Source organism: Streptomyces sp. NPDC049813 (genome assembly GCF_044465085.1).
Lineage (GTDB): Bacteria > Actinomycetota > Actinomycetes > Streptomycetales > Streptomycetaceae > Streptomyces.
Window position 1 is genome coordinate 64,473 of sequence record NZ_JBITLI010000019.1, and the last position, 57,671, is coordinate 122,143.

Annotated in this window: 48 protein-coding genes (1 of these 48 only partly in view); 35 read left to right on the forward strand and 13 right to left on the reverse strand. The window is 71.8% G+C overall.

What is annotated here, in order from left to right; genetic code table 11:
• The first annotated feature begins 604 nt into the window (after positions 1 to 604).
• The 5 genes from ACIBW6_RS30595 to ACIBW6_RS30615 all read left to right on the forward strand — a co-directional run bounded on the left by ACIBW6_RS30595 (position 605) and on the right by ACIBW6_RS30615 (position 7,395).
• Entirely contained in the window at positions 605 to 1,456 is an 852-nt protein-coding gene (locus ACIBW6_RS30595) for a hypothetical protein (protein ID WP_399065290.1), read from the forward strand.
• Between the two features lie 500 nt (positions 1,457 to 1,956).
• Positions 1,957 to 3,372: a glycosyltransferase family 2 protein gene (locus tag ACIBW6_RS30600; RefSeq protein WP_399065458.1), complete on the forward strand. Its 1,416-nt coding sequence runs from the start codon at positions 1,957 to 1,959 to the stop codon at positions 3,370 to 3,372.
• Positions 3,372 to 4,394, forward strand: a complete 1,023-nt coding sequence (locus ACIBW6_RS30605) for a glycoside hydrolase family 26 protein (protein ID WP_399065292.1) — start codon at positions 3,372 to 3,374, stop codon at positions 4,392 to 4,394. Before ACIBW6_RS30600 ends, ACIBW6_RS30605 begins: the two co-directional genes overlap by 1 nt.
• Positions 4,391 to 6,103 (forward strand): ArnT family glycosyltransferase, encoded by a 1,713-nt coding sequence (locus ACIBW6_RS30610; RefSeq protein WP_399065293.1) that lies wholly within the window; start codon positions 4,391 to 4,393, stop codon positions 6,101 to 6,103. The genes ACIBW6_RS30605 and ACIBW6_RS30610 overlap by 4 nt, the downstream gene beginning before the upstream one ends.
• A gap of 359 nt (positions 6,104 to 6,462) precedes the next feature.
• The gene (locus ACIBW6_RS30615; RefSeq protein WP_399065295.1) at positions 6,463 to 7,395 is read left to right on the forward strand and encodes a hypothetical protein; all 933 of its coding nucleotides are present in this window, start codon (positions 6,463 to 6,465) and stop codon (positions 7,393 to 7,395) included.
• Positions 7,396 to 8,057: 662 nt separating this feature from the next.
• Here ACIBW6_RS30615 and ACIBW6_RS30620 read toward each other — a convergent pair.
• From ACIBW6_RS30620 to ACIBW6_RS30630, 3 genes are all read right to left on the reverse strand, one after another.
• Positions 8,058 to 9,581: a chitinase gene (locus ACIBW6_RS30620; RefSeq protein WP_399065297.1), complete on the reverse strand. Its 1,524-nt coding sequence runs from the start codon at positions 9,579 to 9,581 to the stop codon at positions 8,058 to 8,060.
• A 582-nt stretch (positions 9,582 to 10,163) separates the two neighbouring features.
• A complete protein-coding gene (locus ACIBW6_RS30625; protein WP_399065300.1) occupies positions 10,164 to 12,446 on the reverse strand; it encodes an MMPL family transporter in 2,283 nt (760 codons plus the stop codon).
• A 239-nt stretch (positions 12,447 to 12,685) separates the two neighbouring features.
• Positions 12,686 to 15,067, reverse strand: a complete 2,382-nt coding sequence (locus ACIBW6_RS30630; protein ID WP_399065302.1) for a phosphoketolase — start codon at positions 15,065 to 15,067, stop codon at positions 12,686 to 12,688.
• A 372-nt stretch (positions 15,068 to 15,439) separates the two neighbouring features.
• Between ACIBW6_RS30630 and ACIBW6_RS30635 the strand changes: the two genes are divergently transcribed.
• From ACIBW6_RS30635 to ACIBW6_RS30655, 5 genes are read left to right on the forward strand one after another with little or no spacing between them, the layout of a single operon-like run.
• On the forward strand, positions 15,440 to 16,273 hold the full coding sequence (locus ACIBW6_RS30635) for an HAD family hydrolase (protein ID WP_399065304.1): 834 nt from the start codon (positions 15,440 to 15,442) through the stop codon (positions 16,271 to 16,273).
• Entirely contained in the window at positions 16,270 to 18,510 is a 2,241-nt protein-coding gene (locus ACIBW6_RS30640; protein WP_399065306.1) for a glycoside hydrolase family 65 protein, read from the forward strand. The genes ACIBW6_RS30635 and ACIBW6_RS30640 overlap by 4 nt, the downstream gene beginning before the upstream one ends.
• A 35-nt stretch (positions 18,511 to 18,545) precedes the next feature.
• The gene (locus tag ACIBW6_RS30645) at positions 18,546 to 18,869 is read left to right on the forward strand and encodes a YciI family protein (RefSeq protein ID WP_399065309.1); all 324 of its coding nucleotides are present in this window, start codon (positions 18,546 to 18,548) and stop codon (positions 18,867 to 18,869) included.
• A gap of 40 nt (positions 18,870 to 18,909) precedes the next feature.
• Entirely contained in the window at positions 18,910 to 19,143 is a 234-nt protein-coding gene (thiS, locus tag ACIBW6_RS30650) for a sulfur carrier protein ThiS (protein WP_399065311.1), read from the forward strand.
• A 2-nt stretch (positions 19,144 to 19,145) separates the two neighbouring features.
• Positions 19,146 to 19,889: a thiazole synthase gene (locus tag ACIBW6_RS30655; RefSeq protein WP_399065312.1), complete on the forward strand. Its 744-nt coding sequence runs from the start codon at positions 19,146 to 19,148 to the stop codon at positions 19,887 to 19,889.
• Here ACIBW6_RS30655 and ACIBW6_RS30660 read toward each other — a convergent pair.
• Positions 19,777 to 20,559: a M20/M25/M40 family metallo-hydrolase gene (locus tag ACIBW6_RS30660; RefSeq protein WP_399065314.1), complete on the reverse strand. Its 783-nt coding sequence runs from the start codon at positions 20,557 to 20,559 to the stop codon at positions 19,777 to 19,779. The genes ACIBW6_RS30655 and ACIBW6_RS30660 overlap by 113 nt on opposite strands.
• Here ACIBW6_RS30660 and ACIBW6_RS30665 point away from each other — a divergent pair.
• The 7 genes from ACIBW6_RS30665 to ACIBW6_RS30695 all read left to right on the forward strand — a co-directional run bounded on the left by ACIBW6_RS30665 (position 20,558) and on the right by ACIBW6_RS30695 (position 30,030).
• Positions 20,558 to 22,120 carry a class I adenylate-forming enzyme family protein gene (locus ACIBW6_RS30665; RefSeq protein WP_399065316.1) on the forward strand — a complete coding sequence of 521 codons (1,563 nt, stop codon included), beginning with the start codon at positions 20,558 to 20,560 and terminating at the stop codon, positions 22,118 to 22,120. The genes ACIBW6_RS30660 and ACIBW6_RS30665 overlap by 2 nt on opposite strands.
• Before the next feature lie 813 nt (positions 22,121 to 22,933).
• Positions 22,934 to 24,220, forward strand: coding sequence for an MFS transporter (locus tag ACIBW6_RS30670; RefSeq protein ID WP_399065318.1), 1,287 nt, complete (start codon positions 22,934 to 22,936; stop codon positions 24,218 to 24,220).
• Complete coding sequence (locus ACIBW6_RS30675; protein WP_399065320.1) at positions 24,217 to 26,025, forward strand: alpha/beta hydrolase family protein; 1,809 nt, start codon at positions 24,217 to 24,219, stop codon at positions 26,023 to 26,025. Before ACIBW6_RS30670 ends, ACIBW6_RS30675 begins: the two co-directional genes overlap by 4 nt.
• Positions 26,026 to 26,047: 22 nt before the next feature.
• On the forward strand, positions 26,048 to 26,176 hold the full coding sequence (locus ACIBW6_RS30680) for a hypothetical protein (protein ID WP_399065322.1): 129 nt from the start codon (positions 26,048 to 26,050) through the stop codon (positions 26,174 to 26,176).
• A 139-nt stretch (positions 26,177 to 26,315) separates the two neighbouring features.
• Positions 26,316 to 28,235, forward strand: coding sequence for a RiPP maturation radical SAM C-methyltransferase (locus ACIBW6_RS30685; protein ID WP_399065325.1), 1,920 nt, complete (start codon positions 26,316 to 26,318; stop codon positions 28,233 to 28,235).
• Positions 28,236 to 28,310: 75 nt separating this feature from the next.
• Entirely contained in the window at positions 28,311 to 28,964 is a 654-nt protein-coding gene (locus ACIBW6_RS30690; RefSeq protein ID WP_399065327.1) for a DUF5825 family protein, read from the forward strand.
• A 346-nt stretch (positions 28,965 to 29,310) separates the two neighbouring features.
• Positions 29,311 to 30,030, forward strand: a complete 720-nt coding sequence (locus ACIBW6_RS30695; protein ID WP_399065329.1) for a DUF6082 family protein — start codon at positions 29,311 to 29,313, stop codon at positions 30,028 to 30,030.
• Positions 30,031 to 30,245: 215 nt separating this feature from the next.
• Here the strand turns inward: ACIBW6_RS30695 and ACIBW6_RS30700 are convergent, their stop codons facing one another.
• Positions 30,246 to 31,382 (reverse strand): PQQ-dependent sugar dehydrogenase, encoded by a 1,137-nt coding sequence (locus ACIBW6_RS30700; RefSeq protein ID WP_399065331.1) that lies wholly within the window; start codon positions 31,380 to 31,382, stop codon positions 30,246 to 30,248.
• 519 nt (positions 31,383 to 31,901) lie between these two features.
• Between ACIBW6_RS30700 and ACIBW6_RS30705 the strand changes: the two genes are divergently transcribed.
• Complete coding sequence (locus ACIBW6_RS30705) at positions 31,902 to 32,069, forward strand: hypothetical protein (protein ID WP_399065334.1); 168 nt, start codon at positions 31,902 to 31,904, stop codon at positions 32,067 to 32,069.
• An 82-nt stretch (positions 32,070 to 32,151) separates the two neighbouring features.
• Here the strand turns inward: ACIBW6_RS30705 and ACIBW6_RS30710 are convergent, their stop codons facing one another.
• A complete protein-coding gene (locus ACIBW6_RS30710; RefSeq protein ID WP_399065336.1) occupies positions 32,152 to 32,604 on the reverse strand; it encodes a hypothetical protein in 453 nt (150 codons plus the stop codon).
• An 89-nt stretch (positions 32,605 to 32,693) separates the two neighbouring features.
• Positions 32,694 to 33,344, reverse strand: coding sequence for a TetR/AcrR family transcriptional regulator (locus ACIBW6_RS30715; protein WP_399065338.1), 651 nt, complete (start codon positions 33,342 to 33,344; stop codon positions 32,694 to 32,696).
• Between the two features lie 348 nt (positions 33,345 to 33,692).
• On the opposite strand from ACIBW6_RS30715, the gene ACIBW6_RS30720 reads away from it, so the two are divergent.
• Positions 33,693 to 33,866: a hypothetical protein gene (locus ACIBW6_RS30720; RefSeq protein WP_399065340.1), complete on the forward strand. Its 174-nt coding sequence runs from the start codon at positions 33,693 to 33,695 to the stop codon at positions 33,864 to 33,866.
• Between the two features lie 98 nt (positions 33,867 to 33,964).
• Here ACIBW6_RS30720 and ACIBW6_RS30725 read toward each other — a convergent pair whose 3' ends face one another.
• On the reverse strand, positions 33,965 to 35,365 hold the full coding sequence (locus tag ACIBW6_RS30725; RefSeq protein ID WP_399065342.1) for a beta-propeller fold lactonase family protein: 1,401 nt from the start codon (positions 35,363 to 35,365) through the stop codon (positions 33,965 to 33,967).
• 460 nt (positions 35,366 to 35,825) lie between these two features.
• Here ACIBW6_RS30725 and ACIBW6_RS30730 point away from each other — a divergent pair, with 460 nt between their 5' ends.
• Positions 35,826 to 36,146, forward strand: coding sequence for an ArsR/SmtB family transcription factor (locus tag ACIBW6_RS30730; protein ID WP_399065344.1), 321 nt, complete (start codon positions 35,826 to 35,828; stop codon positions 36,144 to 36,146).
• A gap of 197 nt (positions 36,147 to 36,343) precedes the next feature.
• Here ACIBW6_RS30730 and ACIBW6_RS30735 read toward each other — a convergent pair whose 3' ends face one another.
• Positions 36,344 to 36,943 (reverse strand): hypothetical protein, encoded by a 600-nt coding sequence (locus tag ACIBW6_RS30735; protein WP_399065346.1) that lies wholly within the window; start codon positions 36,941 to 36,943, stop codon positions 36,344 to 36,346.
• Between the two features lie 343 nt (positions 36,944 to 37,286).
• Here ACIBW6_RS30735 and ACIBW6_RS30740 point away from each other — a divergent pair, with 343 nt between their 5' ends.
• Positions 37,287 to 39,101: a cellulase family glycosylhydrolase gene (locus ACIBW6_RS30740; protein WP_399065348.1), complete on the forward strand. Its 1,815-nt coding sequence runs from the start codon at positions 37,287 to 37,289 to the stop codon at positions 39,099 to 39,101.
• 66 nt (positions 39,102 to 39,167) lie between these two features.
• Here ACIBW6_RS30740 and ACIBW6_RS30745 read toward each other — a convergent pair whose 3' ends face one another.
• The 3 genes from ACIBW6_RS30745 to ACIBW6_RS30755 all read right to left on the reverse strand — a co-directional run bounded on the left by ACIBW6_RS30745 (position 39,168) and on the right by ACIBW6_RS30755 (position 40,540).
• Complete coding sequence (locus tag ACIBW6_RS30745; protein ID WP_399065350.1) at positions 39,168 to 39,542, reverse strand: hypothetical protein; 375 nt, start codon at positions 39,540 to 39,542, stop codon at positions 39,168 to 39,170.
• Positions 39,543 to 39,754: 212 nt separating this feature from the next.
• The gene (locus ACIBW6_RS30750) at positions 39,755 to 39,973 is read right to left on the reverse strand and encodes a hypothetical protein (RefSeq protein WP_399065352.1); all 219 of its coding nucleotides are present in this window, start codon (positions 39,971 to 39,973) and stop codon (positions 39,755 to 39,757) included.
• 87 nt (positions 39,974 to 40,060) lie between these two features.
• The gene (locus ACIBW6_RS30755; RefSeq protein WP_399065355.1) at positions 40,061 to 40,540 is read right to left on the reverse strand and encodes a hypothetical protein; all 480 of its coding nucleotides are present in this window, start codon (positions 40,538 to 40,540) and stop codon (positions 40,061 to 40,063) included.
• A gap of 118 nt (positions 40,541 to 40,658) precedes the next feature.
• Here ACIBW6_RS30755 and ACIBW6_RS30760 point away from each other — a divergent pair, with 118 nt between their 5' ends.
• The 4 genes from ACIBW6_RS30760 to ACIBW6_RS30775 all read left to right on the forward strand — a co-directional run bounded on the left by ACIBW6_RS30760 (position 40,659) and on the right by ACIBW6_RS30775 (position 44,963).
• A complete protein-coding gene (locus ACIBW6_RS30760; protein WP_399065356.1) occupies positions 40,659 to 42,467 on the forward strand; it encodes a serine/threonine protein kinase in 1,809 nt (602 codons plus the stop codon).
• A gap of 142 nt (positions 42,468 to 42,609) precedes the next feature.
• Positions 42,610 to 42,987 (forward strand): hypothetical protein, encoded by a 378-nt coding sequence (locus ACIBW6_RS30765; RefSeq protein ID WP_399065358.1) that lies wholly within the window; start codon positions 42,610 to 42,612, stop codon positions 42,985 to 42,987.
• Positions 42,988 to 43,294: 307 nt separating this feature from the next.
• A complete protein-coding gene (locus tag ACIBW6_RS30770) occupies positions 43,295 to 44,239 on the forward strand; it encodes an LAETG motif-containing sortase-dependent surface protein (protein ID WP_399065360.1) in 945 nt (314 codons plus the stop codon).
• Positions 44,240 to 44,456: 217 nt separating this feature from the next.
• Entirely contained in the window at positions 44,457 to 44,963 is a 507-nt protein-coding gene (locus tag ACIBW6_RS30775; RefSeq protein ID WP_399065361.1) for a nuclear transport factor 2 family protein, read from the forward strand.
• 51 nt (positions 44,964 to 45,014) lie between these two features.
• On the opposite strand, the gene ACIBW6_RS30780 is transcribed toward ACIBW6_RS30775, so the two are convergent.
• Positions 45,015 to 46,007, reverse strand: a complete 993-nt coding sequence (locus tag ACIBW6_RS30780) for a LuxR C-terminal-related transcriptional regulator (protein ID WP_399065364.1) — start codon at positions 46,005 to 46,007, stop codon at positions 45,015 to 45,017.
• Between the two features lie 242 nt (positions 46,008 to 46,249).
• On the opposite strand from ACIBW6_RS30780, the gene ACIBW6_RS30785 reads away from it, so the two are divergent.
• The 10 genes from ACIBW6_RS30785 to ACIBW6_RS30830 form a co-directional block, all read left to right on the forward strand.
• Positions 46,250 to 46,609, forward strand: a complete 360-nt coding sequence (locus ACIBW6_RS30785; protein WP_399065366.1) for a hypothetical protein — start codon at positions 46,250 to 46,252, stop codon at positions 46,607 to 46,609.
• Positions 46,610 to 46,840: 231 nt separating this feature from the next.
• Positions 46,841 to 47,311: a multiprotein-bridging factor 1 family protein gene (locus ACIBW6_RS30790; RefSeq protein ID WP_399065368.1), complete on the forward strand. Its 471-nt coding sequence runs from the start codon at positions 46,841 to 46,843 to the stop codon at positions 47,309 to 47,311.
• A gap of 156 nt (positions 47,312 to 47,467) precedes the next feature.
• Positions 47,468 to 47,869, forward strand: coding sequence for a cobalamin B12-binding domain-containing protein (locus ACIBW6_RS30795; RefSeq protein ID WP_399065370.1), 402 nt, complete (start codon positions 47,468 to 47,470; stop codon positions 47,867 to 47,869).
• Positions 47,866 to 49,176 (forward strand): methylaspartate mutase, encoded by a 1,311-nt coding sequence (locus tag ACIBW6_RS30800; protein WP_399065372.1) that lies wholly within the window; start codon positions 47,866 to 47,868, stop codon positions 49,174 to 49,176. Before ACIBW6_RS30795 ends, ACIBW6_RS30800 begins: the two co-directional genes overlap by 4 nt.
• Positions 49,177 to 49,220: 44 nt before the next feature.
• Complete coding sequence (locus ACIBW6_RS30805; protein WP_399065374.1) at positions 49,221 to 50,222, forward strand: asparagine synthetase A; 1,002 nt, start codon at positions 49,221 to 49,223, stop codon at positions 50,220 to 50,222.
• The gene (locus ACIBW6_RS30810) at positions 50,219 to 51,490 is read left to right on the forward strand and encodes a glutamate synthase-related protein (protein WP_399065376.1); all 1,272 of its coding nucleotides are present in this window, start codon (positions 50,219 to 50,221) and stop codon (positions 51,488 to 51,490) included. Before ACIBW6_RS30805 ends, ACIBW6_RS30810 begins: the two co-directional genes overlap by 4 nt.
• A 3-nt stretch (positions 51,491 to 51,493) precedes the next feature.
• Positions 51,494 to 52,768: an MFS transporter gene (locus ACIBW6_RS30815; protein WP_399065378.1), complete on the forward strand. Its 1,275-nt coding sequence runs from the start codon at positions 51,494 to 51,496 to the stop codon at positions 52,766 to 52,768.
• A complete protein-coding gene (locus ACIBW6_RS30820; RefSeq protein ID WP_399065381.1) occupies positions 52,761 to 54,182 on the forward strand; it encodes an amidase family protein in 1,422 nt (473 codons plus the stop codon). Before ACIBW6_RS30815 ends, ACIBW6_RS30820 begins: the two co-directional genes overlap by 8 nt.
• 282 nt (positions 54,183 to 54,464) lie before the next feature.
• Complete coding sequence (locus ACIBW6_RS30825) at positions 54,465 to 54,671, forward strand: MbtH family protein (protein ID WP_399065383.1); 207 nt, start codon at positions 54,465 to 54,467, stop codon at positions 54,669 to 54,671.
• A gap of 48 nt (positions 54,672 to 54,719) precedes the next feature.
• Positions 54,720 to 57,671, forward strand: the start of a protein-coding gene (locus tag ACIBW6_RS30830; RefSeq protein ID WP_399065385.1) for an amino acid adenylation domain-containing protein. The gene runs 5,142 nt beyond the window's last position; the window shows 2,952 of its 8,094 coding nt (coding positions 1-2,952); the start codon lies at positions 54,720 to 54,722; the stop codon falls past the right edge of the window.

Consider the following 57,671-nt stretch of genomic DNA (forward strand, 5'->3'; position numbering starts at 1 on the left):
CTCCCCGGGGCCCCGGCCACCCGGGGCCCCGCCCCACCCCCCGGGGGGGGGGGGCCGCACCGCCCCGGGGCCGGGGGGGGGGGGGGGGGGGGTTGGGGGGGGGGGGGGGGGCCCCCCCCCGGGGGGGCCCCCCGCGGCACCAGGGCGGAGAGCGCCGGGAGGCAGCAGCATCGAGCCCCGGGGGTTGCATTCCTCACGTAGCCGCCCTGCGCCAGGGCTTGTCCGGGCGATCTGCGATGGCTCGTGCGATGAGGTCGTGGATCAAGAACTCTCCTGGCCTGCGGTTCTCTTTGAGCCGGGTGAGGTTGTCAGGGTTGAACCAGTCGTAGGCGGAGTGCTTGGACCATTCCAGCGTGGTGCAGTTGCGTGATCTGCCCGGACGGCTCGGGGCCGGGGAAGTCGGCCATTCGACGCTGCTTTTCTGCGCCGCAAAATGGGCGGACTGGCTCGCGTGCGCTCGAATCGGCGGGCCCTGCCGCAGTCGCAACGCGTCGGCGCCGCCCCTTATGCGCGGTACACGTCAAATGCTAGCCTCCCTTCCTTATCCACAGGGGAGGGTATTCGGGTGAGGAAACCACTGAGATTCGCGTCCGTACTGGCACTTTTGACCGGGATCGCCATGGGCTCGGTGACGTCTGCCTCGGCGGCTACGGACAGGAGCGGGGCAGAACGGCTGAGCATCCCGAACAGCAGTGCATGCAAGGCAGGCCGCACCGTCATGCAGGGCATGGTCGCGGGGCCGGGTGGCCAGCTCTACATCGTCTTCACCAAGGCGGGTGGGGCGGAGCCGGTTCTGTCCAGATGGCTGCGTGACGGTTCGACCTGGGACGGTGCCAGCTGGACCTGTGCGGGGGCGCCGACCTCCATACCCGCCCTCGGCCACGGCAACGACCTCGCCTACCAACCGGACTACCGGGGGCAGGGCCCAGCCTTGATCGCCACGCAAGGGAGTCAGTCGGCCTTCCCGAGCGCCGATGTGACGATCGTTCATCTGGACCCGTCGGGTTCCATCGGCACGAACGAGGTGGTCCGGCTGCCCATCGGCAACATCAGCGGTTTCTGCTACAGCGCGACGGCGGCCGACGGAGCCGGCAAATATGCCGCGCGTCGGCTGGGCAACTTGTGGACCCATGCCGGTAGCGGTGCGCTGACGAGCGGGTGGACGCCGGTCAGGAGCAACCTGACGAGTCACGACAACCGTTCCGACCAGGGCATCGACTGCTCCGAGAACTACATCTGGAACGCCAAGTCCATCAACACGTCGACGCCCGACACCGGGTGGAACTGGGTGTACCAGTACAACTGGTCCGGAGCTGACGTGGAGAGCGACATCGGCATTCCGGGGAACGGCCTGACCGACGAGATCGAGGACATCACCCACATCGGGAGCGACTTCTTCGTCGGCGTCAACCGAAATGGCACGAGCGCCGACTCCGTGAAGGTCTTCGTCGAGTAAGGGCCTCCCCTCCCGGGTGGCCCTCTCCCGGGCGGGCGCGCACCGCGCCGGCGTCGCCGCCTACCGGAGCCGGCAGAGCCCGCGCACAGACTCCCGGCTGTCGACCGACTGACCCGCGCTGCCGGTCACCGGTCCAGCGATGTCGGCACGACCCACCGGTCTGTGGCCGAGGCGGGAGTAAGAGCGGAAAGTCCCCGGCATCACGCCTGTTCGGATGTGACACTGGTGACTCTGCTGTACTGCCGCGGTCCGGCCAGGGGTTCGAGTGGGGTGGCCGGCTGCGGTGGGGATGACGTGGGTCCGCCAGGGCCAGGGGGGTTCCGGGCATGAGTTCTTCTGGTTCCGTGCGGGCCGGCGGGCGCCGCGCCACGCACCGACGGGACCCGCAGAAGCAGTACGGGCTGCTGCCGCTGCCGCCGTCGGACCACGAGAAGTACTCCTACACCCGGCGGCGGCTGTGGGTCCTGACGGCCGGCTCGCTTCTCAGCTTCGGCTGCCTGATGGTCAGCCAGGTCCAACTGGCCCGTTCCGCACCGGTTCTGTGGGCGTACGCGCCGCTGCTCGTGTTCACCGTCGTCTACTACCTCGTGTCCCTGCGGGTGAACGGTGCCACCCGGGACTTCGACATCAGGTACCACCGGCGTCTGGTGCGCAGCTGGCAACCCCGCAACCACCCGTCCGTCGACGTGTTCCTGCCCGTGTGCGGTGAGCCGATAGCGGTGCTGCACAACACCTGGCGACATGTGCGGGCCATGGCCGACCGGTACCCGGGCCCCTGCGTCCCGTTCGTGCTCGACGATCAGCCCAGCCAGGAACTCGCGGCGATGGCACGGGACTTCGGATTCCGTTACGGGGCCAGGGACAACCGCGGCTGGTTCAAGAAGGCCGGGAACCTGCACTTCGGGTTCGGACAGTCCCACGGGACGTACATCCTGATTCTGGATGCCGACTTCACCCCGCGCGCCGACCTGCTGGAGGAGCTGCTGCCGTACGCGGAGGCCGACGAGCGGGTCGGCATCGTCCAGTCTCCGCAGTACTTCCGCGTCCTCGACTCGCAGAACTGGATCGAGCGGGGCGCAGGGGCGGTACAGGAGCTGTTCTACCGCTCCGTCCAGGTCTCCAGGCAGGGCAGCGACGGGGCGATCTGCGTGGGCAGTTGCGCCGTGTACCGGCGGGCGGCCCTTGAGGAGAACGGCGGTACCACGCTCGTCGAACACTCCGAGGATGTGCACACCGGATTCGATCTGCGGGGACTCGGCTGGGACCTGCGGTACGTACCGGTCGCCCTGTCCACCGGGGTCTGCCCGGACAGCGCCGCCGCCTTCTTCACCCAGCAGTACCGGTGGTGCTCCGGCTCCATGAGCCTGCTCGGCAGCAGGAAGTTCTGGCAGCGGAGGATCAAACTGTCGAGCAGGCTCTGCTACTTGTCCGGGTTCCTCTACTACATCCATACGGCGCTGTTCACCTTCGCCGCGCCCGTCGTCCCGCTCGTGCTGCTGCTCGCCATGCCGGACAAACTGCAACTCCGGCACCTGCCCCTGTTGTTGCCCAGCATCCTCTACACGACGGTCGTCTTCCCGATGTGGCACAGGGCGCCCTACCGCCTGGAGGCGTGGGCGGCGCGGCTGATGTACGGCTGGGCGCACGTCTTCGCCATCTGGGACATCCTGCGCCGCAACCGGATGGGCTGGCTGCCCACCGGCTCCTCTGTCGCGCGTCGCAGCGGGACCCGGCGGTTCTGGATCGGCATGTGGGCCTGGAGCGGTGGCACCGCCGCACTGTGGGTGGGCGCGGCGGTGTGGCGCATGTCCACCATGAACGCGCCCGACTTCGTCCTCATCCTGTCCTCCGGACTTTTCTACGCCCTCGTCGTGGGCCGGGTACTGGTCCAGCCCCGAGCGGAGGGTGCTCTCTGATGCCGCTGAGTGTCTGCAAGGCCCTGCGCTGCACGGGGCTCGTGCTCGCCGCCGTGCTCGTCATCGGCGGCTGCTCACGGGCCGGGGAACACGCGGGCCCGGGGAGCGGCAGGCCGGACGGCACCGGCGGGGAGAAGGGGGCCGGCGCGTCCGCGCCGGCCGTTCCTTATGACGTGACACCGCTGCTGAAGCCCGCAAAGAAGTACTACGGCGTCGCCGTCGACGGTGCCCCCTTCTCGATGGGGCCCGTCGACGCGTACACGAAGATGACGGGCAAGCGGCCGAACCTGATCGAGTACTACGCGGCCTGGGGCGACGGTTTCGACGCCACCGGGGTGCGCAACGCCTGGGCCGGGGGAGCACTGACGCTGATGTCCTGGGAGCCGTTCGCGGTGTCGCTCGCCGATGTCGCCGCGGGCAAGCACGACACGTATCTGAGGGAGTACGCGACCGCGGTCCGGAAACTGAACCTGCCGGTCGTCATCGACTTCGCCGACGAGATGAACGGCAATTGGGAGAAGTGGGGCACCCGGCACGCGACGCCGCGGCAGTACGTCGCGGCCTGGCGCCACCTGCACGACACGTTCGCCGAGGTCGGCGCGGCGAACGTGATCTGGGCCTGGTCGCCGAACGTCGTCGATCCGATGCCCGGCGTGCGGCTCGCGCCGTACTACCCGGGTGACGCGTACGTCGACTGGGTCGGCCTGGTCGGCTACTTCGCGGGCGCCGGGGCGACCTCGTTCGACGCCGTTTTCGGCCGGTCGACCAAGGAGATCAGAACGTTCACCCGCAAACCGATGCTCCTCGTGGAGACCGCCGCGGAACCGGGGCGGCGGCGCGACGCCGACGTGCGCCATCTCTTCGCCGGAGTGACGGGCGACGACGACCTGATCGGGTTCGTGTGGTTCAACTACGACAAGCGTGCCGACTGGCGGCTGGAGGCTGACCCGCCTGCGCTGGAACGGTTCAGGAGGCTCGCCGCGGACGGCCGCTTCGGCTTCGACGTCCGGAAACCGCGGTGACCCGGGGCGGCGAGTCCGCCGTGCCCCGGCCGCAGGAGCGGTCCGGGCCGGGCGCGTCGCCGTACCCCCGGGAACTCCTCCCGCGGCTCTCGGTGCCGCCGCCGCGCGAGCCCGACCGGGCCACGCTCGCGATGCGGACCGTGGCGCCCGAAGCGCCGGCCGGGCCTGGCTACGAGATACCCGAGATGCCCGAAGCCGCCTGGGTCATGGCAGCAAGCGGCCGCCGCGTCTGGCTCGGCCGGGGCGTGCTCCTCGTCATCATGACGATCCAGGCGGCCCTGTCGCTGCGGCTGACCAACACTGCATTCCAGGATGAGGCGCTCTACCTGGCCGCCGGGCACGCGGAACTCAGCCACCTGCTTCACGGGACACCGCTGCCGAAGGACTACGCGGCCTACTTCTCGGGTTCGCCGCAGCTGTACCCGGTGCTCGCGGCCCTCGTGGACGGCGTGTACGGGCTGGCCGGCGCCCGCTTGATGAGCCTCGTCCTCATGCTGTGCACCACCGGCCTGCTCTACGCGATCACGCGCCGCCTCTTCAACGAGCGGACCGCGCTCGGCGCGGCCGGGCTGTTCGCCGTCGTGCAGTCGACGGTCGTCATGGGGCACTACGCCACGTACGACGCGATGGCACTGTTCCTGCTGGCATGCGCGACCTGGATCGTGGTGCGCACCGACCGGTTGCCCGCCGTGGCGGTCCTGCTCGCCGCCCCCGTCGCCGTGCTCGCCGTCGGCGTGAAGTACGCGTCCGCCCTGTATCTGATGACGATCGTGGGGCTCGCGCTGCTCACGGCGTGGCCGAGGCGCGGTGCCGGGTCCGCGATCCTGCGCGCGGTGCTGCTCGTCGTGGGCATCGGCGTGCTGCTGGCGGCCGGCGCGTACCGCACCGATCTGCTCGACGGTGTCCGGCAGACCACCACGGACCGTGTGCACGGCAGCGACGGCGCGGGCCGGTTGCTGGAGCAGTCGGCCGAGTGGGGCGGGCTGATGTTCATCACGGCGGTCGGCGGCGCGGTCTCGTACGTGTGCCGCAGCCGGATGAACGAGTCCCCGCTCGCCCGCAGGCTGGGCGATCCGGGCCGGTCCTGGCGGGTGCTGCTCGGGCTGCTGCTGTGCGGCACCGCAGTGCTGGCGCCCGCCTACCAGATCCACCTGGCCACGGTCGTCTCGCTGTACAAGCACATCGGCTTCGGCCTGTTCTTCGCGGCGCCCATGGCGGGCGTCGGGCTGACCCGGCTCGTGGGAGCGCATTTCCGTTACCCGCAGCTCGGCATCATGGTGTGGTCGGCGGTCCTCTGCCTGGGCATCCAGCAGGCGGAGTGGCGGTTCGGACTGTGGCCCGACTCCACGCGGATGATCCGGACGATCTCCCCGTACGTGAACTCCGAGGGTCACTACCTGAGTTCGACGCCCGAGGTGCCTGTGTACTACCTGCGCGCGCAGAGCAGCCATCGGCAGTGGCAGAGCGTTTTCGGCATGGAGTACACGGACGCGAAGGGCACGTACCACGCGGGGGACGAGGCCTACCGGTCTGCGGTGCGCGACGGAGAGTTCGACCTGATCGTCCTGGACGGGCTGACCAACCCACGGGTGGACGACATCGTCGCGACCGCCGTCGCCGGGAACGCGCACTACCGGCTGCTCGGCAGGTTGCCGTTCGCCAACTCCGGCGGTACCGGCGCCTATCGGATCTGGGTCAAAGTCGCCTGAGAGGTCCCGCAAGTACGTCCCTGGGATCCTCGCGCCGCTGCGGCTCCCGGCCGTCGCACGGGACAGGGCGTGCAGCGGCAGCACCAGGCGCACCGGCAGCGCTTGTGAGCGCCACGAACAGCAGCGCGTACTCCCCCACCGCCGCCCAGGTCGGGCGGCTTGGGAATCGTGGCAGCCGTCGTCCAGAGCCTGTCCGTCGAACCCACGCACGTCGGTGAACGGATCACCGCGACCCTTGCCCCGAACCCGGCCCCCGTCGGCCAGGCCGCACGAGCAGGACGTCCCTGCCACCACCCGTGCCGGCGGCGCGCGAAGACGTCGTGGCCGCGACGTGATCTGCGCCTGCCAGACTGCCGCGTATGCAGACGGGAACGAAGCGGTGTGTGGCGCTGGTGCTCACCGGGGTGCTCGGCATGGGCGTCGCGGCCTGTGGAGCCGAGGGTGACGAAGGCAAGGGCGGCGGTGACGGGGGCACCGGACTCGCCTCGGCATTGTCCGGTCTCCCCGTGTCGGCGGCCGAGCAGACCATGACGTACCGCGATGTGGGTGCCGTACGGCGGCTCGTCGCCGCCGACAAGGCGCTGTACGCGGGACTCGGCGACTTCGGGATCTGGGAGTTGAGCGGCGGGCGCACGACCGCCGCCTCCGCGAAGGAGTCGTACGGCTTCGACGTGAAGGACGTCGACACCGCACTGATGGTGGGCGCGGGCCAGGCGCAGCGGTTGTCGGGCACGTTCGACGTGGAGGCGGCGCGCAAAGCGATGGAGAAGGACGGCTACCGGTCCTCGGACAAGGATGGCGGCGTACGCCTGAGCAAGCAGGGCCAGGCCACTTTCGACGTGTCCGGTTCCGTACGCGTCACGAAGTGGTTCGACAGCGGTCCCGTCCTCCCGCTCGGGGAGCCGGAGCACTCCGTCGCGGACGACTCCGCCTACCAGGCGGTGAGCGACTGCCTCGGCGACGACGTGTACGAGGCCAGTCTGTACGGCAAGAGCGCCGGGTACCGCAAGCAGGGCGTCACCCTGGCCGGGATCGGCGGCCGCGCCCACGGCTCCGCGTCGACCGAGAAACTGTGCGTGTTGAGCACGTCGAAGAATGCCGCCAAGAAGATCGCGAAGGGGCTGCGCGCCAAGACGGCCTCCGGTGGGCGGTACGCCGGGTCCGCGGTGAGCGTCGGTGACGGTGACACCCCCATGGTCTCCATGAGTTGGAAGAACTCCACGAAGTCCGGAATGCGCCCGACCGACCAGGACCGCACGAACGAACTCCTGAGGAATGTGCTGTGGAACTGAACTGACGTGACGCGCCCCCAGCAGCACCGGCCGCGCACACTCCGCGGGTGACCGCGGCGGTGGGTCCTGGCCGTGGCGGGTGCGTCAGCGCCGCTCTCGTCCTCTTGAGCCCGTGGAGCGCAGGGGGCCGACGCCGCCACCGATCACGTGATCGGTGTGCTCACCGAGGGCCCGGTGCCGCGGCGCCCGGCACCGGCCACTGACTCCCCGGCCCGGCTCGACGCCTGTACGCTGCTCGACTCCTCCGGGCCCGGGCTGCTTCCCGGTGTCCAGATGGACAACCGGGGCCGCGGCTTCGGTTCCTAAGACCGCGACTGGTCGGGCGACGACGGCAGCCGGGGGGAACGTCGCCTCCAGGCGGTCCATGGTGTCCACCCCGGCGCTGCCACGCAGCAGCACCACGGACGCCCGGGGCCGCTCGAAGCGCGTGGTGATGACTGCCAACGCGAGACCCGCGGTGACGACCCAGGCTTTTCGTACTTGAGCTCGGCCTTGGCCCTCCTCTCCCGCACGGTGCTCCTTGCCGCGGCGGGCTCCCTCCAGGGAGCGCTGAGGCGCTCGCCTGGATCGGAACCCGCCCCCGCCACCGGAGCGGTGACGGGGGCGGAGCCCGGAAGCCGCTGCCCCCGGGAGCGCCCGGCCCGCTGGGGGCCGCGCGGGGATCAGCAGGCGCCGAGGTCCTGCCAGACACCCCACTCGCCGGTGGTGCCGGGCTCCTCGCCCGTCGTCCACCACTTCGCCTTCCAGGTGTGGCCCTTGTACGAGACCTGCTGCCCGCCCGTGTAGACCGAGCCCGAGGCCCACGGGGCTGCCGTGCACTGGTTGCCGCTGCCGCCCGTGACGGTCAGCGTGTACGTCGCCGAGTGCGCCGCCGACGCGCTCGCGCCGGCGACCACCAGCGTGTACGTGCCGTTGACGGCGGCCGAGGTCGCGGTGACGGTGAGCGTCGAGGTCCCGCCGGCCGTCACCGACGCGGGGCTGAGGGCGGCGGTGACCCCGGCGGGCGCGCCGCTGACGCTCAGCTGCACGGACTGGGCGCTGCCCGCGGTGACCGCGGTCCGGACCGTCGCGGTCGTGGAGACGCCGGCCTTGACCGTGCCCGACGCGGGGGCGGCCGTCAGCGAGAAGTCGTTGCCCGGCGCGGTCGTGCCGCTGGTGAAGGGCGCGAAGATGCGGGAGAAGTCCCAGGTGTTCTGCGCGATGCCGGAGCAGGTGTCCCCGGCGGCGCCGCCCGGGCAGCTGCCGTTGTCACGCTGGAGCGCCCAGAAGGAGATCATGTTGATCCCCTTGGCGACCGCCCAGTCGTACACGTCCTTGGCGTTGGCGAGGGTGAACGTCTCGGCCGGGCCGAAGTCGTCGACGCCGGGCATCTCGGTGATGCCGATCATGCCCCAGAGCTGGGCTGCGGTCTTGGTGGGGTAGAGCTTGGCGAGCTGGTCGTGGAGACCTTGGGCTGCGGTCTTGGTGTCCTGCGCCATGTTGTGGGTGGCGTTGTCGTAGTAGTCGAACGTCATGAGGTTCACGACGTCGACGCGCGCGCCGTTGGCCACCGCGTTCTTGAGCACGGCGAGTCCGTCGGCTGCCGGACCACCCGTCGTCGTCGGCAGGGTGTACGAGATCTCCAGCTTGCGGCCGCTGGCGGCGGCCCAGTCCTGGACCTTCTTGATCGCCTTGTTCCGCCGGTCGATACCGGCGGTGTTGTCCAGCGAGTCGACCTCGATGTCCATGTCGAGCCGGGGGATGTCGTAGGTCGAGACGACCTTCTCGTACACGGCGGCGATCTGGTCGACGTCCGTACAGCTGTCGGCGATCTCGGTGCCGGTGGTGTCGGCCGTGTACCCGCCGAACGACGGGATGACGTCCCCGCCGCGCCCCTGGATCGTCTTGATGTCCGCGCCGAAGGAGGACGCGGCGACGGGCAGCGAGGTGTCGCCGTTCCAGTAGGCGGTGCAGGACCCCTTCGACGCCGTCTGGAGGAACGCCATCGTCAGGTGCTCGGCCCCGGACTGGGCGCTGAGAGCGGCGGGGCTCTCGCCGGTCCACGCCTCGAAGTAGGGCGCGAAGACATGGGCGGGGAGCGGGGTCGCGGCCTGGGCGGGGGAGCCCGCGACGGCGGTGAGGCCCAGAGCGGCCACCGCGGTGGCCACCGCGGTGACGGCGGCACGGAGGGAGCGCATACGTCTCATGGCCATCCAAGGGTGAGGTGGCGTCAACTCAGTTGTGACGCACGGGAGATGCATACGGAATAGCCCTGCGGTCAGAGACATGTCAATGGTCTGTACCAAGGTGAGGACTAGACCAATTGGCCCTGTTTCCCGCTCCGGCCGGTGACGCTCCGCTTCGCGCGCCGCGCACACGCAGGTCAGAGGGGTGCCGCGAGCTCCGCCGCCGGATGACCCACGCGGGGCGGGCCGCCGAACCATCCGCTGCCTGCCCCTACGGAAAGAATGAGCAAAATGCCCGGGCGCCCTCGCTCATCCGCGACGGCACCCGCGAAGTCGCCGAAGGAGCTGTGCCTGCGGATCGCCACGCACACCGCCGCCAGACCGGCGAGGGACATGGCGGCTCCGACGCCCGTCAACTCGGCGAGTGTTCCGAACACGACCGGTCCCACTGCCTGCACGGACGTCAAGCCGGCGGTGAGCAGCCGAACGCCTGGCCCCGCCGGGACTTGCCGGCGCCTGTTCGGGCCGTACTGAGTCTGCTGAGTCTTCCGGGCCGCGCGACCGGCACCGGACGTAGGTGCGTCACCTGACCGGTGCCCTGGGTCACTCGACGGTCGGGGGCCGTGGGGTGGTCGCCGTGGCCGGGGCGGGCTCGCCCTCGGTGTCGATGTGCGGCAGGAGTCGGTCCAGCCAGCGCGGGGTCCACCACGCGTGAGCGGCGAGCAGGGTCATCACGGCCGGGACGAGCAGCAGCCGGACGACGGTCGCGTCGATCAGCACGCTCACGGCGAGGCCGAGTCCGAGCATCTTGACCACGATGTTGTCGCTCACGATGAAGGCGGCGAACACGCTCACCATGATCAGGGCGGCGCAGGTGATCACCCGGGCCGTGATCTCCAGCGCGTGCGCGACGCTCGCCTTGGCGTCGCCGGTGCGCAGCCACGCCTCGTGGACCCGCGACAGCAGGAAGATCTCGTAGTCCATGCTGAGCCCGAAGATGATGGCGAACATCATCATCGGCACGTAGCTCTCAATGGGCACCTTGCCCGCCACGCCGAGCGCGGGTCCTCCCCAGCCCCACTGGAAGACGGCGACGACGACGCCGTAGGAGGCGGCGATGGACAGCACGTTCAGGACCGCCGCCTTGAGCGCCACCAGCAGTCCGCGGAAGACGATCAGGATGATGATGAAGGCGAGCGCCACGACGACGGCGATGATCAGTGGCAGCCGGCTCGCGACGATGTCGCGGAAGTCGACCTGGGCCGCCGTCGTCCCGGTGACGTAGCCCTTGGCGGCGGTACCGGAGACGGCCTGCGGCAGGGTGTCGTCGACGAGGTGGTTGGTCAGGTCGGTGGTCGCCTGGTCCTGGGGCGTCTGCTTCGAGAAGGCGGTGCCCACCAGGACGTCGCCGTCCTCGGTGGGGGTGAGCGGGGTGACGGTGGCGGCGCCCGGCACGTCGGTGAGCGCGTTCTTCGCTTGGGTGGCCAGGGCAGATCGCTGGTCCGACGGCACGTCGGTCTGGTCGATGACCACGGTCAGCGGTCCGTTCGAACCGGGCCCGAAGGCGTCCGACATGATGTCGAAGGCCCGCCGGTCCGTGAAGGACTTCGGGTCCGCGCCGTCGCCGATGTGCCCGAGCTGGATGGAGAGCAGCGGGATCGCCAGCACCACAACCGTGATCACGCCGCCCGTGAGGAACCACCAGGGGTGGCGCTCGACCCGCTGGGCGTAGCGGTGCCAGGTGCCGTGCGCGGCTTGCCCGGGTCGGGCGTCCGTCTCGGCGATCGGTGTGCGGAGGTGGAGGCGGTCGATGCGCCGGCCGATCAGCCCCAGCAGGGCGGGCACGATCGTGAGGGCGCCCGCCACCGCCGAGACGACCGTGACCGCCGCGGCGAGGCCCAGTTTGCTGATGAAGGAGACGCCGGAGACGGAGAGGCCGGCCAGGGCGATGATGACGGTGCAGCCCGAGACGAGGACGGCCCGGCCGCTGGTCGCGGTCGCCCGTCCGGCCGCATGGACCGGGTCCAGGCCGTCGAAGAGGTTCTGCCGGTGCCGCGTGATCAGGAACAGGGCGTAGTCGATGCCGACGCCGATCCCGATCATGGTGGCGAGGGTCGGTGAGACGGTCGCGAAGGTGAACGCGGCGGCCAGCAGGCCCAGGCAGGCCAGGCCGCCGATCACGCTGATCAGCGCGGTCACCAGGGGCAGGCCGGCCGCGAGCACGCTGCCGAAGCCGACGAGCAGGACGACGATCGCCACCGCGAAGCCGATCGCCTCGCTGATCCGGTCGTTGGCCGCGGGCCGCGCCAGTTCGCCCAGCGGGCCGCCGTACTCGACGTCGACGTCCGCCGACCGCAGCGGCTGCACGGCGCTGTCGACCCCGTGCAGGTAGTCGCTGCCGAGCGTCGAGGGCTGCACGTCGAAGCGGACGGTGATGTACGCCGTCTTCCCGTCGTCGGAGAGCGGCCCGACGTTCGGCTGCTGTGACGATCCGGTGGAGGGCTGCGAGCCGGGCGGCGGCAGGGGGTTCTGCGCGGACAGCACGTGGGGAAGTTTCTGCAGCTCGGCGACGGTCTGGCTCATCTGGGAGTTCAGCGACGTGAGCGGCTTCTGTGTGTCCCGCAGGACGATCTGGCTGCTGTAGCCGCCGGCCGCGGGGTCGTGCTCCTTGAGGACGTCCACGCCCTTCGTGGACTGCGCGCCGGGGAGGGTGAAGTCGTCCGAGTACTCTCCGCCGAACGAGCGATTCAGCACCTGCAACGCTGCCAGCACCACCAGCCAGGCCACGATCACGAGGACGAAGTGCCGGGCGCACCACTCGCCGATCCTCCGCAGCACTCCGGGCTTGTCCCGACCGCCCCGCGACGGGCTCCGTGTCGCCGGCATGCGCTGCTCCTGGGGGAAGACGGTCTCCGACGCCCCCATTGAACGACGGGACCGCCGCGGGGGCCCGGCGAGAGGGCGGGCGGGCCGGCCGATGCGGCGAGTCCCGGCGAGGCCGTGCGCGTCGACGGGGAGGACCACCGGAACGACCGTCCGGGTGACACGACGAGGGCCCGGCTGCCCACCGCTCGCCCTTGTGCACCCCCGGCTCGGTCACCGCCGCGGATCCGCGCTGCGATGGGTCAGCCGGCCCACCTCCACGCGTCCACCTCCGGAAGGTCGGTGCCGTGGCTGCGTATCCACGCGGTGTGGCGGTGGCGGGTCCCGGTCCACGCGCGGCGGGCCCGGGCGGTGTCGGGAGGCCGGCGCACGGCGTGCGTGAGGGCGTCCAGGGCCAGGCGGTAGCGGTCGAGGTCGTTGCGGACAAGCATGTCGAAGGGTGTCGTGGTGGTGCCCTCCTCCCGATAGCCGCGAACGTGGAAGTCCGCTCGGGCGGCGCGTCCGTGGACCAGGTGATGGATGAGTGCGGGGTAGCCGTGGTGGGCGAAGACCACGGGGGTCTCCGCGGGGAACAGGTTCGTGAACTCCTCGTCGGTCAGGCCGTCGGGGTGCTCGCCCGGCGGCAGCAGGCGGGCCAGGTCGACGACGTTGACGACACGGACCGACAACCCTGGTGTCTCGGTGCGCAGCAGTTGTGCGGCGGCCAGGACCTCCTTGGTCGGCACCTCGCCGGCGCAGCCCAGGACGATGTCCGGGGCCCGGCCGGGCTCCTCCGTTCCGGCCCACCGCCAGATCCCCGCGCCTCGGGCGCAGTGCGCGCGGGCGTCGTCGAGGGAGAGCCAGTCGAAGCCGGGGTGCTTACTGGCGATGATCACGTTGACCTGGTCGCGGGTGGTCAGGGCGTGGTCGGCGGTGACGAGGAGGGTGTTGGTGTCAGGGGGCAGGTGGACGCGGACCACCTCGGGGGCCTTGCTGAGGATGTGGTCCGGGAAGCCGGGGTCCTGGTGGGAGAAGCCGTTGCTGTCCTGCCGCCACACGTGCGAGGTCAGCAGGTAGTTGAAGGACGCGACGGGGTGGCGCCAGGGCAGGCGGCGCGCGGTGCGCAGCCATTTGACGTGCTGGGCCGCCATGGAGTCGACGATGCGGATGAACGCCTCGTAGGAGACGAAGACGCCGTGGCGGCCCGTCAGGAGATAGCCTTCCAGCCAGCCTTGGCAGGTGTGTTCGGAGAGGATCTCCATGACGCGGCCGTGCCGGGACAGTTCCTCGTCGGTCGGCCGCTCGCCTCCCTGCCAGGCCCTGCCGGAGCCGGCGTAGACGGCTTCGAGTTTGTTCGACGCTGTCTCGTCAGGTCCCACCAGCCGGAACGTGCGCTCCCGCGCGGTGGCCTCCATGAGGGCGGTGAAGTAGCCGCCGAGCACGCGGGTGGCCTCGTGGGAGGTGCGGCCGGGTGCGCTGACCGGAACGGCGTGCTCTTCCAGCGAGGGCAGCGGCAGTGGTCGCAGGAGAGCGCCGGCGTTGGCGTGCCGGCCTGCGCCGAGACGCAACTCGCCTGTGGGGACAGGGGCGAGAACGGCCGGGCGGGGCCGTCCTCGTTCGTCGAAGAGCTCGGCCGGACGGTAGGAGCGCATCCACGCTTCGAGTTGGCGCCGCTGTTCCGGGTCGTCGCGGACGTCGGAGAGCGGGACCTGGTGCGAGCGCCAGGTGTCCTGGACTGGCCCGTCGGGTCCGTGGGTGGGGCCGGTCCAGCCCTTGGGGGTGCGCAGGACGATGAGCGGCCAGGGACGGCGCGGGACATCCTCGCCGAGACGGGCCTCGCGCTGGACGGTGTCGATGAGGTCGAGGGCGGTGTCCATGGCTCGGGCCATCAGGTCGTGGACGCGGCTCGTGTCGTCGGTGTCGACGTAGAGCGGCTGATGGCCGAAGCCTCTCAGCATGGCGTCGAGTTCCTCGGCGGGGAGCCGGGCGAGCAGTGTCGGGTTGGCGATCTTGTAGCCGTTGAGGTGGAGAATGGGCAGGACGGCGCCGTCGTGCCGGGCGTCGAGGAACTTGTTGGAGTGCCAGGACGCCGCGAGCGGGCCGGTCTCCGCCTCGCCGTCGCCGATGACGCAGGCGACGAGCAGCCCCGGGTTGTCGAACGCGGCGCCGTAGGCGTGCGCGAGCGCATAGCCGAGTTCGCCGCCTTCGTGGATGGAGCCGGGTGTCTCGGGCGCGACGTGGCTGGGCACGCCGCCGGGGAAGGAGAACTGCCGGAAGAGCCGCCGCATCCCCGCCGCGTCGCGGCCGACTTCCGGATAGACCTCCGTGTACGTGCCGTCCAGCCAGGAGTTGGCGAGGACGGCCGGTGCGCCGTGCCCCGGCCCCCACACGCATAAGGTCTCCCTGCGGCGGGCGGTGATGACGCGGTTCAGGTGGGTGTGGATCAAGTTCAGGCCCGGTGAGGTACCCCAATGACCGTTGAGGCGAGGCTTGATGTGCTCCGGCCGCAGCGGTTCGGTCAGGAGCGGGTTGGCCAGGAGGTGGATCTGGCCGACGGCGAGGTAGTTGGCCGCCCGCCAGTGGGCGTCGAGCGCGGCGGTTTCGGCCTGGTCCAGATAGCTCTCCGGACCCGTGCTGTGTGTCATGTGAGTTCCTCGTGGGGCTGGGGTGGTCGCGTGTCGGGGCGCGACCGAGAGCAGCGGAAGGGACCCGGGGAGCCGGGAGTCCGTGAAAGGGGGGCCGGCGCATCGGAGAGCCGGAAGGTGAGGGATCGACGGCCGAGGCCTTCATGGGGGGCGGGTCTCGTGACCTGTTTCCCGTGTCCGGGCGGCAGTTGGGGCGCCGGCCCGGGCCCTTCAGTGTGAGCACGGAAAGCGCGACCTGGTCAAGAGGCTTGAGAAGCCGATAATGCAATATACGTTCCACTATAAGAACAAATAGACGACAATCCATTTTTTCGCTGACACTTTCGTGTGACGCGGGTTTCCGTCCCATGAAAGCTGCGGAACCTACGAGAAGTGACCCCCACTCCCTCACTACCAGCGGGAATACGCGTCTGCCTCTTTGATCTCGACGGTGTGGTGACCAAGACCGATGTCCAGCACCGGCAGTGCTGGAAACGGACGTTCGACCCGTTCCTCGCCGGTCTCGAACAAGAAGACCAGCCCCCGTTCACCCTCACCGACTACCTGCGGCACGTGGACGGGCTCCCCCGTCACGACGCCGTACGCCGATTCCTCGGCTCCCGCGGCCAGTTCCTGCGGCCCGGCTCCCCCGGCGATCCGCCCGACGCCCGGACGGTCCACGGACTGGCCAACCGCAAGGACGCACTGCTCTGCGCATGTCTCGCCGAGGAGTTCGTCGAGCCCTACCCCGGCACCGTGCGGTTCATCGAGGCGGTCCGTGCCGCCGGGATGTCCACCGCCATCGTCTCCGCCAGCTCACACTGCGCCCAAGTGCTCGACGCCTCCGCACTGAGCGGCCTGTTCGACCTGCGGGTCGACGGACGTACCGCCCGTGCGGAGAGCCTGCACGGCAAGCCCTCCCCCGACTCCTACCTGCACGCCGCCTCGACCCTGCGGGTCACACCGCAGCAGGCGGCGGTGTTCGAGGACGGCCCCAGCGGACTCCGGGCCGCCGTCCGGGGCGGGTTCGGCTTCGTCGTCGCCGTCGACCGGTGCGACGAAGCCGCCGTCCTGCGGGAGGAGGAGCCCGATCTCCTCGTGCACGACCTTGCCGAACTCCTGCTGCCGCCCGTCGCGCTCGGCGCCCCGCACGCGACGAACCGCACCCCGGACCCGGGAACGGCGCCCGACCCACCCCGCACCCCCCGCCCGGAGGCTCTCCCGTGACCGAAGGCATCCCGTACGCAGCAGAGTTGATACCCGCCCAGGCGGCCGGCCCCAGCCGCGAGGTTCCCGCCGATCCCGACTGGACCTGGTCCTTCCCCGGTCGCGAGGACCCGGACTGCGAAGGCTGGCGCGAGACCCTGTGCACCCTGGGCAACGGCCTGTTCGCCACCCGCGGCGCACATATCGACACGGCCGCCGACGACGTCCACTACCCGGGCACCTACGCCGCCGGCTGCTTCAACCGCACCCGCAGCGTCGTGGACGCCCGCCCGGTCGTCACCGAGAGCATCGTCAACCTGCCCAACTGGCTTCCCCTGCGCTGCTCCGTCCTCACCCCTGAGCCGCACGGCCCTCCGCGCGACCTGAACCACCGCGCGGCCAGGGTCCTCGCCCACCACTACGCCCTCGACCTCAGGCACGGCCTGCTGCGCCGCACGTACCGCATCGAGGACGAGGACGGCAGACGCACCCGGCTGGAGGAGATCCGCCTGGTGCACATGGCCGATCCGCACCTCGCAGCGATCCGGCTGACCGTCACCGCCGAGAACTGGTCGGGCACCCTCTCCGTCGCGGCGGAACTGGACGGCACCGTCTCCAACTCCCAGGTGGACCGCTACCGGGCGCTCGGCGGGCAGCAGCTGACCGGACTCGACACCGGAGTGGACCGGGGCACGGCCTGGCTCACCTGCCACACCACGGACACTCTCATCGCCGTCGCCCTGGCCTCCCGGCTGCACGTGGACGTCCCGGGGTCCGCCGGGGTCCGCGCACTTCGGCACGGGCGGTGCCCGGGCCGCATCACCACCACCACGACCTGCCCCCTCTCTCCCGGGCAGAGCGCTGTCATCGACAAGACGGTGGCCCTGCGCACCGCCCGGCTTCTTGCCACCGACCATCTGCGGGCCCTCACTGTCTCCCACGCCGAGGGAGCGGCGCCGTTCCCCCTGCTCCTGGCCGCCCACCAGACCGCCTGGGAACGGCTGTGGCGCCGCGTTCCGCACGACGACCCGCCGGCCGACCGGTTGCGCCTGCGGCTGTGCCGTTTCCACCTGCTCCAGGTCATGTCGCCGCACAGCCGCGTCCGCGACACTGGGGTGCCCGCGCGCGGGCTGAGCGGTGAGGAGTACCACGGCCGGGTCTTCTGGGACGAGTTACCCGTCATCACCTGGCTCAGCCGGTATTTCCCCAACACCGCCAAGTCCGCCCTCGACTACCGGCACCGGCGCCTCCCGGCCGCCTGCCGCGCCGCCGCCGCCCACGGGCTGCCCGGCGCCCTGTACCCGTGGCAGAGCGGCCACGACGGCGACGAGACGACGGTGCCGGTGGTCCTCAACCCGCTGAGCGAGCGCTGGTCCCCGGACCACACCGCCCTCCAGCGGCACATCGGCGTCGCGCTCACCCACACCGTCCACACCTACGCGGCCACCACCGGGGACCTCGACCACCTGCACGGGCGCGGCGCGGAGATGATCCTGCAGGTGGCCCGGTACTTCGCCGCCGCGGCTCGGCACTCCCCCGCGGACGACCGCTACCACCTGCACCGGGTCATGGGCCCCGACGAGTTCCACGACCAGTACCCGCAGGCGGCCGAGCCCGGGCTGACCGACAACGCCTACACCAACATCCTCGTCTCCCACACCCTCGCCCGCGCCGGCCGGCTGTGGCGCCGGCTGCCCGGCCCGCGCCGCCGCGAGCTGCGCGCCGCGCTGGGGCTGACCGACGACGAGCTGGGTCACTGGGACACGGTCGCGCACCGTCTCGCGGTCCCCTTCCACTCCGGCGTGATCAGCCAGTTCGCCCGGTACGAGGAGCTGGCGCCGTTCCCCTGGGACCGGTACGGCGACCGTGGCGCCCTGCGCCGCCTCGACCAACTGCTGGAGCGGGAGGGCGACCACCCGCGCAACTATCAGGTGACGAAGCAGCCCGACACCCTGATGCTCGGCTACCTGTTCTCCCCCGACGAGATCCTCACGGCGCTGGCGCGCCTGGGATACGCCACCGGGGACCGGCTCTGGGTCCGCACGGTGGACTACTACCTGGAGCGGACCACCCACGGCTCGACGCTGAGCGCGCCCGTCCACGCCCATGTACTGGGGGCCGTCGGCCATCCGGAAGCAGAACGTTTCCGCCGCCGCGCCCTCGCGGTCGACGCCCAGCCCGCCGACACCACCGCCCGCGGGCTCCACCTCGGGGCGATGGCCGCCGCACTGCTGCTGCCGCCCTCCCACACCACGTAGTCCTGACGAGTCGTCACACCTACCGGAGGCACCCTGTGTTCATCCTGCTCAACACCTACACCGCCCCGCTGGAGCGGATCGACGAACTGCTCCCCGAGCACCGCGCCTGGGTGACCGAGCACTTCACCGCCGGCGACTTCTTCATCGGTGGCCGCCGTGAGCCGCGGACCGGCGGGTTCGTCATCGCCTTCGGCGACGACCGGGAGCGGATCGACGCGATCCTCGCCCAGGACCCGCTGGTCCATCACGGCGTCGTCGAGTGGCACGTCGACGAGGTCGAGGTCCAGCTCTCCGGCGACGAGGCGATCCGCGCCGCCCTGGCCGCCCACGACACCCCCACCGACGTCCCCGAGTCCTGACACCTGCCGGCCCCGGCGTCCCCACCGAAAGGAAGCACCTGTGAGCAGCCCGGACGACAGCTCCACCACCAGCGTGACCATCACCGTCAACGGCGAGCAGAACCATCTGACCGGCCCGATCACCGTCGCGGACTACCTCGACCAGCAGGGGTACGACCCGCAGGGCGTCTCCGTCGCCATCAACGGTGACGTCGTGCCCGGTGACGCATGGGCGAACCGTTCGCTGACCGACGGACTCGATCTGAACATCGTCACCCTCACCCCCGGAGGCTGAACATGCCCGATCCGACCGACACCTGGACGCTGGGGGACGTGACCCTCACCTCGCGCCTGATGCTCGCCATCCCGGAGGACGCCGACATCACACAGCTCGCGGACGTCACCCGGGCATCGGGCCTCCAGAGCGCCACGATCAAGACCACGCCCGCTGCCCCGGGCCCCCTCCAGGACGCCGTGGACATCCTGCGCGACCAGGGGGTCCACATCCTGCCCAACACCGCGGACTGCCAGGACGCACGGGCGGCGGTCACCGCCGCGCATCACGGCGCAGAGATCGTCGGCAAGCCCTGGGTGAAGCTCATCCTCACCCGCGACCGCGAGTACATGGTGCCCAACCCCCGCGAGGTCGTCGCCGCCGCCACCCAGCTCATCAGCGACGGCTTCGACGTCTACCCGCTCATCACCGACGACCCCGGGCTCGCCGTCGAGCTGGAGGACCTCGGCTGCGCGGGCATCGTCCCGCAGGGTTCACCCGTCGGGTCGGGACAGGGCATCGCCAACCCCCTGAAGTTCGAGATCATGGTCGACCGCGTCACCGCGCCCGTCATCATCGGCGCGGGCATCGGCACCGTCGCCCACGCCTGCCAGGCCATGGAACTCGGCTGCACCGCGGTGGCCTCCGCACAGGTCATCCTCCGGGCCCCCGACCAGGTGGCGGCGGCCCGCGCCCTGTCCACCGCGATCGAGGCGGGCCGGGCGTCCTATCTCGCCAGGCAGGCCCGGAAGCAGCCGGCTGCGTAGCGAGGTACAGCGGTACGTCCCAGTCAGCCAGGGGTTGCGTGCGGCCCAGAACGCAGGGCCGCACGATCGCCCCTCCTACCGGTGAGAGCAGCCCCTCTCCGCCCGAGCGGCACGGGAGGGGCCCGAGAAGACCGTACGCGCGTGCGGGGGTGTCCGGCTCAGCCTTCTGGTGTGCCAGCCAGTGAGCGGCCGCCGTGGTCATCAGCCGGACGCCGGTCTCCACCGACGGTCCGGCCAGTGGCGCGAAGTGGCCCGAGGACGAGCCGGGGACGCCGGTCGGCGGTGACGCGAGCCGGGCGCACATGCCCAGCAGGGCGGTGACGTGGACGGCGTGGCCGCACGCGTGCGTCACCGGCACCTCGCGGCCGTCGCCGGTGACGGCCGTCACCGGCACCTCGCCCGCCGTCACCGTGGAGGCGTAGGGCAGGCCTGTCTCCTCCTTGACCGGTAGCGCGTCCATGTCGGCACGGAGCGCCACACCTCGGCACCTGCCCCGGTGAGCGTCCGCGCTGACCGCCGACCCGGACGGGCAGCGCGGGCACGACTGTGGGCGGCGAGTCCGTACGGCGCCGAACAGCCCGTCAGCGCCGTGTGCCTGAGCACCCTCGTCCGGGTGTTTCACCGGGGCGGGCGCAGCCGCCTCCGCGTGTTCTGGGGAAAGGCGAGACATGAGCTATGTCCAAGAGTTCCTGACGCGCGCGACCGGCCCCTGGGCGCAGCGCGAAGCAGTGGTCCACGGCGGGGTGCGGCTCACGCACGGGGAGCTGGCCGACCGGGTCCTCGGTCTGGCGGCGCAGGTGGCGTCGCGGCGTGGGACGGCTGCTGTGCTGGCCCGCAACCAAGTGGAGCCGTTACTGGTGCATCTCGCCTGCCATGTCGTGGGGCGCCCGGTCGCACACGTGGCACGCGACGCGGCGCGTGCCGTCCAGGAGTCCTTCCTGCGTGAGTGCCAGGCGGTGGAACTGTTCGCCGACGCGCGGGAGACGGGCGCGGCGCGGGCGCTCACCGACCAGGTCGCCGGAGTACGCCCGGTACCGCTCACCGGCATCGCCTCGGGGGTGTACGGGGGCACTGGCGGCGAGGTGCGTACCTCGTTGTCGCCGGCCCCTGCTTCCTCGGTCCGTACGTTGTTGTGCACCGGGGGGAGTACGGGTGTGCCCAAGGGGGTGGCTCATACCCACGCCCTCTACGAGGCGTTGTCCGGTCTGGGTGACGACCGGTCGGCGGGGAGCGCCCCGCGGTTCCTGGTGTTCGGCGACATGTCCCACCTCAGCTGGTTCCTCGCCTTGCCCGCCCTGCTGTCGGGAGGGGCTCTCGTCCTGCACGAAGGGTTCGACGCGGCCGCGTGTCTGCGGCTCGTGCCCGCGGAGCGCATCACTCACCTCGCCCTCATCCCGCCGCAGTTGTCGAAGCTGCTCGACCACCCCGGCGCCGCCGGAACCGACTGGTCCAGCCTGCGCTGCGTCACCTATGGGGCGGCGCCCGCGGCCCGTCACCGGGTGCACCAGGCGCTGGCGCTGTTCGGGCCCGTACTGCAGCAGGTCTACGGGCTCACCGAGTGCGGTCCGGTCAGCCTCCTGTCGGGCGAGGACCACGCGCGCGGTGGCCCCGCCCTCCTGGCCTCGGCGGGGCGCCCCGTCCCCGGCGTCGAGATCGCCGTGAGAGACGCCGGCAACCAACGGGTGCCGCGCGGCGAGACGGGCGACGTATGGGTGAAGACCCCCGCGATGATGGCCGGCTATCTCGACCCGGCACGCGGCGGTGGCCAGCCGGTCCAGGACGGCTGGCTGCGGACAGGAGATCTGGGACGCCTCGACGCCGACGGCTTCCTGACCCTGTGCGGGCGCGCCAAGGACCTGATCACGCACCACGCCACCGGCACGCATGTCTATCCCCAGGTCATCGAAGCGGCGCTGCACCAGCATGCCGCGGTGCGCGAAGCCGCCGTCTTCGGTGTCCCCCACCCTCATGTCGACGGCGAGTGCGTGCATGCCGCCGTCACCCTCGCCTCCGCCGCCGTCGACGAGCAGGCCCTGCGCGCTCACGTCCACGCTGCGCTGGGCCAGGATCATCTGGTTCCCGATGTGATCGACATCGTCACGGACCTCCCCCTCACCCCGGTAGGGAAGATCGACAAACAGGCTCTGCGCGAGCGGCACGGCCACCGCGGGAGTCGCGGGGATGGTGCGGCCGGGCCTCATGAGGGGCGCGGGCCGCGGGCCGCCGAGTGACAGTCAGGGGCGCGGCAGGGTGTCAAGGTGAAAGCGGAGTCCTGGCGAGCGCGGCAGCGTGTGTGCTGGCGCGCCCGCCCGGAGCCTTCGATCCGTCAGGACGACACCAGGACTACAGGTATTTGTCAGAACTCGAAGACGGCAGACGCCTCGGCGCCCTTGACGCACTCATTGGCGAAGGTGCGCTCGTGCGTGACGCGGGTTCCGCGCCAGACTCCCTGGGCGGTGACGGCCTGCCGTGGCGAGGCCGGCCTACGCTCTCCGCCTCCGCCGTCGTGACGGGCGCGGCGAGGTGAATTCCTCTGTCGCCGTGGGCTGACAACCGTGTCGAGCCTCTGAAGTCAGAGCATGGACGTCAGTCGGGCGCGGTGCGCCGGGCCGGGGCGCTCACCCGGGCAGAGAGCTCGGCTGCCGGGCTGAGGCGCGGAACGTGCGGAGTCCGTGAGCGCGACGGCGGTCAGGATTTGGCCATCCTGGGCCGGGAGGCCGCCCGCGTCCCCCGGGCCGGCGGTCCGTCCCCGCGTCCTTCCGGGACGCTGTCACCGGTGGAGCGCTTGACCAGGAGCATGCCAACGGCATACCTCATTCGTCACACCCGTCCCCCACAACTCACGCTTCTCGCGGGTCGCGCCGCAAGGCCCGCTTCCCTTTTCCGGGAGCCCGGAACTGCCGGCCTGCCTCCGTCCCCACGTGCATTCCAGCCAACCGCGCCGCCACCTTGTAGCCCGTTCGAACGGCTGGCTACGATCCCGCTCGTTTCGATTTCGTTTTCTTCACAAGCTGCACGAATACTTCATCGACGCGGGGGAGATCGTGGAGTCGTCCACGCAGGCGGGAGCCGTGGATCCGCGCGACGGATTACCCGGGCCCCGGTCGCTCCGGGGCCGCCGCGGCTCCTCCGGTTCCGGGCACTCGACGTCTGCCCGGGACTTCCGGCTCTTCTGGTGGGCCAACGCCGTCGACGCGCTCGGTACCCAGGCGTCCGGCGCCGTCCTCCCGCTGTTGCTCCTCGGGCTCGGCCACTCGCCGCGCACCGCGGGGCTGGTCGCCGGGCTCTCGCTGGCGGCGGGTCTGCTGCTGGGGCCGCTCGCGGCCGTGCCCGCCGACCGCGGGGCGCGTAAGACGATCATGTTCTGGTCCGCCGCGGTCGCCGCGGTCGCCATGGGGTCCGTCGCCGTGGCCCTGGTCGCCGGGCAGCTGACGCTTCCTCACCTCGTGGCCGCCGTTCTCGTCGAACGGTTCGCCACCGCCTGTCACGACGCCGCGTCGCGGGGCACCGTCGCGCTGGTCTGCCCGCCCGACGAGCAGCCGCGCGCCGTGGCCCGGCTCGCCGCCGCCGACCAGGGCGCGCTCGTCCTCGGCCCGGCCCTCGGTGGCGCCGCCTACCAGCTCTTCCGGGTCCTGCCCTTCGCGGCCGACGCCCTGTCGTACGCCGTCGTCGCCGGCTGCGTCCGGGCCATGCGTACGGATCTGAAGGCGGCGGCGGCTCCGGCGGGCGAGGGGCTGTGGCGTGCCGTCGCCGCCGGGCTGCGGTTGGTGCGGCGGCGGCCGTTGCTGCGGCTCGTGCTGATCTGGGTCGCGCTCGTGAACGGAGTGGCCGCGACGCTGTACTACTCCGCGGTGTTCGTGCTGCAGCGTTCCGGCAGTGGCGCGCTGCCGCTCGGTCTCGTCCTGGCCGTCACCGGCGCCACGGGCCTGGCCGGGTCCCTCGCCGCTCCGAAGGCCGCCGCTCGCTTCGGCGCGGCTCGCACCCTCACCGCCGTCACCTGGCTCCTCGCCCCGCTGACGGCGGCCCTCGCTCTCGCCGACGGGCCGTGGACCTACGGGGCACTGCTCGGCGCGATCGGCCTCCTCGTGCCGCTGCCCGCCGTCGTCCTCCAGGCCCGCGCCCTGTTGACGACCGAACCCGAGTTGCAGGCCCGGGTCGGCGCCGTCATCGCCACCGCGTCCGGCGCCACCGCCGCCCTCGCTCCGGTCCTGGCCGGTCTGTTCGCCGGTCAGGTGCGTTCCGCCGGGCCGGCGCTCGGGTGTGCCGCTCTCCTCGTCCTGCTCGCCGCGTACACCACCAGGCGCGCCGCCCTCACGGAGGCCGCCGCGTGAGCCGCTTTCAGGTGTTCCGCGCCGCACTGCCCGAAGTGTGCGCCACCGATCCGCACCGCATGGTCTTCACTGCCGACGCCGAGGGCCGCTGCGAGGTGTTCACCTGGGACGCCGCGTCCCGGCGCGCCCGCCGTGTGACCGACCGCCCCGGTGGCACCCTGCACGGCGCGATCGACGCGGACGCGCACGTGTGGTGGTTCGCCGAGGACGTCCGGGGAGTCGGTCACTGGCGGTTCCAGCCGTTCGACGGCGGCCCGGACCGGCCCGGTCTCACGGGCGTCCCGGACGGCACCGCCCGCGGCCTCGCCGTCACCGCCGACGCGACGGTCGCCGTCGGCATCGGGTGCGGCGACCACACCGTGATCCAGCTGGGTACGCGTGGGGGTCCGGGCCGCCAGGTGATACGTGTGCACGGTTCCGCCTCGCTCGCCGGGCTCGCCCCGCGCGGCGACCTGCTCGCCCTCGCCCGCACCGCCGAGGCACCCCGCGCGGTCACCCTGCTCGCCCCCGACGGCGCCGAGGTCGCGGCCCTCCCCGGCGACGGCCGCCACGGCAGGCTCTGGGCGCTCGGCTTCGGCCCCGCCCGGGACGGCCGGGCCACACTGCTGCTCGTCCGCGAGCGCGACGAGCGCTACGTACTCGCCACCTGGACCGCCGCCGCGGGCCTGGTCACCCATGACTGGTGCGCCCTGGACACCCAGTTCACCGCCTGCTGGTACCCGGACGGTGACGCCGTGCTGATCCGGCAGGACCGGCACGGCCGCTCCCTGCTCCGCCGCGCCGACCTCGCCCGCCGCGCCCTGGACCTCGTACCGACTCCGCCCGGCACGCTCCTGGACGCGGCCCCGCGGCCCGGGGGCGACCTGCACGCGCTCTGGACGGACACGGCGCACCCGCCGCGTATGACGTCCACGGCCGGGACGCCGCTGCCGCCGCTCGGCACCATCGACGGACGTGTGCCCGGCACTCTGCGCGATGTCCACACGCCCGGGGCGGACGGGCCGGTGCACACGTTGCTCAGCCTGCCCGAGGCCGCGCCCGGGCCATATCCGGCCGTGTTCCTCGTGCACGGCGGCCCCGCCGACCACGACCGCGACGCCTACGACGGCACCGTGCACTCCCTGGTCGCCTCGGGCTTCGCCGTGGCCCGCGTCAACTACCGCGGCTCCACCGGATACGGCCCGAGCTGGCAGCGGGCGTACCGCGACGGTGTCGGGCACACCCAGGTCGCCGACCTCGCGGCCGTCCGCGCCGACCTCGTGGCACGCGGCCTGATCCGCGCGGACGCCACCGGGTTGTGGGGCACCTCCTGGGGCGGCTACCTGGTCCTGCTCGCGCTGGGCACCCGGCCCGGGCTCTGGCAGGCGGGCGTCGCCGTCAAACCCGTGGCCGACTATGCCGCCGCGCATGCCGCTGCCACCCCTGCCCTCCGGGCGCTGGACGAGCGGCTGTTCGGCGGTACACCGGCACATGTCCCGGAACGTTACGCACACAGCTCACCGATCCGCTACGCCGCGCACGTACGCGACCCGCTCCTGGTGGTCGCCGCCACGCACGACATCAAGTGCCCACCGCAGCAGGTCCGTTCCTACCTCGCCGCTCTCGACGCGGCCGGCGCCCCGCACGAGGCGCTGTGGCTCGCGTCCGGGCACGACGGCTACGACGGCGGCGATCACGTACATGTGCTGCGCCGCGCGGTGCGCTTCCTCGACCGCGCGCTCCGGCACGGCACCCGCGCCACCCCACCCCCCAGTCGCCCCGCTCCGGCAGGAGAGGGGTCAGTGCACCATCCCGTCGAACACTGACACGACAGCGAAGGAGAGAACCATGCAGAAGGACATCATCCACAACGACCCGTTGGCCGAGGACGAGACGAACCGCAAGCCGAGCGTCGGCATCACGGTCACCGTCCCGTTCCGCAACGCCGAGGACGGCGACGACACCGTCGAGGACTGATCCTCACCGGCCGGCCCCGGGTCACCCCGGGGCCGGTCGGGCCGCACCGGCGCCGCCCGTGCCGCCGCCGGTCACCGCCGCCGCCCGCACCATCACCCGCACCACCGCCCGCCCGCATCACGTCAGGAGAGAAGCGCCCATGCGCGTACTGCTGGTCAACATGCCCTGGTCGCCCATCGACCTGCCGTCCCTCGCCCTGGGCATCCTCAAACGAAGCGTCGACGAGCGCGTGCCCGGTGCCACCGCCGACGTGCTGCACGCCAACCTGATGTTCACCGACTGGATCACGGAGCGCACCGAGTTCACCGGCGAGGACTACGAGTACTACGCCCTCTCCTCGTACTTCATGGGCTGCGGCGACTGGGTGTTCTCCTCCGCCCTGTATGACGACCCGGCCTGGCGCGAGGAGGAGTTCGTCGCCACCATGACCGGCAAGCTCAAGTCCGCGCGGATGAAGATGACGCGTGAACTGCACCGCATCGCACCGGAGTTCGTCGAGGACATCGCCCAGCAGATCGTCGCGGCGAACCCCGACGTCGTCGGGTTCACCTCGACCTTCCAGCAGAACACCGCCGCGCTCGCCGCCGCCCGCCGTGTCAAGCAGCTGGCCCCGCACATCGTGACCGTCATGGGCGGCGCCAACTGCGACGGTGAGCAAGGCGCCACCGTGCACCGCAACTTCCCCTTCGTCGACCACGTGGTACGAGGCGAGGGCGAGGCCGCCTTCCCCGATCTTCTCGGCGCGCTCGCGGCGGACGGCCCGCTCGACGGCATCCCCGGCCTGTGCCACCGCGATGCGCACGGGACGAGCGTCGCCAACCCGATGGCGACGCGCCCGCTGCCGCCCGCCGCGATCCTGCCGCCCGACTACAGCGGCTACTTCGAGCGGCTCGCCGCGTCCGTCGCCCGCAACTGGGTCGAGCCGAAACTCGTGGTCGAGGGGGCGCGCGGCTGCTGGTGGGGGGAGAAGCACCACTGCACCTTCTGCGGGCTCAACGGCTCCTTCATGGAGTTCCGCTCCAAGAGCCCCGACACCTTCTACGCGGAGATCATGGAACTGGCCCGCAGACACCGCGTCCTCGACATGTATGTCGTCGACAACATCCTCGACATGCGCTACCTGACCACCGTGCTGCCCCGCATCATCGACAGCGGCTACGACCTGCGCCTGCACATCGAGATCAAGGCCAACATGAAACGCAGCCAGCTGCGCACGCTCGCCGACGCCGGGCTCATCTACGTACAGCCCGGCATCGAGAGTCTCAACAGCCGGGTCCTGGACCTCATGGACAAGGGTGTCAGCGGCTGCCAGAACGTGCGCATGCTGCGCGACGGCGCCGAGACCGGGCTCTCCGTCGCCTGGAACTACCTGCACGGGTTCCCCGGGGAGAGCGCCGAGGACTACGACCCGGTCATCGCCCAGATACCCGCCCTGGAACACCTGGACCCGCCGGTCGACCTGTCCGCCCGTATCGCCATCGAACGCTTCAGCCCCTACTTCGAGCGCCCCGAGCTGGGCTTCACCGGTCTGCGGCCCGAAGCGCACTACCGCTTCACCTACGATCTGCCCGAGGAGGAGCTGTACGGCATGGCGTACGTCTTCGAGGCGCCCGCCCGCGGCATCGGCGAACCCACCGTCAGCGCCCTCAACGACGCCCTGGCCGCGTGGAAGAAGCACCACACGGACGCCCGCCTCACCCATGACGACCACGGGGACCGCATCGTCCTGGTCAGTCGGCGCCGGACCTTCGACTGGCGGGTGAAGGAGCTGACCGACCCCTTCGAACTCGCCCTCTTCCGCCTCCTAGACCAGCCGCACAGCGTGCAGGCGCTCACCCGCAAGGCCGCGGCGCGCGTCCCGGGCGCGGCGCGCGGCGAGGAGGCGGTCCGGCAGCTCCTCGACTCCTGGCTCGCCCTCGGCATCGTCTTCGCCGACGCCGGTCAGTACGTGCACATCGCCCCTGCCGCCGTCAACGAGGACCTGCTGCGCCTGGACTTCATGCGGCACATCCACACCGCGGACTCCCCGGACGGGGCCGCCGTCCCCGAGCCGGCCTGACCGTCCCCCGTCCCGCATCACGGCGCTTCGCCGCACTCCGCATCACTTCGCCTCGCCTCGCTTCGAAGGAGCACGATGACCGCCACTCTCACCGCGCCGACGGTCCTCGCCTGGCGCGACTACGATCCCGCCGCGTGCGAGCTGCCCGGCATGTCCCTGGGCGAGGTTCCCCTGCCCGGGCCCGCGCGCGGTCAGGCCGCACGGTTGTGGGAGCTGGGCGCGCGCCGCGTACGGCTGTCCGCGCCGGTCGATCTGAGCGCTGGTGCGGACCCGGCCGCGGCCGTCCACGGGCTCTCCCTGGTCCGGGACCTGACCGCGCGAGCCGTCATGGTCGAGTGGGAGCTGCGCCTCGACCCGCAGGACGGCGAGACCTGGCGCCGCCTCAGCCACCTCCAGCCGCCCGCCGCGCTGTTCGGCCCCGCCGAGGCGGAGGAGTCGCTGCGCTCGTGGCGACGGGGGCACTACCTGTGCAAGTGCCTGTGGCGGAAGGGCCCCGGATTCCTGCAGATCCGGGACCGCCGCTGGGGCGAACTGCGCCGCTTCACCGCCGATGAGCCCGAGTACGACACCGCGGTCGGTCTGCTCGACTACGGTGCCCTCGCCGACACCGTCGATCAGACCGCCCTGGCCGACTTCCGCTCCGAGCAACTCGTCCTGGACGTCGGCCCGTACGCGTGGTGGGTGCCGTATCGGGTCAGCCGGTGGCTTCAGCAGTCGATCGCCATCTGAGCGGGGGGAGCGGGGACGTGGCTTGGGGGGTGTGCCCGACGGTGGGCGGGCGCGTCATCGAGTTTCCGTGCCTCGGCGTGGAACCTCGCGAAGGATGACTGGCCGACGGGCTCCCAGCCCATCATCCTGCCGGTCACTTGTCGTGCTGGACCGGGACGTCCGTCAGGACGCGGCGGTGGTCTTCCGGTGGGAGACCGTGCTCCTGTGCAGGGGGACGATGTCGAGCGCGACCGCTGCACGTAGGCTTCGCTCTGGCTCGGCCTAGTCACTGGGGCAGGCTCGCCTGGGGGTGATTCACCTGATAGCTCGTCATCGGTCTGCGGCTGCGGAATCAGTGGCTCGCCGCGTGGGCAGAGCTCTGGGGCTGATTGCCGTTGCGGCGGCTGTGCTGGCGGGGCTGCTGTTGTCTCCTTTCGTGCTGGAGGACATCGCCAGCTCCAAGGGGGTGGACTGGAACAGGCTGGGCCAGGTCGGTGCGGCGTACGGCTTCACGTCGGCGGTCGTCTCGGCGCTCGCGTTGGCCGGCGTCGCTGCTTCACTGATCGTCCAGAACCGTCAGGCCAGGGCGGAGCAGGTCCAGGGAATTCGCGGCTATTACCTTGAGCTGGCACGCCTGGAACTTGATGACATGGCGCTCTATCAGCCTGTCTGGGGCGCCACGGACATTGCTGATCCCGATGAGCGCAAGCGGCATGTCTATGCCGATCTCATGATGAACTACGCGTGGATGGGCTTCGAGATCGGGACCATTCGCGAGCCTCTCCTACGGGACATGCTGGCCGGGATGTTCACCGGCGAGGCCGGGCGGCACTACTGGACCAGGGCCCGGATCTCGTGGACCGCCGGCTCGTCCGGAAACCGTGTCGGTCGTCGCTTCCTGACCATCGTGAGCGAGGAGCACGCTCGCGCTGTCGCTGCCGGACCACCGACGCCCTCGGCCGCCGCACCCCGCCCACCTGACGTGCCGGTCGCCGGAGCAACGCCCGCATGGCGGACGTCGGTCGGCGCCCTGATCGGCCTGAGCGCCGGCCTGGCGCTCGGATCGCTCCTGCGCGGCCGACGCTGAACACCGTCAGCCACGGGTTGGGGGATCACGGTGTGACGGCTGTGATCACGGCGTCGGAGCCGTCTCGGACAGCCCCGATCACCGGGCTGAGCCCGCGCTGCTATCGGAGTTCCTGCCGGGCGGACGGCTGGTGGGCGGACGACCGCCGGGCGGAGCCTGGTGGGCGGCTGCCGCCCCCGACGGTCCGAACGCCGAGGACGACATCGTCCGTCGGGCTACGCCGGGTCGAGGCGGCCGACGCCTCCGCCCAGACCGAGCACGTACAGCTCACCCTCGCGGTCCTGCACGAACGAGGTGACCTCGCCGCCGCTGACACCGAGATCGCCCACCTCGGTCACCTTGCCCTTCCTCAGCTTCAGGGACCGCACGGTGCCGTCGCAGGAGTCACTGAAGAGGTACTGGCCCCTGAGGGCCGGGATGGCGTCGCCGCGGTAGACGAAGCCGCCGGTCACCGCGCACCCGAGGCCCGTGCGGTCGTACTCGTGGATCGGGGGCGTGTGGTTCGCCGGTTCCGTGCCGCCTCGGAAGGGGTGGGTGCCCTCCATCTGGGACCAGCCGTAGTTCTCCCCGCCGTTGCTGCTCGCCGGGGCCCGGTCGACCTCTTCCCAGTCGCTCTGGCCCACGTCGCCGATGTAGAGGTCACCGGTGTGGGAGTCGAAGGAGAACCGCCACGGGTTGCGCAGGCCGTACACCCAGATCTCGCCTCTCGCGTTCGGGTCGTGCGCGAAGGGGTTGTCGGCCGGGATGGCGTACGGGGTGCCGTGGTGCGGGTCGATGCGCAGCAGTTTGCCCAGCAGCGTGCCGAGATTCTGGCCGTTGGCGTGCGGGTCGCCTCCGGCGCCGCCGTCGCCGAGGGCGATGTACAGATAGCCGTCGGGGCCGAACTTGATGTCGCCGCCGTTGTGGTTGTTGTAGGGCTGCGTCTGCGTGAGGACGGTGCGTCGTGTCTTCGGCTGGAGCTTTCCGTGCCGCACGGCGAACTCGTCGATGGTGCTGGTGCCTTCGAGGTCGGTGTACGAGATGTAGAAGTGCGCGAACTTCTTGTCGAACGCGATGCCCAGCAGGCCGCGTTCACCGTCGACGGTCGTCTCGGCGGAGATGTCGAGCACGGGCGCGCCGAGCCCCCCGTCACCCAACACCCGCACGGTTCCGGCCCGTTCGGCGATCCAGACCGTTCCACCGGGGCCGGCGGCGCCCGCGGTCGGGTTCTGCGCCGTGGCCACGTTCGTGAGGACGACCTCCGGCACCTGGCGCCGGGCGGCGGGTTCGTCCGCGGCTGCGGTGGTCAGGGCGAGGGAGGCGAACAGACAGACGGTGGCGATCATGGCCGAGCTTCTCGTGCGTACTTTCACCGTGATCCTCCTGGAGGCGGCGAGCGGGGGCACCCGGCTGCTCGGGACGCGACGTCCCGCGTGGCGCACGCCAGTACGCAGCCCGGGTGGGGGAAGGCCGTACCACTGGCGCGGCTGAGGATACCGGGACGCGAGTCGCTGGTATAGACCAAGGGGCGGGGCTGCGACCGGTGCCTGCCGGTGGCTCGGACCGCCCCGGCTCTCGTGGCGCCTGGCGTCCACGGCCGGCGTCCGGCCGGCGACCCGCATTCCTACAGGCACGTACGCGCACGTCTCACGCGAACATGTCCTGACGCGTGGAAGCGACCAGGACGCCTGACCCGTCGCCAACCATGAGGCGGCCAGGAGCGCGAGTCCACCGCCGGTGATGACACCCGCGCGGCCGGTGATGACACCCGCGCGGCCGGCGTCGGCACCTCGCCCGGCCCGGGAGGCGCCCAGCCCGGCGACCCCGAAGAGGCCGATCTGGGCCGTGCTCAGGTGCCAGGGTTCTCGGTGGCGGCGAACGGGGCTCCGCCCTTGCAGGGCTCCCAGTGGGCGGGCGTCGCCGTCGCCATGGCGGCCGGGGTGGCGATCGGCCGCGTCCCGGCCGACCTTACTCCGGAACGCCGGACCCGGACGCTGGTGCTCGCGCTGGCGCTGGGGGGCGGGGTGACGACGTTGGCGAAGGGAATCTTCACGTGGTGAGCTGACCTGCTGGACAACGCCTCCCGCTCGAGGCGCACTTCGGGGCCGCACCATGTCCCCGGGGACCATCAGCGGTCCACCCTCAGGGCTCCTCGCTCCTGGCAACGGGAGGGGCGGACGCGGGCCAAGGGGTCGTACCGATGAGGAGGGCGCGGGCGGTGCTCCACACGACCGCGGCGTCGAACCGGTCGGCCCGCCACACCGTGGCGCGCATCGTGCCGTGATCGCGGTACGCCCGCACGATGCGGACGTGGTCCGGACGGCGGACGAAGTCGAGGAGCGGGCGCGATCCGGACCAGACGGAGAGGGAGCCCGAGCGGCGGCGTGCCGGTTCGGCCCACAGCCACATGCCCACGGAGCCGGTGGTCGCGGGCCAACGGCGGCGCAGGCGCAGGCCGTTGACCGCGACGCCGAGCGCCCGCACGTGATGGTCCGCGGTGAACTCCGTCAGGCTGATCCATACCGGGCCGGTTCCGCTCTCGCGAGGGAGGTCCGGCCCCGGTGTCCAGGGCGCGCGCAGGATGGTCGTCGTCATGCCCCGATCATAAAACTAAACGAACGATCGTGCTGATACTTTCGGAAACGGGACCGGAAGGTCAGCAGAACCCCGGCTGCCCGGACGCATCATCCAGCGCGTGGCGCCAGTTCGGGGCGTGTCACGAGCCCGTGGAGCCGCGCCGCGATTCCTGCCCGGGCGCGCTGGTACCCCTCGACGCCCCCGAGCAGCACCGACTGCGCGTTCGCCAGCTCCAGCAGCGCGATCAGCTCAAAGGCCAGCTGCGGGACATCGCACCGCGCGTCCAACTCGCCCAGGCCGCGCGCCTCTTCGGCACATCGCTCGACGAGCTCCACCCAACTCCGCTGGGCCCGCACCAAGGCGTCGTGCACCGCGCCCTCCCGTGCGTCGTACTCGGCGAGGGCGCCGTAGAAGAAGCAGCCACCGGGAAAGACCCGCTCGCGCGAGTACGTCAGCCAGCTCTCGCAGAGCCGCCACAGGCGTTCCGTGCCGGGCGGCACATCGAGCGCGGGGCGCACCACCTTCTCCTGGTAGACGAGGGCCGCCGCCCGGACCGTCGCCAGTTGCAGCTCCTCTTTGGAGCCGAACAGGGCGAAGACCCCGCTCTTGCTGAGCTTCAGCTCGGTGGCGATCCGCCCGAGGGACAGGGCGTCGAGCCCTTCCACGGAGGCGATGTCGACGGTCCTGCGCAGCACGAGCCGCCGCGTCTCGTTCCCTCGCGCGACCCTGCCGTCCACCGCACCGTTCGCCTGCGTCATGCGTCCATGATGCGGTACGCGCGGCCCGCCCGCGGTGGTGCCCTGACGGCGGTCGCCGGTTCAACGCCCGGATCGCGCCTCTACCCCCCACGGAACATGCTCCTCACAATTGCGCCAGAAAGGCGCAGGTCACGCGGTGGGAGGGAAGCGCCTGAAGCACTAGGTGAGCATCAACCGGCAGGAGGACGAATCGAGCCGATCGGTTGATGCCGGGAGTGCGGCGCTCCCCCATGATGAATATGTCGCTGCTTGCGGTGATTGCGTAGAGCCTCGGGAGCCCGGGACAGGGCGCCTCGCGGTGGCGACGAAGAACGATCAGGAGCAGTGCGGCATCAGGAAGGAAGCGCCATGGGTCTCTTCTCCCGCATGCACGAGCGGACCGCCCGGAAGATGGACGAGTCGCGCACGAAGGCCCACGACAAGGCTCTCGCGCGAGGTGCCACCGAAAAGGAGGCGGTGGCCGCGGGCGAGCGGGCCGCGCGGCGCCGGCGCCGCGCCCGCCGGTCCATGCTCTCCTCGTGAGCCGGGCAGCGGGCGGGACGAACAGCCCGGCCGGGCTGTTCGTCCGGCCCGACCGGTACGGGTCCACGCGCGTCCCTCGATGTGGAGCGGGTCTGCGCTCAGCCGCAGGTGATGATCAGTGACGTCAGGACCGTGCAGGTGCGCGTGGCCGAGTCGTTGGCCGGCCGCGGGTCGACCGGATTGCCGGCCGTGCGCGCCGCGGTGACGGTGTAGGGCAGTCCCAGCGTGAGTGTGCCGACCGGGACGCTGAAGGAGCGGCTCGTGCGGGCGCCGGCCGCGAGGGTTCCGACGGTGCAGGTCACATGGCCGCTGGTGGGGGTGCAGGAGCTGCTGGTGGCGGTCATCGGCGCGGGGAGCGTGGCGGTGACGGTGGCGGACTTGACGGCGGAGGGGCCGCGGTTGGTGAGGGTGACGGTGTAGTCGATGCGGCCGTTCAGCAGGCCGGGCACCGCTGTGGCCTTCAGGGCCACGTCGAGGTCGGCCGCGGGCGTGGGGGCGAAGGCGAGTCCGGTCGGATGGGGACCGACCGGCACGGTGGCTCCGACGACACTCGTGGCGGTGTCGATCAGCGTCAGAGTGTCGCCGTAGGCGTTGGCGACATAGGCCTTGGCGCCGGTCGGATCGAAGGCCACGGCCTCCGGCCCGCCGCCGACAGGGAGCGTGGCGGTGACGGTGTCGGTGGCTGTGCTGATCACCGACACGGAGTTGCTGTCGCGGTTGGTGACATAGGCGAGGGTGCCGTCCGGGGAGAAGGCCACGGCATGCGGGGCGACGCCGACCGGGATGAGCGACGTCACCGCGGCGGAAGCGGTGTCGACCACCGCGACGGAGCCTCCGTTGACGAGGGCGACGTAGGCCCGGGTGCCTGAAGGGTCGAAGGCCACTCCGTAGGCGTGTGCGGGCAGCGGGATGGCGGAGACGGCGTGGGTCGCGGTGTCGATGACGCGCAGGGCGTTGCCGTCGCTGTCGTCGGTGACGTAGACCTGTGAGCCCGCCGGGTTCACGGCCAGGCCGACGGGCCGCTGGCCCACGGGGACGGTGTCCGTGACGGTGTTCGTGGCGGCGTTGATCACGGAGACGACCGCCGCGCCCAGGCGGGATACGTAGATGGTGGCGTCGTCCGGGGCGACGGCCACCGCGTAGGGAAGCTTTCCGACGGTGATGGTGTCGGTCACCTCGGAGGTGGCCGTGTCGATCACGGAGACCGTGCCGTCCGGCGTGTTCGTGACGTACGCGCGGCTGCCGTCCGCGGTGAAGGCCACCCCGTAGGGCTGCGCGCCGACCTTGATGCTGGCCGTCGTGGTGTTGTTGCTGCTGTCGACCGACGAGACGCTGTCCGCGCCGCTGTTGACGACGTACAGCACGGGCCCTCCGGTCGCCGCAACGGCGGTGTCGGTGGTGGGCAGTCCGGTCATGGCGGTGGCGGCCAGCGCCAGGCTCGCCAGCAAGCCGAGACGGCGGCCGCGTCTGACGCCGCGCGTCGAAGGGTTACCGAGCATGCGGAACATCGCATTCCCTCCCCTGTGTCCCGCGCCCCCGCCGCGGAAGCCGGGAGGCCCCAGGAACCGGCGGTGACGCGGTGACACCGTCTCACCACCAGCCGCCAACTGACCACCGGCAGAACGGCCTTCGCCGCGCGCCCCTTCGGGTGGCGCGAGCCGCGCAGGAGCGGCACCGGGACATCGGGGCCGTCCGGACAGCGGGGTGGACCCGGCGCGCGGCGTCCGGTCCGTCCCTGCCGTCGGTTCAGAGGACGGCCAGAGGATGGTCAGAGGATCATGAAGGGCGCATGCTCGATGAGCAGAAGCTTGCGCAGTGACGTGTACAGGCGCGACAGGACTCGGCGACGCGGCGACGCGGGTGCGGACATGACTCCCCCAGCAGCAGTAAGGTACGCCTGGTTGCGTACCTTCACAGGGAAGGTACGCAACCAGGCGTACCTTGTCGAGAGGCGGAGCGATGACGGCGAACGAGTTGGCGCACCCCCGCGTCGAGGAGTTGGAGGTGGAGCCCATCCTTTTGGCCCTGGCCGACGCGAACCGGCGCCGGGTCGTGGCCGAACTGGCCGAACGGCCGGAGGAGGAGCGGCTGTGCGCCTCCTTCGACCTGCCGGTGAGCAAGTCCAGCCGCACCCGTCACTGGCGGGTGCTGCGCGAGGCGGGTCTGGTGTACCAGCGCGACGCCGGGAACGGCTTGTACATGCGCCTGCGCAAGGCGGAGCTGGACGGCCGGTTCCCCGGCCTGATCCAGGCGGTGATCGCCGCCGACCGGCCCCGCTGAACCGCGGCGCGGCGCGACAGGACGGCCGGCGGCACCGGAAGCCGCCGAGGCGCCCCGCACGGAACCGGTGCGGGACACCCTCCTCGCGGCACCGCCGCCGATCCGCTGTCACGGTCACCCGCTCCGCCCCCACCCCCGGGTGTCCGCGGGCGGGTCAGAGCGGGCGAGGGTGTGGCGCGAACAGCGGGCTCGGCAGCTCAGCGCACGTGGACGGCCCCGGTGTGGGCATTGAGCGTGTAGTGGTGGCCGTGGGCGTGCGCCGTGCTGTGAGCGGCGTCGAGGGCGGCGACGCGCACGCCGTGCCGGGTGATCCACGCCTGATAGGTGCCGTGGGGCAGCTTGGTGACGTGAGCGATGTCGCCGTCCGCGAGGCGCACGTCGTGGGTCTTGCCTGTCTTCTGGTCGGTGTGGTGCTTGCCCTGGTGCTGCGGCACGTTCTGCTCGCTGTGCCAGCCGCCGGGGTGCACCACGCCGACGAAGCCGTTCGCCTGGTTGAGGACGTACGTGTACCCGTGGACGCGCTGCGTCTTGTGCGCGGCGTCGAGGGCGGCGATCCGCACACCCTTGTGCGTGATCCAGGCCTGCCAGGTGCCGTCGGAGAGCTTGGTGACATGTGCCGTGCTGTGGTCGCTGAGCGGCAGCGTCTGGGTGCGGCCCGCCCCCGTGCCGTGCTGGGCCGTGGTCGCGACGGCGGCGGGCGGCGGAGCGGCTTCGGCGGTGGCGGCGACGGCGGTCACGGCACCGAGTCCGAGAACCGCGGACGCCACAGACGTACGGAGAATGCGAGAGGTCTGCATGCGCCGGCCCCTTTCCATGAGTCGAACGAATCGTTCGGGTTGGCTGAGTTCGAACGCGTCGTGTGGACCGCGTACTCATGAAGCTAGGAGACCCACATCACGGCATTCCGTATGGAACATCACAGGACCGTGACAACACCTCGATAGTTCTCGAATGCGGAGGAAAGGCCCACCGCTGGCGAGCCCTTCGCCCCGGCCGGGCATCGACGTACGGTCCGCGGCACGGCCCGGTGAGCCAATCGACGCCAGAGGTATTGACGCGTACACGCTTAGTAGCTTCCATGGGAGCGCTCCCAAGCCGCTGGAGCCCGTCAGGTCGCTCCCGCCCACCCAGGAGGCCCCCATGAGACACCCGCCCCACCACCGCTCCAGGAACGCCCTGCTCGCCCTCTTCGCCGCTCTCGCCGTCGCCTTCTCGCCCCTGCTCGCCGCGCCCGCGCAGGCATCTCCGGCTCCCGGCACGGGGAAGGCCTTCGCGGCCGCCGGTTCCGGGTACTGGCACACCAGCGGTCGTCGTCTCCTGGACGCGCAGGACCAGCCGGTTCGGATGGCAGGCATCAACTGGTTCGGGTTCGAGACCGCCAACTACGCCCCGCACGGCCTCTGGTCCCGCGACTACAAGTCCATGCTCGACCAGATGAAGTCGCTCGGGTACAACACGGTCCGGCTGCCCTACAGCGACGACATCTTCGCGGGCACCGAGCCCACCGGGATCACGTACGCGAACGGTCTCAACTCCGACCTGGCGGGACTCGACTCCCTGCAGGTGATGGACAAGATCGTGAACTACGCGGGCTCCGTCGGCCTCAAGATCGTCCTGGACCGCCACCGTCCCGACTCGTCGGGCCAGTCGGCCCTCTGGTACACCGCCTCGGTGCCCGAGACCACCTGGATCACCCATCTGAAGGCACTCGCCACCCGGTACAAGGGCAACACCGCCGTGGTCGGCATCGACCTGCACAACGAGCCGCACGATCCGGCGTGTTGGGGATGCGGGGACACGAGCACCGACTGGCGGCTCGCCGCCGAGCGGGCGGGCAACGCCGTGCTGGGCGTCAACCCCGACCTCCTGATCTTCGTCGAGGGCGTGCAGACGGTGAACGGCCAGTCGACCTGGTGGGGCGGCAACCTCTCCGGTGTGGCCGCGGCGCCCGTGCGGCTGGCCGTCGCCAACCGGCTCGTCTACTCGGCCCACGACTACGCCACGAGCGTCGCGCAGCAACCCTGGTTCAACGACCCGTCGTTCCCCGCGAACATGCCCGGGATCTGGGACAAGAACTGGGGCTACATCTTCAAGCAGAACATCGCCCCCGTCTGGCTGGGCGAGTTCGGCACCACCTTGCAGTCGCCCGTCGACCAGAAATGGCTGGCCGCTCTGGTCGACTACCTCCGGCCCACCGGGACCTACGGTGCGGACAGTCTCAGTTGGACCTTCTGGTCGTGGAACCCCAACTCGGGCGACACCGGCGGCATCCTCAAGGACGACTGGCAGAGCGTCGACACCGTGAAGGACGGCTACCTCGCGTCCATCAAGGCGCCCGGTTTCGCCGGCGGTGGGAGCGGCGGCGACGACACCACGGCGCCCTCGACGCCCACCGGGCTGAAGGTCACCGGCACGACCGCCACGAGCGTCTCGCTGTCCTGGACGGCCGCCACCGACAACACCGCGGTCACCGCCTACGACATCTTCCGCGGCACCGGAAAGGTGGGGTCCGCGACGGGCACCGCCTTCACCGACACCGGGCTCACCGCGGCGACCCGCTATGAGTACTCCGTGCGGGCGCGCGACGCCGCGGGGAACGTGTCGGCGGCGTCGGGACCGGTCACCGCGACCACTTCCGCCTCGGGCGGCGGTCCGTCCGGCTGCACGGCCACTTACAAGGTGAGCAGCGACTGGGGCAGCGGCTTCAACGCCGACGTCACGGTCACCGGCACCGGGACCGCGGCGACCAAGTCCTGGCAGGTCACGTGGGACTGGCCCGGAAACCAGACCGTCACCAGCATGTGGAACGCGACCTCCACCCAGACGGGCCGGACGGTGACCGCCCGCAACGCCGCGCACAACGGCGCACTCGCTCCCGGGTCGTCGACCTCGTTCGGCTTCGGTGCGGCGCCGGGCGGCGCTGGCACACCGACGCTCGTCTGTCAGGCGAGCTGAAGTGAGAGCCGGTGTCCGCGACCGGTCGGGCCCGGCCGCGGACACCGGGACACGCCGGACGGCGGCTCAGCAGTTGGGCAGCGGGTTCGTCTCACTGGAGATCGCGGTGTCCTTCATCCAGCCCCACCGGCCGTTGTCCGCCTTCGTGAACTCCCAGCGCCTCGGGTGCGGGCCGCCCACCCAGGCCTGGTCGTCCATCTTGCACTCGAACCAACTGGGGTTGGAGTGCATGTAGCCGACGATCACATCGGGGTCGGGGTACTGCGTACTCGCTCCCATCGTGCCGTAGACGGGCGCCCCCGACACGTTGTTGCACCACCAGCGTCCGCCGCTCTGCCAGCATCCACCGGCCGCGCTGGCGGACGGGGCGCCGGTCCCCACCACGGCCACGGCGACCGCGACGGTCGCGAGCGCCGCACCCAGCCTGCTCCTCTTGCGCATGTGAATCCCCCGTAGGTCCTTTGCGTGGCGCTCCCCAACGCGGAGCACCGTGCCTCATATGGCAACACGAGCGAACGGTGGCGACTCGCGGGTTCTCCCAAACACCACGAAACAGCCACAAGCAACGCGGCTGGTTCCGCAAGGACGCGGCGACGCCGGTGACTCGGGAGGGGCGATCGCGGGTGGCGAGAGCGGGGGGACGCGGCTGACGCTTAGAACAGGACGTCCTGGCCGACGGGCTGTGTCGTAGCGCGGTCGTGCCGGTCGCGCGGCGGAAGGGGTTCCGCGGCGCCGAACAGCGGCTGCGTGCCCAGTTCGTCGGGAACGGCCGGGACGGCCCCCGGAGCGGTCCCGGCGGGGCGCAGCTCGGCGTCCCGGTCGAAGTCGTCAGGTGTCATGCGCGTCCAGTCGCGTCCACCTTGCTCGCTCATCTCACATCCCTGTCCGGTCGCCGTTCGTGCTGTCCACACCTGTTCCCGTGTTCTCGGCGCCGACACGGTGACGCCGGGAGGCCCCCGCTACTGGGCGGCCTCGATGTGCTCGACGAGCGCCCAGCCGCTTCCCGCCCACAGATGGACGCGTGCCGCACCGGCCTCGTCCCGCTCTCGGACCACGTAGTGCAGCGGGCCCATAGACGTCTCCATGACGGAAGCGTCGCTCCAGGTTCCACCGAGCGCGGTCTTGGCGCCGCTCACCGCGCCTTCGAGGTCATCGTCCCGTAGGTCGCCAAGACGGCTCAGCGCCGCGTCCAGGCCGTCACTCTCCGCCTGGATCCGGGCGCCGGGATGCCCGAGGTGGACGCGGATGCGGTGAGCCAGCTGCTCCGCTGCGCCAGGCATCGGCGCGTCGGCCTCTATCTTCAGCGAGATCGTCAGGCCCAGCAGGTCCTGTACTACTTCCTGGAACTCCGCGGACTCCTCCGCGTTCAGCGGACTCTCGTCCGGTATGAGGTCTTCGTCCTCGTGCGTGTTCTCTGCGAACTCATCGGTGCTCTTCACGCTTCAGATGCTCCTGCTTGTGCCGCGGTGGGCGGAGACGGTTCGACCTTCGGTATCTTTCCGGAGTCTTCGGGGGATCGGGCGGCGGTGGCTGCCCTTGAGTAGGGATGAGTGCGACATGGTGACACCTTCGGCGGAGCTGTTCCAGCCGCTCGGGTCCGATGATCCGCCGGTGGTGGGCGGGTACCGGCTGGCCGCCGTCCTCGGCACCGGTGGAATGGGCAAGGTGTACCTGTCCTACACGCCGGGCGGCAGGCCCATCGCGGTGAAGGTGATCCGGCCGGAGTTCAGCCAGGACCCCGAGTTCCGGCGCCGGTTCGAGCAGGAGGTCACGCTCGCGCAGCGGGTGCAGGGGCTGTACACCGCCCCGGTCATCGACGGGGACACGAAGGGGAAGCAGCCCTGGCTGGCCACCGCGTACGTGCCGGGGCCCTCCCTCGCGCACGCCGTCGGCCAGCACGGCGCGCTCCCGCTGCGCAGCGCGCTGCTGCTCACGGTCGGCGTCGCCGAGGCCCTGACGGTGATCCACGGCGCCGGGATCGTGCACCGCGACCTCAAGCCCGCCAATGTCCTGCTCGCCGGGGACGGTCCGCGCGTCATCGACTTCGGTATCGCCCGCGCGGCGGACGCGACCTCGCTGACCGGGACCGGTGTCTCCGTCGGCACGCCTCACTTCATGGCCCCGGAGCAGGCGGCGGCCGGCACCGTCACCGCGGCCACCGACGTGTTCGCGCTCGGGCAGATCACCGCGTTCGCCGCCATCGGGGCACCGGCCTTCGGTGAGGGATCCTCGCACGCGGTCCTCTACCGGATCGTCCACGAGGATCCGGATCTGAGCCAACTCCCCGATGTGCTGCGTCCGTTGGTGGCCCACTGTCTCAGTCGTGATCCCGCCGACCGGCCCAGCCTGACCCACGTCATCGAGATGTGCCACGAGTTGTCTCCCGACCCGTTGCGCCAGGGCGAGGACTGGCTTCCGCGGACCTTCGCCTGTTCCATCACCGAGCGGCTGCGCCTGCCCGAGCCCGCGCCGACGCCTCCGCCGACCACGGCGGCCACCCCCGCACCCGTGGTCGGTGCTCCGCCGCACGCGCCCACCGCGTTCAGCCCGCACACGCCGCCGCCTTCCCCGTACGCGAACACGGCGCACCACCAGCCCTTCGCGGCCCGCCCCCCGTATGCGACGCCCGCGCCGGGGCAGGGTTACCCGACGCCGCACCCGCAGCCCGGGCAGGGGTACCCGACCCCGCACCCGCAGTGGAACCGCGGCTACGCGCAGCCGCACCCGGGCATGCCCGGCCCCCGGCCGTGGGGCGCGCCGCCTCCGCCCAAGAAGCGGACGGGGTGGATCGTGGCCGTGTGCGTGGTCGGTGCGTTCGCCGCGCTGGCGGTCATCGGCGCGCTGCTCCCGGACGGTGACGAGGGTGACGGCCGGACCGGATCCAGCTCGTCGGGCTCGGGCGCGGCGGGCGGTTCGGCCAAGGGCGGCCAGCGGCCCGACCCGAAGCCGGCCACGTACAAGGGCATCGATCTCACCGAGGACTACTACCTCATGCTGGGAGACACGCCGCCCAAGCCGCTCGACGGCGGCGACACCGGGGCCATGTACATGAATGGCGATCTGTACTACTACTACGACGGCACGGTCACCGGGGACCAGCGGATCGGCACCGACAACGGCAAGCTGGTCCTCCTCAACAACGCGCAGAAGGGCTCCCTGCAGACCTGCCGCACGGAGACCCGTTACACCGACCAGATCGACCTCGACCAGCTCTCGACCGGTTCGCAGATTTGCGTCCGCAGCGATGCTGGGCACGTCGCGGTGGTCACCTACCGCGGCAAGTCCGGCGCGAACGACCCGAGCAAGTACGTGACCCTCGACGTGACCGTCTGGCGCAACGCCGAGCAGGCGAAGGAGAGCGACTGACCCGCTCGCCGCGCGGGTCCGGCCGGGTCGTACGACGGGGCGCGCCGCGTCGCGCGGCGGTACCGGACGGTGTCGGGCGCGCCCGGTAGGTGTCGGGCGCTGCAACGGGCGCGGCGCGGTGTCCACCGGGCAGAATGGCCCCATGACACAGCTGCCCGCACGGTCGGTCCGTCGCCCCTCCTCTGGTTCGGTGCTGTCCTTGTGGTCACAGGACTCGGTGCTGTCGATCGGCTCGGTGGGGTCGGTGCTGTCCGTGGGTTCCGTCGGCTCGGCCTTGTCGATCGGTTCGATCGGCAGCGCCCTGTCCGCCGGCTCGATCGGCTCCGCCCTGTCGCTGGTCTCGACCGGGTCCTGGCTGAGCACCGGCTCGTTGTTCTCGGCGCAGTCGCGCTGGTCTGTGCTGTCGTGGCGCTCCTCCCACGGCTTCCTGGCCGCGGGAGCGGTCGGCGCGGCGGCGGGCGGTGCCCTCGTGGTGGCGCGGCTGGCCCTCAGGGCGGGGGCCGGCTCGCCGAGCAGGTGAGGGGGGAGGCCGGCAGCCGGGGCCCGCGTCGTGGTCCTGCACGGATGCGACGCAAGTTGCTGAATTGACAGGTGAGGGCGGCTGATTGAAGCTTCTCCCTGTTCCCGGGTTCGATCCGGCCCGGCGTGCATCTCTCTGACATCCGGCTGTGCTTTCGGCTGCGCGCGTTCACCCGTGCGCCGTCGCGGAACACGGTGCGCCCCAGGTCGCACCAGGTGCCCCCGAGGGGCCGGGTGCCGCGACCGGATCGGGGTGCGCGCCGCGTTCGCCGACGAGCCCTTCACCTGCTCCAAGGGGGGTATGCGCCATGACACGGCGCCTCGCCATCCGTCTCGCCGGCACCACGGCATCCGCCGCGCTGCTGGCCCTCTCCTCTTCCGGTGTGGCCTCGGCCCACGGCGGCGGCCACGGCTGGAAGAACACCGACAGCACCTTCGAGTCCCAGCAGACGGGGCCCGGCAGCGCGGCCCCGTCCGACAAGTGCACGTTCTCGGCGGACGGTTCGTCGTGGACCGCGCGTCCGGGGCTGAAGGACATAGCGCCCGACGCCGCCGGCAAGCTCACGCTCCAGGTCAAGGGGGACGGCGGCGCCTGCACCGTCTCGCTCGCCTCGTACCTGGCGCAGGGCCCGGACTTCAACAGCTCCGGCAAGCAGCGGCTCGTCGACCACGCGTCCGTGTCGGTGCAGGACGGCGGTACGGCGACGCTGTCCATCGCGGTTCCGGACGCCGTCTGCTTCGCCCAGCTCGACCTGTACCGCGGCACCACCGTCTTCGACGGCAAGGACGGCGACGGCCACGGCCCCGCCCCCGAGGCCGGCAAGCCGGTGATCGGCAGCGCGCTGATCGCTTCCTGGAACGGCCCGTCCGAGGGCGGCACGGACTGCATCACCAACCCGCCCAAGGACGACGAGGAGGAGCCCGGCACTCCGCCGGTCGACACCACGCCGAGCGGCGACGCGTCCACCCCGGCCGCGGAGTCCACTCCTTCGGCGACGCCGTCCACGCCCGCGGACGACGCGACCACCGCGGTGCCCACGACGCCGGCCGGCTCGTCCTCCTCGTCCTCCTCGTCGTCCTCGTCGTCCTCGCCTGCCGTCGCGGCCGACGCGCAGGGCGGTGACGGCGATCTCGCCGAGACCGGCGGGGGCAACAACACCGGTGCGCTGGTGGGCGGCGCCGCGGCGCTGCTCGTCGTCGGTGGCGGTGCCGTGTTCCTGACCCGTCGCAAGGCGGCTGCCCGCCGCAGCTGACAGGTTGCAACCCGCCCCCGTGGCTGATGTGTTCCGGCCCGCCCTTGTGGCGGGCCGGTTCTCGTGGGCGGGTGCTCCGGGGCCGGTCCTTGGGAGCCGGTGCTCGGGAGCCGGTGCTCGGGAGCCGGTGCTCGGGAGCCGGTGCTCGGTGCAGGCGTGCGGGCCTGGCCTGGGGGTGGTCCCGGTGATCGACGGCCGCTGCCGCCCCGCACCCCTTATGCTCGCCGACAGAGAACGCACGTTCTCCACCGAGGAGGTCGCAGTGCCGGAAGACCGTCCGCCCTACCCGCCCTTCACCCAGGAGACGGCCCTGAAGAAGGTCCAGGCGGCCGAGGACGCCTGGAACACCCGCGACCCCCACCGCGTGGCCCTGGCGTACACGCCGGACTCGACGTGGCGGAACCGGGACACGTACCTGCGCGGCCGCGACGAGATCGTCGCCTTCCTCACGCGGAAGTGGGAGCGGGAACGGGAGTACGCGCTGCGCAAGAACCTCTGGGCTTTTCACGAGGACCGGATCGCCGTCCGCTTCCAGTACGAGTGGCACGACGCGGACGGCCAATGGTGGCGCAGTTACGGCAACGAGCTGTGGGAGTTCGACGAACGCGGTCTGATGCGGCGGCGCGAGGCGAGCATCAACGACGTCGCCATCGTTGAGGCCGATCGGCGGATCCGCGGGAGCCGACCCGCGGACGAGCACGGAGTCGACGTGCCTCTCTGGTAGCGAGCGGCGTCGCGTCACGGCGGGGGCCAGGGGGACTGGATGCCTGGGGGCTCACTCCTCCCCCGTCAGCCACCCTGTCGCCACCGCGCTGGCGCCGGCCTGGAAGCGGCTGCGAGCTCCCAGTTTCTCCATCAGGTCGGCCGCGATGCGGCGAGCTGTGCGCGGGGAGATGCCGAGTCGTTTGGCGACGGCCTCGTCCGTCATCCCGCGACTCAGGATGCGCAGGACCTCCGCCTCCTGAGCCGTCAGATCACTGCCGTCCTTGTCCCGTGGGTTGGCGCCCCAGAGTGCGGCCGTCGCCCAGTAGTTGTCGAAGAGGGCGCACACCGCGTCGCGTACCTCCCTGGCCGTCATCAGGAGCGCCTGGGGTCTCTGGCGGCCGGTCTCTCCCGTCGCCGCCCCCTCGGTCGGTCCCGCGCCCGCGTCCTCGCCCGTCCCCTCCGTGGGCAGGATGACGACTTCCCGGTCGATGATCGTCAGCTTCACCGGCAGCGTCGGTGTGGTCCGCACCTCCGCGCCCCGGTCGGCCAGCCGCATCGCGTGGGCCGCGGTGGGCGGGTCGTTGACGGCGCTGGCCAGATACAACGCCCGTACCCGCACGCCGCGTTCGAGCAGCTGCGCGTACTGCGGTTCGACGGCCTCGATGTCGGCGGCGCACTGGGCACCACCCGGCACGAACGTCATGACCTCGCTCGTGGCCCGGCGCATGAGCGCCCGGATGTGGTCCTGGATCTGCTCGGCGCCGTCGAGCTGTTCGACGTCGTGCGCGCTCTGGCGCGGCCGGCCCGAGGTGAGGTCCGCGAACGCCACCGCGGCGACGCGCAGTTCCTCCATCCGCTGCTGTTCCGCGGCCAGTTGCTCCTGCTGCTTGGTGATCAGGGCCTGGATGCCGAGCTCCGGATCGACCGCGTGAAAGACGCGGGACGCGTCGACGGACGGGCGGACCAGGGCCAGCTCGCTGAGTCTGTCCAGCGCCGTGCGCAGGGCGCTGTCGGACAGGCCCAGCTGTCTGCGGATCTCGGTCAGGCCGACTTGCGGTCGCACCAATAACGTCCGGTAAACCCGCACGCACGTATCGTCCAGACCCAATGCGTCCAACACGTGGCCCCCCTGGTCTTCTCGCCGTCCTCCTCGGTCTTTGCTCCGCCCCCTCCGGTACCCGACAACTGCGCCTGTAATCCGCACAGTTGAGCAGCGAAATCGCGCCGCGGCCGCTTGTGGCTTTGGCACAGTCCGCCCCCCGAGTTCGCCTTGCGCCCGCATGGCGCCCCACCCACACTCCCCGTATGTATTTGGTTCACATACGGGGCCTGACGGCGGCGGCCACCTCGAACCCCGAGCGGCTGCGCGCGCTGGTGCGCTGCTGCGCCCGGCCCGGTGAACACGTCGAGCACATCAGCGTCCACCTCGGTGCGGGTCCACTGATCCTCGGCCTCTTCATCTGCGCGGCGTCCGCCGTCGAGGCCCAGGCGGTCTCCCGCGCGGTCGTCGTGCGCGCCGTCGACCTCGATGTCTTCCTTCGTTGCCCCGATGTCCTGCGGTGCTCCGTGGTGGGGTGGCCGGATCTCGTCAGCAGATTCGACGAAGTCCCCGACGGGCGTGGACGGTCTGTGCAGCGGCCGGATCAGGACGGCGGCGGGCGGTAGCCAACTGCCGCGCGATGCACCAGCGTTGCTCACGCAGCGGGGCGGCGTCCCTGCCGGCCCCACAGTGCGGGGATCGCGCCGGTGAACAGAAATCAATTACTTGTTCATGGCGTGCGGCCCGCGTGCGGTCCGCGGGAGAAAAGCCCGCGCATTGTCCATTTCCGGTTACATCTACCGTTGCCTTCTTTTCCGTCGCTCCCTCGGAACCGCAGGCAAAGGGAGTGAGGGTTCGTGTTGAGAAGGGACGGGTCCATCGCGCCTTCGACCCGACAGCGCGCGGAGACAGAGACGCGTGGCAGCGCATTCGGCTTCGCCTCTCTGCTCCAGGACTACCGAGCGGCGGAAGGGCTGACCCAGAAGGAACTCGCGGACCTTTCCGCGACGAGCGTGCGCGCCATCCGGGACCTGGAGCACGGCCGGGCCGAGCGGCCCCGCCGGGACACGGTCCGGCTCCTCGCGGACGCGCTGCGGCTCGACGGGCAGCGGCGCCACACCTTCGAGCGCGTGGCGCGGCGGTCGCGGCCGTCCCCGACCGAGCACGGGACCGGCTACGAGTACGCCACCGTGCTGCTCGCCTCCCTGTCTCCGGAGTCGGGAGACGGCCGGTGGGCCGAGGCCCTCACGGACATGGGCCGGCAGCGGTGGCACCTGGTCGGTGTCGACCGGGGCGTGGCGTTCCTGGAGCGCAGCCTCGGGCACTGAGCCCCGGCCCGTCCGCCCTCTGCGGCACCTCACGGCTCCGACGAGAGATCACCGCTCCGACAAGAGATCACCGCTTCGACGAGAGAGACGAGCAAGGCCTTGCAGTCACCACAGACACACCGCCAGAGCCACCACCACGGTGGCATACGTACCGTCGTGACGAGTCTGGCCTCGGACGCGCACACGTGGAACCTCGTGCACCTCCAGCTCATGCTGGAGGAGTGGGGGCACCACGTGCACAACCTGGGGGCCTGTGTCCCCGACACCTCACTGATCGACGAGTGTGTCCGGTACCGGCCCGACCTCATCGTGATCAGCAGCGTCAACGGTCACGGTTTCCAGGAGGGCAAACGGATCATCGCGAAGATCCGCGCGCACGACGAACTCGCCCACGTCGCCGTCGTCATCGGCGGAAAGCTGGGGATCAGCGGCCCGGGCGGCACCGACCACGTGACGGCGCTGACGGAGGCCGGCTTCGACGGCGTCTTCGAGGACAGCGGCGGCATGGCGCCCTTCCGCGCGTTCCTGGCGCGGCTGCTCCAGGGCGTGCCGTCGTGACCGGCCCCCGGCATCCCGCGCCGGCGTCCTTCGGCGCGTTCGTCGCGCGGGCGGCCTCCGACGGGCGGCTCGTCGTACAGCCTCGGATGGGGATGGCGGACCCCGCGGACATGCGGGCCGGCCTGCGCGCCGTACGGCAGGCGGGGGTCTGCGCGACGGGCACGATCACCCTCGACAGCTTCACCCGGGTCGGCGACCACGCGGCGGCGCGGGCGGCGCTCGCCGCCGGGGACGACCTCAACGGGTACCCGATCGTGGCATACGCGCCGCGGGTCACCCGCGAGGTGCTCGACGGTGTGCACGACCCGTCCTTCCCCGTGCAGGTGCGGCACGGCTCGGCCCGGCCGCAGGACATCTTCGCCAAGCTCGGCGCGTGCGGGCTGCACGCCACCGAGGGCGGGCCGCTCTCCTACTGCCTGCCCTACAGCCGTGTCCCGGTGGCGGAGGCCGTGCGCGCGTGGACCGAGTCGTGCCGGGTGCTCGCGGAGCAGCGCGCGTACGGCCGCGAGCCGCACCTGGAGTCCTTCGGCGGCTGCATGCTGGGGCAGCTGTGCCCGCCGAGCCTGCTGGTGGCGATCAGCATCCTGGAAGGAGTGTTCTTCCGCCGCCACGGCCTGCGGAGCGTGTCGCTGAGCTATGCGCAGCAGACGCACCCGGACCAGGACGCGGAGGCGGTCCGCGCGCTGCGCACGCTGGCCGGCGAACTCCTCGCGGACATCGACTGGCACGTCGTGCTCTACAGCTACATGGGGGTCTTCCCGCGCACCCCGGGCGGCGCGACGGCGCTGCTGGAGGAGGCGGCCCGGCTGGCCGTGCGCACCGGCACGGAGCGGCTGATCGTCAAGACGGTGGTGGAGGCGCACCGGATCCCCGACATCGCGGAGAACGTCGCCGCGCTGCGGGTGGCGAGCGCCGCGGCCGGTCGCACCCCTGCCGCCACCGCGCGGCCGGACGCAGCGGACACCGGGATCCTCGCCGAGGCGCGCGCGCTCGTGGAAGCCGTCCTGGATCTCGACGCCGACCTGGGCACCGCCCTGGTCCGTGCGGTCGAGCGCGGCTACCTCGACATCCCGTACTGCCTGCACCCGGACAACGTCGGCCGGACCCGCGCCCATGTGGACGCCACGGGGCGGCTGTGCTGGTCGCAGACCGGGGCCATGCCGCTCGGCGCCGCCGTCCGCGGCAAGGACGAGGACACCACCGCGGAGCACCTGCTGCGTTCCCTGACCTATGTGGAACGCGCCTTCGACGACGCGGCCCTCGAACGAACGATGACGGCCTCTCAGCGGCGATGCAACAGCCGCTGAGCGGCGCCGGACACGCGACACACCTACGAAGGAGATCGCACGCCATGGACACTCTTCTGGAAACCCCTCTCCCGCCCACCGACCCGCGGGAACACCTGACGTCGCCCACCACCCGGGCCGTGCTGCGCGTGCAGCACACGATGCTCGCGGCGGTGCGTGAGTACCTGTCCGAGCAGGGGTTCACCGAGCTGCTTCCCCCGGTGATCGGACCGGTCACCGACCCCGGGGCCCGGGGCGCCAAGCAGGTCGACGTGGACTACTACGGCCACCGCTACAAGCTGATGACCAGCGCGATCCTGTACAAGCAGGCGTCCCTGACGGCCTTCGACCGGATCTTCTGCATCGCGCCGAACGTCCGTCTGGAGCCGCTGGAGACCAGCTCCACCGGCCGGCACCTCGCGGAGTTCCACCAGATCGACGTGGAGATCGCCGGGGCCTCGCGCGAGGACGCCATGGCGGTGGCGGAGAACATCGTCCGGCACGCCGTACGCCGTGTCGTGGAGCGGGCCCCGGACGAACTCTCGGCGCTGGAGCGGGACACGGGCGCCTTCGCCGGTCTGCTGTCCGGAACGCCCTTCGGCCACCGCACCCATGCCTCGGCCGTGGCCGGCCTGCACGACCTCGGCCACGCGCAGAGTCCGGACGCGGAGATCGACTGGGTCGGGGAGGCGCTGCTGTCGAAGGGGTCGGACGTCCCCTTCTTCGTCACCGACTACCCCAAGGGGTCACGCGGGTTCTATGACAAGGAGAGCCGCGACACGCCCGGGACTCTGCGCAACTTCGACCTGCTGGCGGCCGAGGGGTACGGCGAGTTGTGCAGTGGCGGCGAGCGGGAGCACGAATATCACACGATCATTGCTCGCATGCGAGAGACCGGTGAGAACCCCGCCAAGTACGCCTGGTACCTGAAGATGGTCCGTGAGGGGATTCCCGCGAGTGCCGGGTTCGGCATCGGCCTGGAACGGCTGACCCGGTACGTGGCCGGTCTGCACTCGGTGTGGCAGGCGAGTGCCTATCCGAAGACCCCGGGGGTGGTGTCCCCGTGAGCGGCCTGCGAGCGGACGGTTTCCCCTCCGACGCGGTCCGGGCCCGGGCGCGCCACGGCCGGGCGGCGGCCTTCCCCGACGTGGAGGACTACGGGCACGCGCTGTTCGGTGCGGGCGCGGTCCAGGAGGGCGACCCGCTGGACGCCGCCCGGCTGGTGCCGCCGGTCTTCGTGCCCGAGCGGCTGGAGAAGCTGATCGAGCTGGCGCGCGAGCCTCTGCACAGCGATGTGGACCTGCGGGCGACGGTCGGCGGGTTCACCTCCTCGCTGCCGCTGTACGTGTCGGCCTTCGGCTCGACGCAGGTCGCCGGGAGCGGTCTGGGACAGGCCGTCGGGGCGCAGGCAGGGGCCCTGGGCGTTCCCATGGTGATCGGGGAGAACGTGGCGCCGGTCAACGGTTCGGGCCGGCTCTCCGGTGACGTCACGTCCGGGCTGCTGGGACGGGTGCGTTCCTATGCGGACACCGTGCCGGACGGGGTGGGCGGTGTGGTCGTCCAGCAGAGCACGGAGGACGCCGACGCCGAGGTGTGGAACCTGGTGTACAGCGATCCGTCCGCCCGGCCGCTGCTGGACAGCGGGCGGCTCGCGCTGGAGCTGAAGGTGGGCCAGGGCGCCAAGCCGGGCCTGGGCGGACTGACCGTCGTCGACGGCTCGCAGGCCGCGCGGCTCGCGGAGCAGTTCGTCGTCGAGCCAGTCTTCGACGCGGCGACCGGGAGACTGCTGCGCTGCGCCAGCCCCGGTACCTTCACCGAGGAGGTGCTGCGCCAGCAGATCCGGCTGATGCGGAACAACTATCCGCGGGCCCGCGTCTGGGTGAAGCTCCCGCCGGGCCGGGACGTCGCCCACGCGGCCCGCACCGCGTGGGCGGCCGGTGCCGACGCGGTCACGGTCGACGGGGCGGAGGGCGGCAGCGGCTGGGCGCCGCGCGCGTTCCTGTCCGGTGTCGGGCTGCCGTTGTCGGAGTGCCTGCGCCGCGTCGGGGCCCCGGAGGGCTGCCTGCTGGTGTCGGGGCGCATGTGGGAAGGGACCCGCGCGGTGAAGTGCCTGGCGCTGGGCGCGCGGGCGGTCGGCCTGGGACGCGCGGCGCTGCTGGCCGTGGACGAGGACCGGGAGGCGGGCCTCACCCGGCTCGTGGAGTGCATGGCTCTCGAGATGCGGATGCTGGTCAGCGCGCTGGGCAAGTACCGCGTCGAGACGCTGTCCGCGGACGACGTGTGGGCGCCGTCCCGGCTTCCGGCGCCGGAGGCGATGCCGGCGGGGGTCGGCTGAGCGATGCGCAGTGACCAGACCGCCCTGCGGGCGGCGCGCTCCGGTCCGATGTCCGCTCGCTACCTGTCCTTCGTCGGCGCCATCGGGCTCTCCAGCATCGGTGACGCCGCGTGGACCATCGCGCTGGCCTCGACGGTCGTGGGGAAGACCGACGCGACGACCGCCGGCGCCGTCCTCGCCCTGGCCGGGGTGCCGCGGATCGCCGCCCTGCTCGGGACGGGTGCCGTCGCCGACCGGTACGGCCCCGTGCGGGTGATGGTGGGCTCGGACCTGATGCGCTGCGCCCTGATGGGGGCCGCCGCGGTCGCGGTGCTGGGCATCGGCCCGTCGGTGCCGCTGCTCATCGCCGTCGCCGCGCTGCTCGGTCTGCTGGGCGCGTTCTTCCTGCCGGCCAGCGGCGCGCTGCGCCCGCAGCTCCTGCCCCCGGACGAACTCGTACGGGGCAACGCGCTCTACCTGATGGGGTTGCGCGCGGGGCAGACGGCGGGCGGGCCCGTCGGCGCGTGGCTGCTCGGACTGGGCGGCATGGTGGCGGTCGCCGCGGCCAACGCGGTGAGTTTCCTCGTGTCGGCGGTCGCGGTGTCACGCAGCCGCCCCCCGGTTCCGGCCGAGCAGAAGCAACCGACCGCGGCCGGGCCACCGGTCCCGGCCGAGCCGCCGGCGAGCCGGCCGAAGCTGATCACGCAGATCGCCGAGGGGATGCGGTACGCGGCCGCCCACCGGGAGCTGCGCCTGCTGCTCGGCGCCAGTGGCCTGGTCGGGCTCGCGGGCGCCGGCCCCATCAACATCGGTCTGGTGCTGCTCTCGGAGCACCTCGGGGCGGGCGCCGCCGGGGCGGGTGTGCTGCTGTCCGCGTTCACGGTGGGCGCGGCGGCGGCGTTCCTGGTGAGTCTGGTGCTGCCGGTCCGCCGCCGCCCCGGTATCGGGGTCGTCGTCAGCGTCGTGGCGCAGGCCGCGGCGCTCCTGCTGCTGGGTCACGTGGGCTCGGTGGTGGCGGCCGCGGCCTGTTACGCGGCGCTGGGAGCGGCCGGCGCGCAGGCGAGCCTCATCCTGGTGTCGCTGATCCAGCGTCTCGCGGCGGTGCCGATGCGCGGCCGCGTCATGGCGATCGTGTCGCTGCTGGACTTCGTCGCGCCGACCATCGGCAACCTCGCGCTGGGCGCGGCCGTCGACGGATTCGGCTTCCCGGTGACGCTGGCGCTGCACGCGGTGGCCGCCGCGGCGGCGCTCGCGCTGTTCCTGGCGTCACCCGTGCTGCGGGGGGCCCGCCTTGACTGACCCGGGCGCGCCCTGGCCCGCGCTGGCGTCGTTGTGCCACCAGTTGCGGCGGGGTGAGACGAGCGCGGTCGAGCTGGTGGAGCGGTGCCACGAGCGCATAGCCGCCCTGGACCCGGAGTTGCACGCGGTCCTTGCCACCGATCCGGGCGCGGCGGCACAGGCGCGCGCGGCCGACCGCCGGTACGCGCGCGGCCGGGCGCGGCCGTTGGACGGCGTGCCGGTCCTGGTGAAGGACAACATCGACACGCGCGGCCTGGCCGGCACGGCCGGCTCACCGCTGCTTGCGGCCGCGCCGCCCCCGCGGACGGATGCCGGGGTGGTGGCGCTGCTGCGGGGCGCGGGGGCCGTGATGGTCGGCAAGACGAACCTGTCGGAGTGGGGCAACTACCGCTCCGTGCGCGGCATCGAGGGATGGTCCGGGGTCGGCGGCCAGACCTGGAACCCGCATGCCGCCGGGTACAGTCCCGCCGGTTCCTCGTCCGGTTCGGCGGTCGCGGTGGCGGCCGGTCTGGCGCCGCTGGCGGTCGGCACGGAGACGGACGGCTCGGTGGTCTGCCCGGCGGCGGTCACCGGTGTGGTCGGCGTGGCACCGGAGCGGGGCCTGCTGCCACTCGCCGGGATCGTGCCGGTCTCCCCCGCTCTCGACACCCCCGGGATGTTCACCGGGTGTGTGGACGACGCCGTCGCCGTGCTCGCCGCGCTCGGCGGCGGCCCGCGGGTCCGCGTGCCGGTTCCCGCGCAGTTGCGGCTGGGAGTGTGGCCGGGGCACCTGATGCATCCGGCCGCGGAACGCGCCGTCGACCGGGTGGCGGCACGCCTGGGTGCCCTGGGTGCGGTGGTGCGGCCGGTCGAACTGACGCTGGACTTGGAGGTCTTCCGCGGCGCCCTGGACGCTCTTGCGGCGGAGTTCCGGCCCGCTCTGGAGGCCTACCTGGCCACCCGGCGCGGTGGCCCGTCGACGCTGGCCGCGCTGATCGAGGGCAACAGGGGCCTGCCCGCGCCGTTCGGCCAGGACCTGTTCGAACGCGCGCAGGCGGTCACCGGCCGGCGGCGCGCCGCGGCGGCCGGGAAGCGGGCCCGGGCGCGGCACTGGGCGCGAGGAGTGCTGGGTGAGGCGCTGGCCTCCCAGGGGATCTCCGCGATCATCGCGCCCACCAGCGACCCCGCGTGGCGGGTGGATCACAGCCGTGGGGACGGCCCTGCGCGCAACACCAGCACGCTGCCGGCGCTGGCGGGGTTTCCGCACGTGACCGTCCCGGCCGGTACGCACGGGTCGCTGCCCGTCGGCGTCTCGGTCTTCGGTCCGGCGAGCACCGCTGACGTCCTGGCGATCGCGGGCGCGATCGAGGCGGTGTGCGGGGCGCGGCCCCTGCCGCAGGTGGTGCGGGGGTACAGGCCGCGGCCCGTGCCGTAGCCGGCCCCGCGGCCGGCCCTGGCCCGTTCCACGACGGAGGCGGTGAACCTGCCGCCCAACTGCCGCCGGGACTGCCGGGCGGCGGGCCCCGCCCCGCATAGCCTCAAGTGAGCTGGCCCGTATGGGAGTTCACCGTCGAACGAGTAAAGGGCGATGGTGTCCCGCCGTCGACGCGGAGCACGCGGGCCGGAGCAGGCCGGGGAGCCGCCCGTCCCGGATGGCCCACAGTCCCCTCCCCTGACGCGGAAGACGCACACCTCCCCTGAGAGAAGGAGCCTCACCATGACCAACCCCTTCGACGAGTCCGACGCCGCGTTCCTCGTCCTCGTCAATGACGAGCGGCAGCGCTCGCTGTGGCCCGCGGCCATCGACGTCCCCTCCGGCTGGACGGTGGAGCACGGGCCGGACGACCGGGCCGCGTGCCTGGAGTACGTCGAGACCCACTGGACGGATCTGCGCCCGGCGAGCCTCGCCGCGCTGCGCGGGTGACGTCACGGCCGGGCGCCGATCCACGACACGGTTGAGGAGTGAAGTGCGTTGAGCAGGTCACAGCAAGCCGAAGCGACGGCCGGGGAAGGCCTGGGGCGCCTGGAGGGCCTGGGCGGGGAAGGGCTGGAGGACGGCGGCGCGCGGGACACCCGCGTCCACGAGCTGTTCGCCCGCAGGGCCGCGGAGGCGCCGTCCGCGACCGCCCTGGTCTGCGGTGACAGCCGGGTCTCCTACGGTGAACTGGACCGGCGCGCCAACCAGCTCGCCCACTACCTGCTGGGCGCCGGTGTCTCCCCGGGCGACGTGGTCGGAGTCTGTCTGCCCCGTGGCACGGACCTCGTCGTCGCCGTGCTCGCCGTACTGAAGGCCGGCGCCGCCTACACGATGCTCGACGTGCGCTTTCCCGCGCGGCGGCTGACCTCCGTGGCTTCGGACGCCGGGGTGCGGACCGTGGTCACCGCGCCGGGTGGCCCGTTCGCGGGGCCGCGGTGGTCCCCCGTGGATCCCGCGCTGCCGGCGGTGAGCGCCTGTCCCGGCACGCCGCCCGACGTCGCAACGTACGGGGAAGACGTCGCGTGCGTCATGTTCACCTCCGGGTCGACGGGTGCGCCCAAGGGCGTGATCACTCCGCACCGGGCGCTCACCGGCACCCTCACCGGTCAGACGTTCACCGGGAACGGCGCCGGGCAGGTGTGGTTGCAGTGCTCGCCCGTCTCCTGGGACGCCTTCGCCCTGGAACTGTTCGGGCCGCTGCTGCACGGTGCCACCTGCGTCCTGCAGCCCGGTGACGTCACCGACCCCGCGCTCGTCACCGAACTGGTCGCGAGGCACGCCATCACCACGCTGCACGTGTCGGCCAGTCTGCTCAACCACCTCCTGGACGAGCGGCCGGAGACCTTCGACGGCGTCCGCCACGTGATGACGGGCGGGGAAGCAGCCTCCCCGCGCCACGTCAGGACCTTGCTGCGACGCCGCCCCGACCTGCGTCTGACCAACGGCTACTCGCCGGTCGAGAGCACCGTGTTCACCCTCACCCACCGTATCCGGCTCTCCGACGAGCCCATTCCCGTCGGCCGCCCGCTGCGCGGCAAGTCCGTGCACCTCCTCGGCCCCGACCTGCGGCCGGTCGCGGACGGCGAGAGCGGCGAGATCTACATGTCGGGCAGCGGCCTGGCGCACGGCTACGCGGGCCGCCCGGGTCTGACGTCCCTGCGCTTCGTCGCGGCGCCGGACGGCGGCCGCATGTACCGCACGGGCGACCTCGGCCGGCTCCGGGACGGGAGCATCGAGTTCCTCGGCCGGAGCGACGACCAGGTCAAGATCCGGGGATTCCGCGTCGAACCCGCCGAGGTGCAGGCCGCCCTCACCACGCACCCGGCCGTGCGCCAGGCCGCGGTCACGGCGTGGGAGGCCGCGCCGGGCGACCACCGGCTGGCGGCGTACGTGGTGGGGGACGCGCTGCCCGCGCCGGAGGAGATACGCGCCCACGTCGCCCAGGTGCTGCCGGAGCACCTGGTGCCGTCGGTGGTGGTCCCGCTCGGCGCGCTGCCCTTGACGGCCAACGGCAAGCTCGACCGGGCCGCGCTGCCCGCGCCGGCCCTGACGACCGGTACGGGCGGCGCCGCGGCGAACGCGACCGAAGAAGCGCTGTGCGGGCTGTACGCGACGCTGCTCGGCGTCTCCCCCATCGGTGTCGAGGACGACTTCCTGGCCCTCGGCGGCCATTCCCTGCTGGTGGCCACCCTGATCAGCAAGGTCCGTTCGGTCCTCGGTGTCGAGCTGCGGGTGGCCGACGTGTTCGCGGCGCGCACGCCGCGGGCGCTGGCGGCGACCGTCGGGAAGGCGCGGGCGGCCCGGCCCGCCCTGGTGCCCACCGCCCGGCCGGACCACCCGCCGCTGTCGCGGGCGCAGTCCCGGCTGTGGTTCCTCGACCAGGTCGAGGGCGGTGCCACGTACACCATCCCGGTGGCGCTGCGGATGCGTGGCGCGGTCGACGTCGACGCCCTGCACGGAGCGCTCCACGACCTGACACGCCGTCACGAGGTGCTGCGTACCGTCTTTCCACTCGTCGGCGAGGCTCCCGTGCAGCGCGTCCTGGACCACGTCGACGTGGAGTGGGACGTCGCCGACGTGCCGGAGGACGAGCTCGACGCCCGGATCCGGCTGCTGGCCTCGCGCCCCTTCGACCTGTCCCGGCAGCCGCCGCTGCGCGGCCATCTGCTGCGCGTGGCGCCCGAGGACCACGTCCTGCTGATCGTCCTGCACCACATCGCCGGTGACGGCTGGTCGTCCGGCCCGCTGCTGCGCGACCTCGGCGCCGCCTACCGTGCGCGGACGGGCGACGGCCCCGCCGGCCGGCCCGACCTGCCGGTCCAGTACGCGGACTACGCCCTGTGGGAGCGGACGGTCCTGGGTGCGCCGGACGACCCCGGCAGCGTCCTGGCCGGGCAGGAGGCCTACTGGCGGTCGGCTCTGGCGGGGCTGCCCGCGCAGGCCACCGTGCCCACCGACCGGCCCCGGCCCGCCGTCCGCGGGACACACGGGGACGCCGTCCCCTTCGTCCTCGACGCGGCCACGCACGACAAACTGCGGTCCCTGGCCCGGACCACGGGCACCACCATGTTCATGGTGCTGCACGCCGCGGTCGCGGCCGTGCTCGGGCGGCTGGGCGCGGGCACCGACATCCCCCTGGGCACCCCCGTCGCCGGCCGCACCGACGAAGCCCTCGACGACCTCGTCGGCTTCTTCGTCAACACCCTCGTCCTGCGCACCGACACCAGCGACAACCCCACCTTCCACACCCTCCTCACCCGCGTCCGCGACACCGACCTGGCCGCCTACGACCACCAGGACCTCCCCTTCGACCACCTCGTCCACGCCCTCAACCCCGACCGCTCCCTCTCCCGCCACCCCCTCTTCCAGATCATGCTCGTCCTGCAGAACACCCCGGCCGCCTCCCCGGACCTGCCCGGGGTGCGTACGGAACACCGGGTGGTCGAT

What these genes read in the sequence shown, in the direction of transcription:
- ACIBW6_RS30600 (WP_399065458.1), top strand. Translation starts at nt 1,957, where the DNA reads ATGGTCAGCCAGGTCCAACTGGCCCGTTCCGCACCGGTTCTGTGGGCG.
- ACIBW6_RS30605 (WP_399065292.1), top strand. Translation starts at nt 3,372, where the DNA reads ATGCCGCTGAGTGTCTGCAAGGCCCTGCGCTGCACGGGGCTCGTGCTC.
- ACIBW6_RS30615 (WP_399065295.1), top strand. Translation starts at nt 6,463, where the DNA reads ATGCAGACGGGAACGAAGCGGTGTGTGGCGCTGGTGCTCACCGGGGTG.
- ACIBW6_RS30620 (WP_399065297.1), bottom strand. Translation starts at nt 9,581, where the DNA reads ATGAGACGTATGCGCTCCCTCCGTGCCGCCGTCACCGCGGTGGCCACC.
- ACIBW6_RS30625 (WP_399065300.1), bottom strand. Translation starts at nt 12,446, where the DNA reads ATGCCGGCGACACGGAGCCCGTCGCGGGGCGGTCGGGACAAGCCCGGA.
- ACIBW6_RS30630 (WP_399065302.1), bottom strand. Translation starts at nt 15,067, where the DNA reads ATGACACACAGCACGGGTCCGGAGAGCTATCTGGACCAGGCCGAAACC.
- ACIBW6_RS30655 (WP_399065312.1), top strand. Translation starts at nt 19,146, where the DNA reads ATGCCCGATCCGACCGACACCTGGACGCTGGGGGACGTGACCCTCACC.
- ACIBW6_RS30665 (WP_399065316.1), top strand. Translation starts at nt 20,558, where the DNA reads ATGAGCTATGTCCAAGAGTTCCTGACGCGCGCGACCGGCCCCTGGGCG.
- ACIBW6_RS30660 (WP_399065314.1), bottom strand. Translation starts at nt 20,559, where the DNA reads ATGTCTCGCCTTTCCCCAGAACACGCGGAGGCGGCTGCGCCCGCCCCG.
- ACIBW6_RS30680 (WP_399065322.1), top strand. Translation starts at nt 26,048, where the DNA reads ATGCAGAAGGACATCATCCACAACGACCCGTTGGCCGAGGACGAGACG.
- ACIBW6_RS30685 (WP_399065325.1), top strand. Translation starts at nt 26,316, where the DNA reads ATGCGCGTACTGCTGGTCAACATGCCCTGGTCGCCCATCGACCTGCCG.
- ACIBW6_RS30690 (WP_399065327.1), top strand. Translation starts at nt 28,311, where the DNA reads ATGACCGCCACTCTCACCGCGCCGACGGTCCTCGCCTGGCGCGACTAC.
- ACIBW6_RS30710 (WP_399065336.1), bottom strand. Translation starts at nt 32,604, where the DNA reads ATGACGACGACCATCCTGCGCGCGCCCTGGACACCGGGGCCGGACCTC.
- ACIBW6_RS30715 (WP_399065338.1), bottom strand. Translation starts at nt 33,344, where the DNA reads ATGACGCAGGCGAACGGTGCGGTGGACGGCAGGGTCGCGCGAGGGAAC.
- ACIBW6_RS30720 (WP_399065340.1), top strand. Translation starts at nt 33,693, where the DNA reads ATGGGTCTCTTCTCCCGCATGCACGAGCGGACCGCCCGGAAGATGGAC.
- ACIBW6_RS30725 (WP_399065342.1), bottom strand. Translation starts at nt 35,365, where the DNA reads ATGCTCGGTAACCCTTCGACGCGCGGCGTCAGACGCGGCCGCCGTCTC.
- ACIBW6_RS30730 (WP_399065344.1), top strand. Translation starts at nt 35,826, where the DNA reads ATGACGGCGAACGAGTTGGCGCACCCCCGCGTCGAGGAGTTGGAGGTG.
- ACIBW6_RS30735 (WP_399065346.1), bottom strand. Translation starts at nt 36,943, where the DNA reads ATGCAGACCTCTCGCATTCTCCGTACGTCTGTGGCGTCCGCGGTTCTC.
- ACIBW6_RS30740 (WP_399065348.1), top strand. Translation starts at nt 37,287, where the DNA reads ATGAGACACCCGCCCCACCACCGCTCCAGGAACGCCCTGCTCGCCCTC.
- ACIBW6_RS30745 (WP_399065350.1), bottom strand. Translation starts at nt 39,542, where the DNA reads ATGCGCAAGAGGAGCAGGCTGGGTGCGGCGCTCGCGACCGTCGCGGTC.
- ACIBW6_RS30750 (WP_399065352.1), bottom strand. Translation starts at nt 39,973, where the DNA reads ATGAGCGAGCAAGGTGGACGCGACTGGACGCGCATGACACCTGACGAC.
- ACIBW6_RS30760 (WP_399065356.1), top strand. Translation starts at nt 40,659, where the DNA reads ATGGTGACACCTTCGGCGGAGCTGTTCCAGCCGCTCGGGTCCGATGAT.
- ACIBW6_RS30765 (WP_399065358.1), top strand. Translation starts at nt 42,610, where the DNA reads ATGACACAGCTGCCCGCACGGTCGGTCCGTCGCCCCTCCTCTGGTTCG.
- ACIBW6_RS30770 (WP_399065360.1), top strand. Translation starts at nt 43,295, where the DNA reads ATGACACGGCGCCTCGCCATCCGTCTCGCCGGCACCACGGCATCCGCC.
- ACIBW6_RS30775 (WP_399065361.1), top strand. Translation starts at nt 44,457, where the DNA reads ATGCTCGCCGACAGAGAACGCACGTTCTCCACCGAGGAGGTCGCAGTG.
- ACIBW6_RS30785 (WP_399065366.1), top strand. Translation starts at nt 46,250, where the DNA reads ATGTATTTGGTTCACATACGGGGCCTGACGGCGGCGGCCACCTCGAAC.
- ACIBW6_RS30805 (WP_399065374.1), top strand. Translation starts at nt 49,221, where the DNA reads ATGGACACTCTTCTGGAAACCCCTCTCCCGCCCACCGACCCGCGGGAA.
- ACIBW6_RS30815 (WP_399065378.1), top strand. Translation starts at nt 51,494, where the DNA reads ATGCGCAGTGACCAGACCGCCCTGCGGGCGGCGCGCTCCGGTCCGATG.
- ACIBW6_RS30825 (WP_399065383.1), top strand. Translation starts at nt 54,465, where the DNA reads ATGACCAACCCCTTCGACGAGTCCGACGCCGCGTTCCTCGTCCTCGTC.